58 protein-coding genes (2 of these 58 only partly in view) are annotated in these 57,671 nt (G+C 45.4%); 35 read left to right on the top strand and 23 right to left on the bottom strand.

Annotated features, from left to right (window positions below; genetic code table 11):
• The 8 genes from K3G25_RS18930 to nosA all read left to right on the top strand — a co-directional run.
• Window positions 1-1,613, top strand: the final stretch of a protein-coding gene (locus K3G25_RS18930; protein WP_232489471.1) for a SpaA isopeptide-forming pilin-related protein. It extends 4,297 nt beyond the left edge of the window; the window shows 1,613 of its 5,910 coding nt (coding positions 4,298-5,910); its start codon lies off the left edge, out of view; it ends in the stop codon at window positions 1,611-1,613.
• Between the two features lie 107 nt (window positions 1,614-1,720).
• A complete protein-coding gene (locus K3G25_RS18925) occupies window positions 1,721-2,374 on the top strand; it encodes a class A sortase (RefSeq protein ID WP_014417171.1) in 654 nt (217 codons plus the stop codon).
• A 242-nt stretch (window positions 2,375-2,616) separates the two neighbouring features.
• Complete coding sequence (locus K3G25_RS18920; RefSeq protein WP_014417172.1) at window positions 2,617-4,221, top strand: sensor histidine kinase; 1,605 nt, start codon at window positions 2,617-2,619, stop codon at window positions 4,219-4,221.
• The gene (locus tag K3G25_RS18915; RefSeq protein ID WP_007408483.1) at window positions 4,218-4,898 is read left to right on the top strand and encodes a response regulator; all 681 of its coding nucleotides are present in this window, start codon (window positions 4,218-4,220) and stop codon (window positions 4,896-4,898) included. The genes K3G25_RS18920 and K3G25_RS18915 overlap by 4 nt, the downstream gene beginning before the upstream one ends.
• 12 nt (window positions 4,899-4,910) lie before the next feature.
• The gene (locus K3G25_RS18910; RefSeq protein ID WP_012117061.1) at window positions 4,911-5,873 is read left to right on the top strand and encodes a tripartite tricarboxylate transporter substrate binding protein; all 963 of its coding nucleotides are present in this window, start codon (window positions 4,911-4,913) and stop codon (window positions 5,871-5,873) included.
• A gap of 192 nt (window positions 5,874-6,065) precedes the next feature.
• A complete protein-coding gene (locus K3G25_RS18905) occupies window positions 6,066-7,364 on the top strand; it encodes an Mg(2+)/citrate complex secondary transporter CitM (protein WP_014417175.1) in 1,299 nt (432 codons plus the stop codon).
• A gap of 51 nt (window positions 7,365-7,415) precedes the next feature.
• Complete coding sequence (locus tag K3G25_RS18900; RefSeq protein ID WP_232489761.1) at window positions 7,416-8,210, top strand: MBL fold metallo-hydrolase; 795 nt, start codon at window positions 7,416-7,418, stop codon at window positions 8,208-8,210.
• A 123-nt stretch (window positions 8,211-8,333) separates the two neighbouring features.
• Window positions 8,334-9,425: a nitric oxide synthase gene (gene nosA, locus K3G25_RS18895; RefSeq protein ID WP_029974070.1), complete on the top strand. Its 1,092-nt coding sequence runs from the start codon at window positions 8,334-8,336 to the stop codon at window positions 9,423-9,425.
• On the opposite strand, the gene K3G25_RS18890 is transcribed toward nosA, so the two are convergent.
• Window positions 9,419-9,691, bottom strand: coding sequence for an acylphosphatase (locus tag K3G25_RS18890; protein WP_021493881.1), 273 nt, complete (start codon window positions 9,689-9,691; stop codon window positions 9,419-9,421). The genes nosA and K3G25_RS18890 overlap by 7 nt on opposite strands.
• Window positions 9,692-9,758: 67 nt before the next feature.
• On the opposite strand from K3G25_RS18890, the gene K3G25_RS18885 reads away from it, so the two are divergent.
• On the top strand, window positions 9,759-10,418 hold the full coding sequence (locus K3G25_RS18885; RefSeq protein ID WP_017419099.1) for an MOSC domain-containing protein: 660 nt from the start codon (window positions 9,759-9,761) through the stop codon (window positions 10,416-10,418).
• 40 nt (window positions 10,419-10,458) lie between these two features.
• Here K3G25_RS18885 and K3G25_RS18880 read toward each other — a convergent pair whose 3' ends face one another.
• The 4 genes from K3G25_RS18880 to map form a co-directional block, all read right to left on the bottom strand.
• Window positions 10,459-10,593: a YflJ family protein gene (locus tag K3G25_RS18880; protein WP_003155609.1), complete on the bottom strand. Its 135-nt coding sequence runs from the start codon at window positions 10,591-10,593 to the stop codon at window positions 10,459-10,461.
• 179 nt (window positions 10,594-10,772) lie between these two features.
• Window positions 10,773-10,928 (bottom strand): hypothetical protein, encoded by a 156-nt coding sequence (locus tag K3G25_RS18875; protein WP_003155608.1) that lies wholly within the window; start codon window positions 10,926-10,928, stop codon window positions 10,773-10,775.
• An 82-nt stretch (window positions 10,929-11,010) separates the two neighbouring features.
• A complete protein-coding gene (locus tag K3G25_RS18870) occupies window positions 11,011-11,322 on the bottom strand; it encodes a DUF3243 domain-containing protein (RefSeq protein WP_003155607.1) in 312 nt (103 codons plus the stop codon).
• Between the two features lie 56 nt (window positions 11,323-11,378).
• Window positions 11,379-12,128, bottom strand: coding sequence for a type I methionyl aminopeptidase (map, locus tag K3G25_RS18865; protein ID WP_014417181.1), 750 nt, complete (start codon window positions 12,126-12,128; stop codon window positions 11,379-11,381).
• 164 nt (window positions 12,129-12,292) lie between these two features.
• Between map and nagE the strand changes: the two genes are divergently transcribed.
• Together nagE and K3G25_RS18855 are read left to right on the top strand one after the other, a co-directional pair.
• Window positions 12,293-13,675: an N-acetylglucosamine-specific PTS transporter subunit IIBC gene (gene nagE / locus K3G25_RS18860; protein ID WP_012117066.1), complete on the top strand. Its 1,383-nt coding sequence runs from the start codon at window positions 12,293-12,295 to the stop codon at window positions 13,673-13,675.
• A 126-nt stretch (window positions 13,676-13,801) separates the two neighbouring features.
• On the top strand, window positions 13,802-14,245 hold the full coding sequence (locus tag K3G25_RS18855; RefSeq protein WP_232489470.1) for a YfmQ family protein: 444 nt from the start codon (window positions 13,802-13,804) through the stop codon (window positions 14,243-14,245).
• Between the two features lie 40 nt (window positions 14,246-14,285).
• On the opposite strand, the gene K3G25_RS18850 is transcribed toward K3G25_RS18855, so the two are convergent.
• Window positions 14,286-16,223, bottom strand: coding sequence for a lipoteichoic acid synthase (locus K3G25_RS18850; RefSeq protein ID WP_017419102.1), 1,938 nt, complete (start codon window positions 16,221-16,223; stop codon window positions 14,286-14,288).
• 245 nt (window positions 16,224-16,468) lie between these two features.
• Between K3G25_RS18850 and K3G25_RS18845 the strand changes: the two genes are divergently transcribed.
• Entirely contained in the window at window positions 16,469-16,846 is a 378-nt protein-coding gene (locus K3G25_RS18845; protein ID WP_014417184.1) for a DnaJ family domain-containing protein, read from the top strand.
• Window positions 16,847-16,855: 9 nt separating this feature from the next.
• Here K3G25_RS18845 and K3G25_RS18840 read toward each other — a convergent pair whose 3' ends face one another.
• The 3 genes from K3G25_RS18840 to K3G25_RS18830 are packed head-to-tail and all read right to left on the bottom strand — an operon-like array spanning window position 16,856 to window position 17,820.
• Window positions 16,856-17,287 (bottom strand): Hsp20/alpha crystallin family protein, encoded by a 432-nt coding sequence (locus K3G25_RS18840; protein ID WP_232489469.1) that lies wholly within the window; start codon window positions 17,285-17,287, stop codon window positions 16,856-16,858.
• A gap of 15 nt (window positions 17,288-17,302) precedes the next feature.
• A complete protein-coding gene (locus tag K3G25_RS18835) occupies window positions 17,303-17,545 on the bottom strand; it encodes a spore germination protein (RefSeq protein ID WP_003155595.1) in 243 nt (80 codons plus the stop codon).
• A gap of 14 nt (window positions 17,546-17,559) precedes the next feature.
• Window positions 17,560-17,820, bottom strand: coding sequence for a spore germination protein (locus K3G25_RS18830; RefSeq protein ID WP_007408496.1), 261 nt, complete (start codon window positions 17,818-17,820; stop codon window positions 17,560-17,562).
• Window positions 17,821-18,090: 270 nt separating this feature from the next.
• Between K3G25_RS18830 and treP the strand changes: the two genes are divergently transcribed.
• The 4 genes from treP to K3G25_RS18810 all read left to right on the top strand — a co-directional run bounded on the left by treP (window position 18,091) and on the right by K3G25_RS18810 (window position 22,804).
• Entirely contained in the window at window positions 18,091-19,506 is a 1,416-nt protein-coding gene (gene treP, locus K3G25_RS18825) for a PTS system trehalose-specific EIIBC component (protein ID WP_014417186.1), read from the top strand.
• A 75-nt stretch (window positions 19,507-19,581) separates the two neighbouring features.
• Window positions 19,582-21,267 carry an alpha,alpha-phosphotrehalase gene (gene treC / locus K3G25_RS18820; protein ID WP_215797372.1) on the top strand — a complete coding sequence of 562 codons (1,686 nt, stop codon included), beginning with the start codon at window positions 19,582-19,584 and terminating at the stop codon, window positions 21,265-21,267.
• A gap of 21 nt (window positions 21,268-21,288) precedes the next feature.
• The gene (gene treR / locus K3G25_RS18815; protein ID WP_232489468.1) at window positions 21,289-22,005 is read left to right on the top strand and encodes a trehalose operon repressor; all 717 of its coding nucleotides are present in this window, start codon (window positions 21,289-21,291) and stop codon (window positions 22,003-22,005) included.
• A 133-nt stretch (window positions 22,006-22,138) separates the two neighbouring features.
• Window positions 22,139-22,804, top strand: coding sequence for an NAD(P)H-dependent oxidoreductase (locus K3G25_RS18810; protein WP_014417189.1), 666 nt, complete (start codon window positions 22,139-22,141; stop codon window positions 22,802-22,804).
• Between the two features lie 35 nt (window positions 22,805-22,839).
• On the opposite strand, the gene K3G25_RS18805 is transcribed toward K3G25_RS18810, so the two are convergent.
• The 3 genes from K3G25_RS18805 to K3G25_RS18795 form a co-directional block, all read right to left on the bottom strand.
• Window positions 22,840-23,601, bottom strand: a complete 762-nt coding sequence (locus K3G25_RS18805; protein WP_007408500.1) for a YibE/F family protein — start codon at window positions 23,599-23,601, stop codon at window positions 22,840-22,842.
• On the bottom strand, window positions 23,598-24,737 hold the full coding sequence (locus tag K3G25_RS18800) for a YibE/F family protein (RefSeq protein ID WP_182072436.1): 1,140 nt from the start codon (window positions 24,735-24,737) through the stop codon (window positions 23,598-23,600). Before K3G25_RS18800 ends, K3G25_RS18805 begins: the two co-directional genes overlap by 4 nt.
• 209 nt (window positions 24,738-24,946) lie before the next feature.
• Window positions 24,947-29,239: a multifunctional 2',3'-cyclic-nucleotide 2'-phosphodiesterase/3'-nucleotidase/5'-nucleotidase gene (locus tag K3G25_RS18795; protein ID WP_232489467.1), complete on the bottom strand. Its 4,293-nt coding sequence runs from the start codon at window positions 29,237-29,239 to the stop codon at window positions 24,947-24,949.
• Between the two features lie 220 nt (window positions 29,240-29,459).
• Between K3G25_RS18795 and K3G25_RS18790 the strand changes: the two genes are divergently transcribed.
• Entirely contained in the window at window positions 29,460-29,975 is a 516-nt protein-coding gene (locus tag K3G25_RS18790; RefSeq protein ID WP_003155578.1) for a type 1 glutamine amidotransferase domain-containing protein, read from the top strand.
• 20 nt (window positions 29,976-29,995) lie between these two features.
• Here K3G25_RS18790 and K3G25_RS18785 read toward each other — a convergent pair whose 3' ends face one another.
• The 5 genes from K3G25_RS18785 to K3G25_RS18765 all read right to left on the bottom strand — a co-directional run bounded on the left by K3G25_RS18785 (window position 29,996) and on the right by K3G25_RS18765 (window position 34,640).
• On the bottom strand, window positions 29,996-31,027 hold the full coding sequence (locus tag K3G25_RS18785; protein WP_014417193.1) for a LacI family DNA-binding transcriptional regulator: 1,032 nt from the start codon (window positions 31,025-31,027) through the stop codon (window positions 29,996-29,998).
• A 135-nt stretch (window positions 31,028-31,162) separates the two neighbouring features.
• On the bottom strand, window positions 31,163-32,047 hold the full coding sequence (locus tag K3G25_RS18780; RefSeq protein ID WP_007408504.1) for a shikimate dehydrogenase: 885 nt from the start codon (window positions 32,045-32,047) through the stop codon (window positions 31,163-31,165).
• Between the two features lie 65 nt (window positions 32,048-32,112).
• On the bottom strand, window positions 32,113-32,874 hold the full coding sequence (aroD, locus tag K3G25_RS18775; protein ID WP_053285223.1) for a type I 3-dehydroquinate dehydratase: 762 nt from the start codon (window positions 32,872-32,874) through the stop codon (window positions 32,113-32,115).
• Between the two features lie 26 nt (window positions 32,875-32,900).
• A complete protein-coding gene (locus K3G25_RS18770; RefSeq protein WP_007408506.1) occupies window positions 32,901-34,094 on the bottom strand; it encodes an MFS transporter in 1,194 nt (397 codons plus the stop codon).
• Window positions 34,095-34,424: 330 nt separating this feature from the next.
• Window positions 34,425-34,640 carry a DUF1128 domain-containing protein gene (locus K3G25_RS18765; RefSeq protein ID WP_003155571.1) on the bottom strand — a complete coding sequence of 72 codons (216 nt, stop codon included), beginning with the start codon at window positions 34,638-34,640 and terminating at the stop codon, window positions 34,425-34,427.
• Window positions 34,641-34,795: 155 nt separating this feature from the next.
• Here K3G25_RS18765 and K3G25_RS18760 point away from each other — a divergent pair, with 155 nt between their 5' ends.
• From K3G25_RS18760 to K3G25_RS18745, 4 genes are read left to right on the top strand one after another with little or no spacing between them, the layout of a single operon-like run.
• Window positions 34,796-35,269 (top strand): low molecular weight protein-tyrosine-phosphatase, encoded by a 474-nt coding sequence (locus K3G25_RS18760; RefSeq protein WP_012117078.1) that lies wholly within the window; start codon window positions 34,796-34,798, stop codon window positions 35,267-35,269.
• A 13-nt stretch (window positions 35,270-35,282) separates the two neighbouring features.
• Window positions 35,283-35,609 (top strand): hypothetical protein, encoded by a 327-nt coding sequence (locus K3G25_RS18755; protein WP_021493870.1) that lies wholly within the window; start codon window positions 35,283-35,285, stop codon window positions 35,607-35,609.
• A gap of 11 nt (window positions 35,610-35,620) precedes the next feature.
• Window positions 35,621-36,460 carry a YihY family inner membrane protein gene (locus K3G25_RS18750; RefSeq protein WP_007408509.1) on the top strand — a complete coding sequence of 280 codons (840 nt, stop codon included), beginning with the start codon at window positions 35,621-35,623 and terminating at the stop codon, window positions 36,458-36,460.
• A gap of 8 nt (window positions 36,461-36,468) precedes the next feature.
• Complete coding sequence (locus K3G25_RS18745) at window positions 36,469-36,612, top strand: hypothetical protein (protein WP_017419116.1); 144 nt, start codon at window positions 36,469-36,471, stop codon at window positions 36,610-36,612.
• Window positions 36,613-36,646: 34 nt separating this feature from the next.
• Here K3G25_RS18745 and K3G25_RS18740 read toward each other — a convergent pair whose 3' ends face one another.
• The gene (locus K3G25_RS18740; protein WP_232489466.1) at window positions 36,647-37,825 is read right to left on the bottom strand and encodes an MFS transporter; all 1,179 of its coding nucleotides are present in this window, start codon (window positions 37,823-37,825) and stop codon (window positions 36,647-36,649) included.
• A 159-nt stretch (window positions 37,826-37,984) separates the two neighbouring features.
• Here K3G25_RS18740 and cax point away from each other — a divergent pair, with 159 nt between their 5' ends.
• Together cax and K3G25_RS18730 are read left to right on the top strand one after the other, a co-directional pair.
• Window positions 37,985-39,040, top strand: coding sequence for a calcium/proton exchanger (gene cax / locus K3G25_RS18735; protein ID WP_007408511.1), 1,056 nt, complete (start codon window positions 37,985-37,987; stop codon window positions 39,038-39,040).
• Window positions 39,041-39,110: 70 nt separating this feature from the next.
• Window positions 39,111-39,905: a YfkD famly protein gene (locus K3G25_RS18730; protein ID WP_232489465.1), complete on the top strand. Its 795-nt coding sequence runs from the start codon at window positions 39,111-39,113 to the stop codon at window positions 39,903-39,905.
• Between the two features lie 28 nt (window positions 39,906-39,933).
• Here the strand turns inward: K3G25_RS18730 and K3G25_RS18725 are convergent, their stop codons facing one another.
• Window positions 39,934-40,767 carry a mechanosensitive ion channel family protein gene (locus K3G25_RS18725; protein WP_072177605.1) on the bottom strand — a complete coding sequence of 278 codons (834 nt, stop codon included), beginning with the start codon at window positions 40,765-40,767 and terminating at the stop codon, window positions 39,934-39,936.
• A gap of 6 nt (window positions 40,768-40,773) precedes the next feature.
• Entirely contained in the window at window positions 40,774-41,895 is a 1,122-nt protein-coding gene (gene yfkAB / locus K3G25_RS18720) for a radical SAM/CxCxxxxC motif protein YfkAB (RefSeq protein ID WP_094247157.1), read from the bottom strand.
• A 145-nt stretch (window positions 41,896-42,040) separates the two neighbouring features.
• On the opposite strand from yfkAB, the gene K3G25_RS18715 reads away from it, so the two are divergent.
• From K3G25_RS18715 to K3G25_RS18685, 7 genes are all read left to right on the top strand, one after another.
• The gene (locus K3G25_RS18715) at window positions 42,041-42,226 is read left to right on the top strand and encodes an SE1561 family protein (protein WP_003155558.1); all 186 of its coding nucleotides are present in this window, start codon (window positions 42,041-42,043) and stop codon (window positions 42,224-42,226) included.
• A gap of 100 nt (window positions 42,227-42,326) precedes the next feature.
• Window positions 42,327-43,118 carry a delta-lactam-biosynthetic de-N-acetylase gene (pdaA, locus tag K3G25_RS18710; protein ID WP_014417202.1) on the top strand — a complete coding sequence of 264 codons (792 nt, stop codon included), beginning with the start codon at window positions 42,327-42,329 and terminating at the stop codon, window positions 43,116-43,118.
• Window positions 43,119-43,329: 211 nt separating this feature from the next.
• Complete coding sequence (locus K3G25_RS18705) at window positions 43,330-44,250, top strand: ABC transporter ATP-binding protein (RefSeq protein WP_094296484.1); 921 nt, start codon at window positions 43,330-43,332, stop codon at window positions 44,248-44,250.
• A complete protein-coding gene (locus tag K3G25_RS18700) occupies window positions 44,243-44,980 on the top strand; it encodes an ABC transporter permease (RefSeq protein ID WP_232489464.1) in 738 nt (245 codons plus the stop codon). The genes K3G25_RS18705 and K3G25_RS18700 overlap by 8 nt, the downstream gene beginning before the upstream one ends.
• Before the next feature lie 96 nt (window positions 44,981-45,076).
• A complete protein-coding gene (locus K3G25_RS18695; protein WP_022552759.1) occupies window positions 45,077-45,676 on the top strand; it encodes an undecaprenyl-diphosphatase in 600 nt (199 codons plus the stop codon).
• A 373-nt stretch (window positions 45,677-46,049) separates the two neighbouring features.
• Window positions 46,050-46,763 (top strand): response regulator transcription factor, encoded by a 714-nt coding sequence (locus tag K3G25_RS18690; protein WP_232489760.1) that lies wholly within the window; start codon window positions 46,050-46,052, stop codon window positions 46,761-46,763.
• Window positions 46,753-47,778, top strand: coding sequence for a sensor histidine kinase (locus K3G25_RS18685; protein ID WP_094296486.1), 1,026 nt, complete (start codon window positions 46,753-46,755; stop codon window positions 47,776-47,778). Before K3G25_RS18690 ends, K3G25_RS18685 begins: the two co-directional genes overlap by 11 nt.
• 103 nt (window positions 47,779-47,881) lie before the next feature.
• Here the strand turns inward: K3G25_RS18685 and K3G25_RS18680 are convergent, their stop codons facing one another.
• From K3G25_RS18680 to corA, 3 genes are all read right to left on the bottom strand, one after another.
• Window positions 47,882-48,742 (bottom strand): NAD(P)-dependent oxidoreductase, encoded by an 861-nt coding sequence (locus K3G25_RS18680; protein ID WP_232489463.1) that lies wholly within the window; start codon window positions 48,740-48,742, stop codon window positions 47,882-47,884.
• 46 nt (window positions 48,743-48,788) lie between these two features.
• Window positions 48,789-49,436: a hypothetical protein gene (locus K3G25_RS18675; RefSeq protein WP_022552762.1), complete on the bottom strand. Its 648-nt coding sequence runs from the start codon at window positions 49,434-49,436 to the stop codon at window positions 48,789-48,791.
• A gap of 63 nt (window positions 49,437-49,499) precedes the next feature.
• Window positions 49,500-50,459: a magnesium/cobalt transporter CorA gene (corA, locus tag K3G25_RS18670; RefSeq protein ID WP_007408518.1), complete on the bottom strand. Its 960-nt coding sequence runs from the start codon at window positions 50,457-50,459 to the stop codon at window positions 49,500-49,502.
• 106 nt (window positions 50,460-50,565) lie between these two features.
• Here corA and K3G25_RS18665 point away from each other — a divergent pair, with 106 nt between their 5' ends.
• From K3G25_RS18665 to K3G25_RS18645, 5 genes are all read left to right on the top strand, one after another.
• Window positions 50,566-51,429 carry a DNA-3-methyladenine glycosylase family protein gene (locus tag K3G25_RS18665; RefSeq protein WP_053285220.1) on the top strand — a complete coding sequence of 288 codons (864 nt, stop codon included), beginning with the start codon at window positions 50,566-50,568 and terminating at the stop codon, window positions 51,427-51,429.
• A gap of 133 nt (window positions 51,430-51,562) precedes the next feature.
• Window positions 51,563-52,963 (top strand): 23S rRNA (uracil(1939)-C(5))-methyltransferase RlmD, encoded by a 1,401-nt coding sequence (gene rlmD / locus K3G25_RS18660; RefSeq protein WP_021493862.1) that lies wholly within the window; start codon window positions 51,563-51,565, stop codon window positions 52,961-52,963.
• Window positions 52,964-53,186: 223 nt separating this feature from the next.
• Entirely contained in the window at window positions 53,187-54,356 is a 1,170-nt protein-coding gene (locus tag K3G25_RS18655) for a hypothetical protein (protein ID WP_053573593.1), read from the top strand.
• Window positions 54,357-54,677: 321 nt separating this feature from the next.
• Window positions 54,678-56,717 carry a hypothetical protein gene (locus K3G25_RS18650; protein ID WP_232489462.1) on the top strand — a complete coding sequence of 680 codons (2,040 nt, stop codon included), beginning with the start codon at window positions 54,678-54,680 and terminating at the stop codon, window positions 56,715-56,717.
• Window positions 56,718-57,452: 735 nt separating this feature from the next.
• On the top strand, window positions 57,453-57,671 hold the 5' end (the start) of the coding sequence (locus K3G25_RS18645) for a tRNA dihydrouridine synthase (RefSeq protein ID WP_029974017.1). 765 nt of this gene lie beyond the right edge of the window; the window shows 219 of its 984 coding nt (coding positions 1-219); the start codon lies at window positions 57,453-57,455; the stop codon falls past the right edge of the window.

Below are 57,671 nucleotides of genomic sequence, written 5' to 3'. Positions count from 1 at the left end.
GGAACCTAGAAGGCGCAGTTTTCAAAATCGTCGACAGTGATGGAAACACGGTTCAGGAAGATCTGGTTTCCAATAAAGACGGAAAAGTAGAAACATCCGGCCTTGCACCGGGTCATTACGCCTTCATCGAAACAAAAGCGCCCGACGGTTATGTGTTAAATACGGAGAAAAAAGAGTTTACCATCTCAGAATCGGCGGAAGGAAAGCCAAACCCGTCTGACGCAGGAACGGCCGTCAACTATAAAGGCTCTGTCCGGCTGACGAAGGAAGATGCGGAAAGCAAGAAGCTTGAAGGTGCAGTCTTCAAAATCGTCGGCAGTGATGGAAAAACGGTTAAAGAAGATCTGGTTTCCAATAAAGACGGAAAAGTAGAAACATCCGGCCTTGCACCGGGTCATTACGCCTTCATCGAAACAAAAGCGCCCGACGGTTATGTGTTAAATACGGAGAAAAAAGAGTTTACCATCTCAGAAACAGAGGAAGGAAAGCCGAAGCCGTCTGACGCCGGCACCTTTGTCAACTATCAAGGCTCTGTCCAGCTGATCAAGAAGGATCAAGACGGAAACGTTTTAGACGGTGCAGTATTTAAAATCATTGACAGTGATGGAAAAACCGTAAGAGACGATCTGATGACAAAAGAAGGCGGCAAAATTGACGCCGGCGGTTTGGCGCCCGGAAACTATCAATTTGTTGAAACAAAAGCGCCGGATGGTTATCTGCTGTCAACAACCCCTGTGCCGTTTACGATTAAGGCTGAGAACAGCGGAAAACCGAATCAGGCTGCCCTGACTGCAGTTAACATCAAGAACAGCGTTGTTCTTACAAAATTGGATCAAGGTGACAAACGGAAAGTCCTGCAAGGTGCGAAGTTTAATCTGACAGATGCAAACGGCAAAGTACTGACAGAGGGTCTGACGACAGATGAGCACGGACAAATTATTGTACGGGGACTGAAAGCGGGCGAATATCAATTTATCGAAACAAAAGCGCCTGAACTTTACAGTTTGGATCAAACACCAATATCATTTAAGATCACAAATACCGACATAAAACCAGTCGAAATCAGTGCGGCGAATACACTGACGCCTGGTGATGTCACACTGACAAAAGTGGATCATGACGATAAAAATAAGGTGCTGGAAGGTGCTGAATTCAAGATCACGGATTCTTCCGGACATCCGGTAAACACCGGCGGCAGCAAAGAACGGCCGGCGGTATGGAAGACGGATCAAAAGGGCCGGTTTACGGTGAAAGGATTAGCGCCCGGGCAGTATCAATTTATCGAAACAAACGCGCCTGACGGTTATCAGCTGAACGAAAAACCAATTGAATTCACAATTGAAAAAGGACAGTCAAAAGCCGTTGAGGTCGTCGTTTCTAATAAGAAATTAAAAAATCCCGCACCTGGGAAAGACACACCGAATCATCAAACGAATCAAGGCGGGCATCACCCTGATACCAATGGTAAAACCAATCACTCGGATACAGGCAAAAACCTGCCGAAAACCGGTGATACGGACGGTATGATGCCGGTCACGGCCGGTATTCTGCTGCTATTAGCCGGCGGAGCCGCGGCTGTTGTATCAAGAAAGAAGAAAGCAAGGAATAGATAGACGTTATCGCACCTGATCATGTAAGAATCGATCAGGTGCTTTTTTAAAAAGAGAATCATTTCTCACCAAATACTCACCGCATGGCGTACAAGAAAGGAATTTTCTTCATGGTTAAAAAAATGATCATTGCCGTTCTTATTTTGTCCGGGCTGCTTCTCATTTCCTCTCCTCTCATGAAAGGCTGTTTGATCGCGTACCTCAGTAAAAGCCAAATTGAAACGGAATTGACCGCAGAACAAGCGCGGAAAAATAACATGAAAAAAGCGGACTATGATTTTGAATCCATTCATCCGCCCGGTTTCAGTGAAACAGTTCAGTCAAGTTTTAATCGCAAACCAAAACCGATAATCGGACGGATAACCATCAGCAGCATCGATTTAGACCTTCCGATTTTAAAAGGCACAACCAATGAAAACCTGCTGATCGGCGCGGCAACTATGCGTCCGGATCAGAAAATGGGCGAGGGAAACTACCCGTTGGCAGGCCACCATCTGAAGCAGGAGAACCTATTGTTCGGCCCTCTTTTACACATAAAAAAAGGCGCGAAAATCGTGATGACCGACTTTAGAAAAGACTATATTTATTCTGTAACATCAAAAACCATGATTTCAGAAATAGAAGCAAACGCAATTCAGGAGACAAAAGATAAAGAGATTACATTAATCACATGCGACAAAGCGGTAAGAACCGAAGGGCGCCTGGCCGTCAAAGGAAAATTGATTGATATTTCCGGTCATTCAAATGTATCTCGGCCATCATAGAGAAACACTTTGTCAACTGAATATATGTCCGTTGTTAAACATCCCGAGACTGGCTTCTGTCAGTCTTTTTTTTGCGCATCGATTATAAAAAGTTCATCCTTCTTATCTCTCTTAAGGGAAATTATACCAGACTGCACTTTTTGAAAGAAATGACAAGAGAAAAAGATCACGAAAATTCTCAAAAATGAGAAACAAAGATTTAAAAAGTGGTATGATTTTAGGAGGAAAGGACGGCTGGTGCTGTGTTGGAAGCGAAGCGGTTTTATGTCTCTCTGCAAATGAAAATCGCCGGATTAATCACGGCTTTATTAATACTTGTCATCGGAACGCTCACTGTTATATTTGCCTTTCAGCAATTAAAGGAAGGCCAGAAGCAGGCTGAACAGCTGGCGGTGCAAACGGCAAAAACCATTTCATACATGCCTCCTGTAAAAGAGGCATTCCGGCTTGCGGATCAAGAAGCTTTTACAAAGTTAGACGTCATTGAACAAATGAAAGAACAGGCAGGCGCGCACGCCGTCTACATTACTGATCAAAAAGGGCATGTTGCATTTCATTCGGCCCGCAGCAGCATTCCGAAAGAAAATCAAAATCTGCAAAACAAAACCGTCATGTTCGGCGGGTCTCCGGTTTCCGACGGAATGACGGCCGTCCGGGGAAGCGCCCCGGTTATTCTGGAGGAAAAAAATCATAACGAAGTTGTCGGAACGGTGACAGTCGAGTTTTTACAAGATGAGATAGAAAAAGATATGAAAGCGCATCTGCGGCATTTAGGCTATTTTGCATGTTTGGTGTTTCTTATCGGCATCGGGGGAGCGGCGGCGCTCGCAAAAAGCATCCGTAAAGATACACTCGGCCTTGAACCGCATGAAATTGCAGCGCTGTACCGGGAGCGCAATGCGATGCTCCTTGCGATGAAAGAAGGGATTATCGCCGTAAACAAAGAAGGCGCGGTAACCATGATGAATTTATCTGCGGCTGATATGCTGAATCTTCCGGCACCGATGATCGGAAGGCATATAAAAGAAATCATGCCGGGCGCAAATCTTATGCCGGTTTTGGCAGGGGGAGAATTACCGCCGAACGTGGAGGTGCGTGCCGGAGATAAAGTGTTTATCTTAAACGTGAAAGAAATGAAGCAGACCGGACAAGTATACGGAGCGGTGATCAGCTTCCGCGAAAAAACGGAGCTCAAGAAACTCATTAACAAGCTGACTGAAATGAAAAAATACTCGGAGGATCTCCGGGCGCAAACGCATGAATTCTCGAATAAGCTTTACGCGATCCTCGGTCTGTTAGAGCTGGGAGAATATAATGAAGCCATTGAACTGATAAAAGAAGAGTACGCCATCCAGAATGAACAGCACGAAATCCTCTTTCAAAACATTCATTCACAGCGGGTTCAGGCCATACTATTAGGAAAAATGGGAAAGGCGTCTGAGAAGAAAGTGAAGCTTTCAATAGATGAAAACAGCTTTTTAGAATCGCTGCCGGAGCATGTGGGTTCATCCCAGCTCATTACGATCATCGGAAATCTTATTGATAACGCTTTCGAAGCCGTCGCCGAAAAAGAGAAAAAAGAGGTCGCCTTTTTTATGACCGATATCGGCAGGGATATCGTCATCGAAGTGGCGGATTCAGGAGACGGCGTGCCTCAGGAAAAAACAGAAACGATATTTGAAAAGGGCTACTCTTCAAAGGGGACGAGGAGAGGATACGGCTTAGCCAATCTGAAAGAAGCCGTCAGTGAATTGCAGGGATCGATAGAGATTTCGCAGCAAAAGAGCGGCGGTGCCGTATTTACGGTGTTTATACCGAAAGAAAGGTCAAAGGGGGAATCGGTGTGATTAACATCGCGATTGCAGAGGACGACTTTCGAATAGCGCAAATTCACGAAAAATTTATCGAACATCTTGATGGATTCAATGTCATCGGCAAAGCAATCAATGCCAAAGACACCATATCGCTGCTTGAGAAACGGCAGCCTGATCTGCTGCTTTTGGATATTTATATGCCTGATGAGCTGGGGACAGATCTGCTTCCCCTCATCCGCGGCCGTTTTCCTTCCGTTGATATCATCATTATTACGGCTTCTGCCGAAACAAGACTGCTGCAGGAAGCGCTCAGATCAGGCGTTTCTCACTATGTCATAAAGCCGGTGTCGGCACATAAATTTACAGAAGTGCTTTTGCAGTACCGTGAAAAAAGAGAATGGCTGCACTCACAGCCGGAGCTGAGCCAGTCCGTTATCGACATGTTTTTCGGAAGCGGTCAGAAAGAACAAAAACAGCTCAATGATCTGCCGACCGGGATTAATTCAATTACACTTCAAAAAATCAAAAACGCGCTCAGAGCAGCCCAAAAAGGGATGACGGCTGAAGAACTGGGCGAAAAAATGGGCGCCTCCAGAACAACGGCGCGGCGCTACGCCGAGTTTCTCGTTTCTCAGGAAGAAGCGCTCGCTGAATTAGAGTACGGCATTATCGGCAGGCCGGAACGGAAATATTATTTAGCACATGAATAAGGGATGGGAGAAATGAAGCGGTTGGGAGTGCTTCTTGTCATGCTGGCGGCGCTGGTTTCTTTTGACGGACGGCAGATGGCGGGCATCCGTTCAGCTGAAGGGCCGGTTGAAATTGTCGTCCCGGCGGCGCCTCAAGGGGGCTGGGACGTAACGGCAAAAGCGTTGCAATCGGTAATAGAGCGGAAGCAAATATTAGGCCGGCCCGTAAAGATCGTCTATAAACCCGGCGGAGGCGGAGACAGCGGCTGGAAATATGTAAACGAACGAAAAACGGATGTCATCAGTATGAATTCAAGCCTGCTGTTAAGCAATGAAATTTTGGGACAAAGCCGGCTGAAGGCAGCTGATTTTACGCCTTTGGCCATTATCGCAAAAGAGTGGCAGACCGTCGCTCTTCCGAAGGATTCAAAGATAAAAAGCGGAAAGCGGCTGCTCGGCGATATTAAAGCACATCCGGGCGGCATAAAAATCGGATTTGCGCCCGGCCTCGGAAATGATGACCAGCTCTCCTTTGCGAGAGCGGCGGAAATGGCCGGAATTTCTCCGTTTGATATCCGCTTTTTTCAATACGGGAGCAGCAATGAAGTCATTGAAGCTCTTATCAGCCACGAGATAGACGCCGCCTCAATGACCATTTCAGAAGCGAGAGACGCCTATCGGAAAGGGAAAATCACATTGGCGGCCGTTACGTCGGACAAAAGGCTCTCCGGCTTCAGCGATGTGCCGACATGGAAAGAGCAGGGGGTGCCGTTTGTCTTTGCGCACTGGAGAGGCATCATGGGGCCGAAAGACATGACCGAAGGCGAGATCGCCTATTGGGATCAGGCTTTGAAACAGATTACCTCATCCGCGGAGTGGAAGCAAATGCTGAAAAAACGGGATTGGGAGAGCTTTTATAAAAACAGCAGCGGCGCAAAACGCTTTTTAGAAGAGCAGACCGAGTTTTATAAAGAGATGATGAGCAGCGAAAAATAAGCCTTCCGCATATTTGCGGGAGGCTTTTTATTTATAAATGAACAAAATGAACGAAAAGGTTATAAAAAATTAAAAATCTTTAAAATCCAAAATATTTACTTCAATATCCAATTCTCATAAGATAGCAAAAAGGCGGATAAAGGGGATCGGGCCTTTAAAATGTAAGCGTATTCATGATAAGGGGGACATACTGTGTTAGCAATCTTAGGCTTTCTTATGATGCTTGTTTTTATGGTGCTGATTATGACAAAACGGCTTTCAGTGTTAACGGCGCTCGTATTAACGCCGATCGTGTTTGCGCTGTTTGCCGGGTTTTCTTTTAACCGGGTCGGCGAGATGATGATCTCCGGTATTGAACAGGTGGCGCCGATCGCAGTCATGATTATGTTTGCGATTCTTTATTTCGGCATTATGATTGATACCGGTTTATTTGATCCGATGGTGTCGCGTATTTTAAAGCTGGTTAAAGGCGATCCGCTCAAAATTGTAGTCGGAACAGCCGTTTTGACCATGCTTGTCGCACTGGACGGAGACGGCTCGACGACGTATATGATTACGACAAGCGCAATGCTGCCTTTGTATATCATGCTCGGAATCCGTCCGATTATTTTAGCGGGAATCGCCGGTGTCGGCATGGGTATCATGAACACGATACCATGGGGCGGCGCGACGCCGCGTGCGGCGAGTGCGCTCGGCGTTGACCCGGCAGAGCTGACGGGGCCGATGCTGCCTGTCATTGCGAGCGGAATGGTGTGTATGATTGTGGTCGCTTATGTACTCGGAAGGATGGAAAGGAAACGGCTCGGGGTGATCGAATTAAAGCAGCCGTCCCATACAAATGAAACGGCTGCGGCTGCGGAAGATGAATGGAAGCGGCCGAAACTGTGGTGGTTCAATTTAATGTTAACGCTTTCTTTAGTGGGATTTTTAGTGTCAGGAAAAGTGAATTTAACCGTGCTGTTCATCATTGCGTTTTGTATTGCGCTGATTGTCAACTATCCGAAGCTTAACGATCAAAGGGAGCGTATTTCAGCCCATTCGAGCAATGTGCTTGCGATCGGTTCGATGATTTTTGCCGCAGGCGTGTTTACCGGAATTTTAACGGGGACGAAGATGGTTGATGAGATGGCCATTTCCCTCGTATCGCTTATTCCGGAACAGATGGGGGGGTTTATTCCGGCGATTGTTGCCTTAACGAGCGGTATCTTTACGTTTCTGATGCCTAATGACGCCTATTTTTACGGCGTGCTGCCCATTTTATCCGAGACCGCCGTGGCGTACGGTGTAGATAAGGTGGAAATCGCCCGCGCTTCGATTATCGGCCAGCCGATTCATATGTTAAGCCCGCTCGTGCCGTCGACGCATTTATTAGTCGGGCTTGCCGGGGTCACCATTGATGAACACCAGAAATTTGCGATGAAATGGGCGGTTCTAGCCGTTATCGTCATGACGGCCTTTGCGCTCATCATCGGCGCAATCACGATTTTTTAACATAAAACACCCGGTTCGTCGCACACTAAAGGCATTAGAGGAGGTGCCATGATGAGTGATCCGTTTATGCCGCTTTTTTCAGTGAGAAGCGGTGCCGGTTTTAAAGCGGCGGACGGCGTTTACGGACTGACCGTGCAGATTGCGAATGTTTATTTTATCGAAAATCCCTCAGCTCCGCGGGAAATCATTCTGGTTGACGCGGGAATGCCGCAATCGGCGGAGATGATAACAGAAGAAATGAAACGCCGGTTCAAAGAGGGGTATCAGCTGAAGGCGGTCATTTTGACACACGGTCATTTTGATCATGTCGGTGCGATTGAAGAGCTGCTTGAGCTTTGGAATGTGCCGGTTTACATTCATGAAAAGGAGCTCCCGTACGTCACGGGGAAAGCGGATTATCCGCCTGCCAGGCCCGATGCGAAAAAAGGGCTTGTCGCAAAGCTGTCACCGCTGTTTCCGCGCCATACGATCCGTATTCCGTCCGTTCAGGCACTGCCTTCAGACGGTACCGTTCCGTTTCTTGAAGAATGGAAATGGGTGCATACGCCCGGCCACACACCCGGCCATATTTCATTATTCCGGGATAAAGACCGTGTTCTGCTTGCCGGTGATGCCGTGATCACTGTTGAACAGGAATCGCTTGCGGACGTTGTCATTCAAAAGCAAGAGCTTCACGGGCCGCCCGCCTATTTTACAGCGGATACGCAGACGGCGGCCGCATCCGTTCAGAAACTGGCCGAACTGGAGCCGGAAGCGCTTTTGACGGGTCACGGAATTCCTATGGCGGGAAAAAACTACCGTGAGGATTTGCTTACACTGGCTGAAAAATTGCATTCCGTTTTGTAAAACACCTGCGAAAATCACAGGTGTTTTTTCTTTGCAGTTTCCAGTATGATACAAAAAAACCATTGTGTTCACTCCTAAAAACGATACAATGGGAAACAGATGTAAATTGAAGGAGAGAGTTTTTTGAAACATACGGAAATACTTTGGGATGAGGCGAAGGATTTTATTGATGTCTGCTATCAGGAACTCGGAATGGAATCGCAAATCAACGCGCGTCTACACGCGATAAAAGATGAGATAGAGCGGACGGGAAGTTACGTCCATACGGCGGAAGAACTTGAACACGGGGCGAAAATGGCGTGGCGCAACAGCAACCGCTGTATCGGGCGTCTGTTCTGGCAATCGCTGAACGTCATTGACCGGCGCGGTGTGAACACGAAAGAAGAGGTGCGCGACGCATTATTTGAACATATTGAAATCGCCACGAACGGCGGAAAAATTAAACCGACAATTACGATTTTCCCTCCTGAGAAGAATGGGGAGAAACAAGTGGAGATCTGGAATCACCAGCTCATCCGCTATGCGGGATATGAGACTGAAAAAGGAAGAGTCGGTGATCCGGCATCATATGAGCTGACGGCTGTCTGCGAAAAACTCGGCTGGCGCGGGAAGCGGACCGATTTTGATATTCTGCCGCTGCTTTTCCGGATGAAAGGGGATGGGCAGCCGGTCTGGTATGACCTGCCTCAGACGCTCGTGAAAGAAGTGCCGATCACCCATCCGGATATTGAAGAGTTTGCCGATTTAAATCTCAGATGGTACGGGGTTCCGATTATCGCCGATATGAGGCTTGAAATCGGCGGATTGTCGTACAACGCGGCGCCTTTTAACGGATGGTATATGGGAACCGAAATCGGCGCAAGGAACCTTGCTGACGAAAAACGGTATGATATGCTCAAAAAAGCCGCTGCGGTCATGGGGATTTCCGCCAGCCTGAATACCGACCTGTGGAAAGATCAGGTGCTGGTGGAACTGAATAAGGCAGTGCTCTATTCATACAAAAAACACGGTGTCAGCATTGTCGATCACCATACGGCGGCGAATCAATTTAAACGCTTTGAAGAACAGGAACAAGACGCGGGCAGAAAGCTGACGGGCGACTGGACTTGGCTGATTCCGCCGATCTCGCCGGCTTCCACCCACATTTTCCATAAATCATATGACAATACGATTGTGAAGCCGAATTATTATTATCAGGACAAGCCTTATCAGTAACTGATGGAAAAAGTGCGGTATCCTTTCAGACGGTGTGATTCTTCGATGGTTACGCCTGTGACATGTGAGAAGGGGCTGCCTTTTCTGACTGCTTCGGCAAATTGTTTTAACGACTCTTCAGGGCCTTCGGCAAGGATTTCCACCCGGCCGTCATCACGGTTTTTTACCCAGCCGGCTATCTTATGTCTGTCGGCTTCCATCTGGACGAAGTAGCGAAAACCTACGCCCTGAACCCGGCCGTCTGCAATCATATGATATTGAAGCATGGAAAAACCACCTTTTTCTTACTATGATAAAGGAAAGATATGAGATTTCGCAAAGGATGTGAACGAGGTGACGCAAGACTATTCTGTCTTATCTATCAATCTCGGAAAGCCCGCAATTCATGAATTTGCCGGCAGACAAATCAATTCCGGCATCATAAAGCGGCCCGCAGATTCTCCCGTCATGCTGTATAAAACCCATTTTGACGGGGACGGGCAGGCTGATCTGAAGAATCACGGAGGCCCCGATAAAGCGGTGTGCGTGTATCCCGCCGAGCATTATTCATATTGGGAAACAACGCTCGCGAGAAAACTTCCCGCCGCCGCGTTCGGAGAGAATGTAACGGTCAAAGGACTGGCCGAACAAGACGTATGGATCGGAGACGTCTTTCAGCTGGGGGAAGCCGTCGTTCAAGTAAGCCAGCCGCGCCAGCCCTGCGTCAAACTCGCGCTCAAATATGGCATCAAAGATATGGTGCTCCGTGTACAGCAGACGGGATTTACCGGCTTTTATTTCAGGGTGCTTGAAGAAGGATATGTCGATCCGCGTCCCGTCCTCAAGCGTCTGTCGAGAGGCAAAGAAAGCATTTCCGTCTGGTATGCGAATGAAGTGAAATACCGTGATTCCGGCAATCTGTCAGCGATTGAAGAAATACTGCGGGAAGAAGCGCTGTCAGAAAGCTGGAGGGAGTCCTTCCTTAAAAAAAGGGACAGGCTCACTAATGTATAGAAAAAAAGCCGTGCTGCACTGACAGCACGGCTGATTTACGTTATGCTTGTTTCTTTGTTTCCAGCAGATTGGCAAGGAAGTACTTTTTGAAGCTTTGAAGCTTTCTTCCTTCATAGTGGGTAATTCCTTTTTTCTTTAACTCTTCTACATACCAGCCTTTACTGCCATAATGCATGTCAGAAAACTCCTTTCTCCGTTCTCCCGCTGGGGAGAGTTTCTTCAGTTTTTGCCAAACTTTTGGCATTGTAACATCTATAAAAAGACGCTGAAAAGGGATAACGCAAAAACTGAGACTTTCGATTCAGAGATGTAAAGCTTTCTTACATATATATGTAAAGGGCGGTCTTTTCATGCTTAATGGCCGGTTAATTTTAACAGCACCGTTCCGAGTGTCATGATTCCGAAAACGACGCCGAAATAAATCAGCATCCCCTTCTTTTTCTTCACTCCGTAAACGGTGAGAATGATGCTTTCAATAAAGAAAATAAACCCGAAGATAATAAACCACATGTTGAAAAATGGCTCCTTTCACAGACATAAGTCCAGTGTAGCACAACTCTTATAACGGGGCATAAAAAAGCCGGGCACTGTATCAGTGTCCGGCAAGTTTGACGAGAAGCTGGGCCAAGTGCTGTTTTTCATTGTCATCCGCAATGTCCCACAGTTCTTGTAAGAGTTTTTCTTCCGCATTGCGGGGCTCCTCGTGTTTGGCGAGATAGTCCCCGAGGATGGCGGCGCTTTTGATGATTTTGCTGTCATCCAGACCCAGTTTTTTTCCGGCGGAAATTTTCTGATGAAGGTACGCCTTAAATTCCTCGAAATCCTCTAAAATCTGCTGTTTCGTTACGCCGTGCATGGCGTGTATTTCGTTTTCGATTTTGATTTTTTCTTTATCTTTTTTCATGCGTCTCCCTCCTTCGGGTTAGTTGTTGTATACCTGTTTGGAAGGGAGATGAAACATTACAATGCAGTTAAAATAATCGGTTTGTCTTTTGTGATCACGATGGTGTGTTCCACTTGGGCGACAAGGCTTTTATCCGGCGTTTTATACGTCCAGCCGTCTCCCGTTTCAACAATCGTTTCCGCTTTCGTGGAAATAAACGGCTCAAGCGCGATCACGGTTCCGTTTTTAAGAAGCGCGTTATCAAACGGATCGTAGTAATTCATGATGTGGTTCGGCGCTTCATGGAGGTTTCTGCCGATTCCGTGGCCCGTCAGCGTTTTAATGACGGTAAATCCGTTGGAGCGGGCTTCATGGTAGACGGCTCTGCCGATCTGATTTTGGCGTTTGCCGGCTTTTGCCTGATCCAATCCTTTCTGAAATGCGGATGCTGCGCAGTTACAAAGCTTTTGCAGACGTTCATCGCCTTCTCCGAGCACAAATGAAATGCCCGTATCTGAATAAAAACCGCCGAACTCCGCCGAAATATCGATATTTACAAGATCTCCGGCTTTTAAGATTTTAGAGGCGCTCGGAATGCCGTGAGCGACTTCGTCATTTACGCTGATGCATGTCACGCCCGGGAAATCGTATTCCTTCTCCGGAGCGGAAGCGGCTCCGTGCTCGTCAAGCACCGCCTTTCCGATCAGGTCAAGATCTTTCGTGCTCATGCCGGGCTCGGCTTTTTTCTTCATTTCTTCACGCGCCAGCGCGACGATTCTGCCGATTTTTTTAAGCCCTTCTAATTCTTGATCGTTCGTTACAATCATTGTCATTCCCGCTTTCTATTTTTAATCATCTGATTCAAGCTTACCACAACTGGTTTATAAATAGAAAACCAACAAGCCTTATGTGAATAAATGAAGGAAAATTGGTATAGATCACTAGATAACTTATGTGGTATATTTAAGAAAAAAGAAGGGGGATGGGTAAAATGCTTCAATTTTTGCAAAAACTCGGAAAATCATTTATGCTTCCGATTGCCGTTCTGCCCGCCGTTGGTATTATTTTGGCCATCGGCAGAGAGGACTTATTAAATATTCCGTTCATTTACGCGGCGGGGACCGCGGTATTTGATCATCTGCCGCTGATTTTCGCGATCGGAATCGCGATCGGGATTTCCAAAGACAGCAACGGGGCCGCCGCTCTGTCGGGAGCAATTTCTTATATCATGCTGGACGCGGCTGTAAAATCAATCAATTCGACAAATAATATGGCCGTTTTCGGAGGGATTATCGCGGGGTTAATTGCGGGATACACGTATAATCGCTTTAAGGATACGAAGCTGCCCGAATATCTCGGGTTTTTCAGCGGGCGCAGGCTCGTTCCGATTGTAACGGCGCTGATTACCATTATTTTGGCGGGGATCTTCGGATTTGTGTGGCCGCCGATTCAGTCGGTGATTACGTCCTTCGGGGAATGGATGATCGGGCTTGGCGGGATCGGCGCCGGGATTTACGGGATTTTTAACCGGCTTTTGATTCCATTCGGTCTTCATCATGTGCTGAATAATATTTTTTGGTTCCAGTTTGGCGATTTTCACGGAAAAACGGGAGATCTGGCCCGCTTCTTTGCGAAGGATCCGACGGCGGGAACTTATATGACGGGATTCTTCCCGATTATGATGTTCGGGCTTCCGGCCGCATGTCTGGCAATGATTGCTGCGGCTAAGCCAAGTAAGCGCAAAGCGACGGCCGGAATGATGATCGGTCTCGCGCTGACGGCATTTATTACCGGAATTACAGAGCCGATTGAATTTGCATTTATGTTTTTATCACCGCTTTTGTACGGGGTTCATGCTATATTAACCGGGTTCTCTTTATTTATCGTAAATGTTCTCGGAATCAGGTCAGGTTTTTCATTCTCGGCGGGGGCGATCGATTATCTCCTCAGCTACGGCATTGCCGAAAAACCGCTTTTGCTGCTCGTTGTCGGGCTTTGTTATGCGGTGATCTATTTTGTCGTATTCTATATGCTCATCAAAACGTTAAACTTGAAAACGCCGGGACGGGAAGATGATGAGGAAGAGGAAGAAGTGCTTAGTGAAGATACGGCCGGTTCCGTCGAAGAACATGCCATGCTCAAGGGGCTCGGCGGCAGGCAAAACCTCGAAACGATTGATCACTGTGCGACCCGCCTCAGACTGACTGTGCAGGATACGTCTCTCATTAATGAGGCGGCGCTTAAAAAAGCGGGAGCAAAAGGGGTTATCAAAACGGGGAATAAAACGGCGCAGGTCATTATCGGGCCGAACGTCGAATTTGTCGCGGAAGAGCTGAGAGAGGCCGTCCGCCTTGACGATCAGAAGCAGACTTGAAAAATCCGGATCACCTATGTGATCCGGATTTTTTTTGAACATATATCAAGTTTCACATAATGTACAAAAAACAATGTTTTCTTCTATGTTAAGATTCATGTAGAACAAGTATGGAGATGATGTAAGGTGACATGGATTGCAGTTGTTTCAATTGTTGTCATAAGCCTGATTAAGATTTTGCTGACATGCCTTCCTACCGGAGCGGTGGAATGGATTCTCCGCAAGTTTGAAACCCATTCAAAGCTCAGTGACGCGTCCGCTGCCGTTTCCCTCGGCGGAAAACGTCTGGAAGGCGAAGACAAACGCCGGGTGATTGATGATTTTAACGAAGCCGTGTTTATCGAACGGCATTATATATACCCAGGGGATGAAGAGCGTTATCTTCATCCGCAAAACGGAGCCGATCCGCTTGTCATTAAGACGAGAAAAGGAAAAAAAGATGTGACGGTGTTTATATACAGCTACGAAGATCATGTAGATGTCGTCAAACAGCAGAAAAAGAAAGTCGTCGCTTATTCAGTTCTTTCCGACAGCCTGCAAAAGCGCTCTATGGCCGCCGCCGGGAGCTGAACATAAAAAAGCCAGATCATTGATATGATCTGGCTTTTATTTATTCTTTTTGATCATCTGCTGAGGAATCTTCACGCTTCGTATAATCGAATTGTGAAGGGTCCACTTTCTTAAAGCCTTTCGGCTGATAGAAACGAAGCAGATCGCCGTTGATGATCTTATCAGACATTTCAAGCTCAGTCTTGACGAGAGAGTCTTCTTTTTTGTCGACTTCTGAATCATCTAAAAGTCTTCCGGTTTTCGTATCGTAATACTTGCCGGACACTTTCGTATAGTTCGGTGAGATGAAGTCTCCGTTACGGAACGGAATGACTTCTCTGTGCTCTTTCGATAAGATATCTGAACCTGACATGAGATAATCTTTCGTATCGACGCCGAGCAGATGAAGAACGGTCGGCGCAACATCGACTTCACCGGCAAATTTATGATTGCGGCCGCCTTTCACGCCGGGAGCGTGGATAAAGAGCGGCACCCGCTGAAGCTGGGCATTGTCGTATTCAGTGATCTCATCTTTGCCGAGCACTTTCGCCATCGCTTTATTATGGTTTTCGGAGATGCCGTAGTGGTCTCCGTACATCACGATAATCGACTTATCGTACAGGCCGTCTTTTTTCAAGTCATTAAAGAACTGTTCGATTGATTCATCCAGATAGTTCGCGGACTGGAAGTAATTATTGACGACTGAATCGCCAAAGTCTCCCGCCGGGAAGTCCGTGTCTTCTTTATCCATTCCGAACGGGAAGTGGTTGGACAGCGTAATGAACTTCGTATAGAACGGCTGCGGCAGGCTCTTTAAGAGCGGCATGGATTCTTTGAAATACGGTTTGTCTTTCATGCCGTAGTTTTTCGTGTTTTCTTCGCTCATGTCATAATAAGCGGAATCGAAAAACTTATCGATGCCTTCCGCTTTGTACATTTCGTTACGGTTCCAGAAAGTCTGCGTATTTCCGTGGAAAGCGGCAGACGTGTACTTTTTGCCTTTTAGGATCGCAGGAACGGACTGCAGCGTGTTTTGCGCTTTATTGACGAAAACCGAACCTTGCGAAAGCGGGTACAGAGAGTTCTCCATCATAAATTCCGCATCAGATGTTTTACCTTGTCCCGTTTGGTGGAAAAAGTTATCAAAGTAGAATGTTTGATTATCGTGCGCCAGTTTGTTTAAAAACGGCGTCACTTCCTTGCCGTTAATTTTATAGTCAATGATAAAGGATTGCAGAGACTCTAATGAGACGTAGATGACGTTTTTTCCTTCGGCTTTTCCGAAGTAGACGTTGTTCGGCACGTCATAGTTGGCCTTCATATAGTTTTCCACATCCGTTACATCGCTTGAATCGGCAAGCGCGCGCTGGCTGTTTGATTTCACATTCTGCACGGCATCGTAAATCGTAAAGTTGTACGTGCCCAAGTATTTCACCAGATAGTTTCGGTCAAATGAGCGTGTCAAAAGCTCAGGACGATCGGATTCCGCGACGGCGAGGTTGATCAGGAACACAAGCACGGCGGAAGCCAAAACGATTCTGAATGATTTCTTCGCCGGTTTTTCAGCCGGTTTTTTCATCTTAAGGGCCAAAATAATCAAAATGACGGTATCCAGGAAGTAGAAGGCGTCTGTCCATCTCATTAACGAGAACGCGCTGTCTCCGAGCTGGCCGCCGTTTGTCTTTGCCTGCATCATGACCGGGATGGTAATGAAATCATTAAAGAATCTATAATAGACGATGTTTGCAAAAAGCAAAAAAGACAATAAAAAATGAATCACAATAATGGCTGTCTGCTGTAATTTTTTCTTGAAAAGAAGCCCAAATCCAAGAAAGAACAAGCTGGAGCTCAGCGGATTCACAAAAAGCAATATTTTCTGGATCGTGTTGTCTATGCCGAGGTTAAAGTTTAAAATATAAGCGACATATGTTTTCACCCACAATAACACGACCGCTATCAAGAAGAAGGCAAGTCCTCTTTCTTTTATAAATGTTTTCATTGTTACACTCCTTTTTTCCGATCACGGTTTACACGGAACGATAGAAAAAACGAACGTAATCAATATACCATGAAACCAGCAAATAGAAAAGGTGGAAAAGGCTCATCGGAAAAAGGGCGAAAAACGCTGTCGCAACGGGGGTTGATCTGTTGAATGACAGCTTTAAAAAACACAAATGGCACAAACTGGGATTTGTGTTTCCGCATGATCACACCCGGTTCTATTGAAAAAAGAGGTGAACAGTGATGGATATTGCCCATATCGTGGCTGAAGATAAAATCAAGCGCGCCATTAAGGATGGAGAATTCGCCGGCATCAAAGGAATGGGAAAGCCCCTGCCCAAAGACGATGCCGCACATCTTCCGGAATCGCTCAGAATGGGCTACCGGATATTAAAAAACGCCGGGATCGCCGAGGATGAGGGCGCGCTGAAGAAAGAGCTGATGACGCTCGATTATTTGATCTCCAAGTGCCGCAATGAACAGGAGCGGGATCACCTGCGGAACAAACGGACGGAAAAACAAGTCAGACTCGATAAACTGACGGAGGAGAAAGCCATGTTCTCAAAACCCGCATCTTCTCATTATAAGGAGAAAGTGTACAGACGGCTGGGCCGCCCGTAAGCCGGCTCTTTAGATTTTTTTCTGAAAAGGAATGTGCTCCATAAGGCGCGGGTAGGAAATGTGGAGCAGGCCGTTTACGCACTGCGCCTGTAACAGGTGGGGCTCAGCCGGTTCAGGAAGCTCAATCGTCTCATCGATTTCCCCGTAATACCGGTTTTGGCAGACGCCCATGTTCTTTGGAAAAAGGGGTGTGATGTTTCCTCTTATATGCAGCCGTGTTCTTGACAGCAGCCTCAATGTCAATTCTTCTTCGTAAACGCCGGGCATTTCCACAATGACAAATGTGTGCTGTTCATCCTGATAAATATCATAAGTCAGGGTGTTTTTTTGTAAGGAGAAAAAATCTTCGGGAGATTTCCGTTTCAGGACATTGGTCCAAAAGTCGCTGGGCTTGTGCTTGTTCGTAATCTCAAGCCACTTTCTCATTTTTTCGATATCCACTTCGGCAGAACCTCCCTATATTTGATTTGCGATCGGCATTGACGGGTTGGCGATCTGATCTTGGTCGCTCACGTCAGGGTCAAGATGGCCCGAATTCAAACATCCGGCGGCCGGCGAAAAATCCCCTAAAGAAAAGTTCGCGCCGACAAATTTGCTGTTGGCGGTGTGGCTGTTTTGTACGGTCTGACCGATATCGACGTTTCCGTTTTGCGTTGCTCCGTTTACTTTTATATTGACGACGTTAATTTGGTAAGGCATTCATAAAAACCCCTTTAATCTATAATGGGCGGCACCGGCGTAATATTTGCGGTATCTGCGGTTCCGATGGCTGTCTGGTCGTTGACATCAGGATCATTTAACAAGTTCTCCATCATCGATTCTATAGGTGACGTATCGCCGAATGAAGAGTTCAGTCCTTGTGATTTGTTATTTGTGGTGGGACTGTTGTATGCCGCTTCCCCAATCGTAATAGATCCGTTGCCAGAAATACTGTTAATCTTCAAATAGTACAGGTTGATAACAGTGGATGGCATCTCTTCACACCTCTTTAACTTAGTTGTACAGTACTGTATGCTTTTTGTGCTCCTGTTGTGAATTCCGCCCGGACATGTTCCCGATAAAACAAGAAGTCAAGGCCCGGTTCCGGCGGGGCTTTTTTTGTTTCAGGGTCTTTCGCAGTATATTTGTGATGAAAGCGCTATAAAAATAGATTGACGACATGTATATACATCATTACAATAGAGTCATAAACATGTATATACAAGTTTGCAAGACGAAATGAAAACGGTTACGGAGGGGTTGGCATGGGTGAGTTTAACCGGGCTGCGCGGCAGATCGCTGAAGCTGTCGGCGGAATCGAAAATATTGAGGCGGCGACTCATTGTGTGACGCGTTTGCGGTTTGCGTTAATAGATGAAACCAAAGTAAACCAAAAAATGCTTGATGCAATAGACATTGTCAAAGGATCTTTTGCGGTAAACGGGCAGTTTCAAGTCGTGATCGGGCAGGGAACGGTCAACAAAGTATATGCGGAATTAGTGAAGGAAACGGGGATGGGTGAAGCGTCCAAGGATGACGTGAAGAAGGCGGCAGCGCAAAAAATGAATCCTTTACAGCGTGCTGTGAAAACGCTTGCGGACATCTTTATTCCGATCTTGCCGGCGATCGTCACGGCCGGGCTGTTAATGGGTCTGAACAACATTTTAACGGCGGAAGGCATTTTCTACAGCGCCAAATCGATTGTCCAAGTATATCCGCAATGGGCGGATCTCGCCAATATGATTAATCTGATCGCGGGGACGGCTTTCGCTTTTCTGCCGGCTTTAATCGGCTGGTCGGCAGTGAAGCGGTTCGGAGGAAGCCCCCTTTTGGGCATCGTGCTCGGGCTGATGCTGGTGCATCCTGATCTGTTAAACGCATGGGGCTACGGGGCTGCCGAGCAGAGCGGCGATATTCCGGTGTGGAACCTGTTCGGCCTTGAGGTGCAGAAAGTCGGGTATCAAGGTCAGGTGCTCCCGATTCTGCTGGCGTCTTATTTACTTGCCAGGCTTGAGATCTTTTTGACGAAACGGACGCCGGAGGGCATTCAGCTGTTGGTCGTCGCGCCGGTGACGCTTTTGGTCATCGGTTTTCTATCCTTTGTCATCATCGGTCCGATTACCTTTGCGATCGGTAACGCGCTGACGGCGGGATTGATTGCCGTTTTCGGCCAATTCTCCGCCATCGGAGGCCTGCTGTACGGAGGGCTGTATTCGGCGCTTGTGATTACGGGGATGCACCATACGTTTCTCGCGGTCGATCTTCAATTAATCGGCTCAAAGCTCGGCGGCACATTTTTATGGCCGATGCTCGCATTGTCAAATATCGCTCAAGGATCGGCGGCTTTGGCCATGATGCTGATTACAAAAGATAAAAAACAGCGGGGGCTTTCACTGACGGCCGGCATTTCCGCATATTTGGGCATTACCGAACCGGCGATTTTCGGCGTGAATCTGCGTTACAAATTTCCGTTTGTGATCGCCATGATCAGTTCGGGAATCGCGGGGATGTTCATCTCCGTCAAAGGCGTTCTCGCAAGCTCGGTCGGAGTCGGCGGCGTGCCGGGGATCTTCTCCATTATGAGTCAGTACTGGGGTCCGTTTGCGATCGGAATGCTGATCGTGCTGATTCTCCCGTTTGCGGGAACATACGGGTATGCGCGGCTGAAACGGCAAAAATAGAAAACCTGCGGGGCGCCTTCTATCAGGCTGTCCCTTTTCCCTTTCAATTCAAAACATTACAGGCGGTGAAGAAAAATGAAAACAGACAGCACACCATGGTGGAAAAAGGCAGCGGTATATCAAATTTATCCGAAGAGCTTTAATGATACGACGGGAAACGGGATCGGTGATCTGAACGGTATTATCGAGAAGCTTGATTATTTGCAGAAGCTTTTGATTGATGTCATTTGGCTTACGCCGATTTACGATTCGCCGCAGAATGACAACGGTTATGACATTCGCGATTATTGCACCATTTATGAAGAATACGGAACGATGGAGGATTTTGAACGCCTTCTCGATGAAGCGCACAAAAGAGGAATCAAGGTCGTCATGGATCTTGTCGTAAACCATACATCAGTCGAGCATCGGTGGTTCAAAGAAGCGGTCTCGTCACCCGACAGTCCGTATCGGGATTTTTACATTTGGAAAGACGGAAAGGAAGACGGCCGGGCGCCGAACAACTGGGAATCAAAATTCGGCGGTTCCGCTTGGGAGCTCGACCCGGCGTCAGGCCAGCACTATCTGCATTTATTTGATGTGTCGCAGGCCGATTTGAACTGGGAAAATGAAGAGATGAGAAAACAGGTTTACGACATGATGCATTTTTGGTTCCAAAAAGGGATCGACGGCTTCCGGCTGGATGTGATCAACCTCATTTCTAAAGACCAATCGTTTCCTGATGCCGAGGATGGGCGTGACGGGCGCCCTTATTATACGGACGGGCCGCGCGTGCACGAATTTCTCCATGAGATGAACCGGGAAGTGTTTTCGAAATATGACAGCATGACGGTCGGGGAAATGTCCTCGACAACGGCGGATCACTGCATCCGGTACACAAACCCTGAGAATAAAGAACTCGATATGACCTTTAACTTTCATCATTTAAAAGTGGATTATCCGAATGGTGAAAAATGGGCGCTCGCTCCGTTTGATTTTCTGAAGCTGAAACGGATTTTAGCGTTTTGGCAGACGGAGATGCAAAAAGGCGGAGGCTGGAATGCATTATTCTGGTGCAACCATGACCAGCCGCGGGCCGTATCCAGATACGGAGACGACGGCGTATACCGGACGAAATCAGCCAAAATGCTGGCGTCGGCCATTCATATGATGCAGGGCACGCCTTACATTTATCAAGGTGAGGAGATCGGCATGGGCAATCCGAAATTCGATGACATCGGCTCATACCGCGATGTCGAATCATTGAACATTTACAAAAAGATGAAGGAAGAAGGCGTGCCCGAAAATGACATTATCGCCATTTTAAAAGAGAAATCAAGAGACAATGCAAGAACCCCCATTCAGTGGAACAGCGGGCCGCACGGCGGTTTCACGACGGGAACGCCTTGGATTCCGGCGGCGGATGATTATCGGGACATTAACGCGGAAGCGGCTTTGCGGGACCCGGATTCAATTTTCTACCATTATCAGAAGCTCATCAAGCTCAGAAAGGAATATGACATCGTGACTGAAGGAACGTTTGAGCTGCTTGCTGAAGACGATCCGGCGGTTCTGGCGTACGTCAGACACGGCAAGGATGAAAAACTGCTGTGCATCAACAACTTCTACGGGAAAGAAGCGGACTTTACGGTTCCGCTTAAAGACACGGACGGCTGGCGGTTTACGGTGCTGCTGACGAATGATGAACCGAGGGAAGGGCGGCCGGAACGATTGACGCTCCGTCCGTATGAATCGATCGTTTATCATCTGACAAAAGCGTGATACACTAATCTGGGTGGTCAAATGAAAGTGAATAAATACATCACAATCTATAAAGATATGGTGCGGCAGATCGAAAGCGGCCAGCGGAAGGCTGAAGACGTTCTTCCGTCTGAAAATGATTTGTGCGATCAATACGGCACATCACGAGAAACCGTCCGCAAAGCGCTCAATATGCTGGCGCAAAACGGCTACATCCAGAAAATCAAAGGCAAAGGCTCCGTCATATTAGATAGAGAAAAAATGCGTTTTCCCGTCTCAGGCCTGATCAGCTTCAAAGAGCTTTCGGAAACGCTCGGAAAAGAGACGAGAACGGCGGTTCACCGTCTCGGGCTGATCCCGCCTCCCTCAGAAGCCGCAAAAGAGCTTGGTACAGAAGCGGATGAAAAGGTGTGGGAAGTCGTCAGATCAAGACGGATTGACGGAGAACATATTATTTTGGACAAGGATTACTTTGTGAAAAAACACGTGCCTCTATTGACGAAGGCGATTTGTGAAGATTCGATCTATGAGTATCTCGAAGGAGAGCTCGGCTTGTCCATCAGCTACGCGCAAAAGGAAATTGTCGTGGAGCCGGCGGGGGAAGAGGACCGGAAGTATTTGGATCTCGGCGGATTCAGCCATATGGCGGTCGTGAAAAACCGCGTCTTTTTGGAGGATACCAGCCTCTTTCAGTACACGGAAAGCCGGCACAGGCTCGATAAATTCCGTTTCGTCGACTTTGCGAGAAGGGAAAAATAAAAACGGACTGCCGCGGCAGCCCGTTTTTTTTGTCAGTATCAAAATGAATACTATCCAACAAAAATGTGCGTACTGGTACTTTCAAAAATAATGGCTACAATAGTACATAACGATTGAAAAGGAGAGATCATGAATGTCAGATAAAAAACAGCAGATCATCGAAGCGTATCAATTCAGACACGCCACAAAGGAATTTGATCCTGAGAAAAAAATTTCAGAAAGCGATTTTGAATTCATTTTAGAAACGGGAAGGTTATCCCCAAGCTCACTCGGTTTGGAGCCTTGGAAATTTGTCGTCGTTCAAAATCCGGAGCTTCGTGAAAAACTCCGCGAGTTCACATGGGGCGCGCAAAAGCAGCTGCCGACCGCAAGTCATTTCGTACTTCTGCTTGCCCGGACGGCAAAGGATATCCGTTTTGACGCCGACTATGTCAAAAATCACTTGCGGGAAGTCAAAAAAATGCCGGAAGATATGTATGAAGGCTATATCAGCAAAACGGAAGACTTCCAGAAAAATGATTTCAATCTGCTTGAATCAGATCGCGCGCTGTTTGACTGGGCATCCAAACAGACTTACATCGCCCTCGGCAATATGATGACAGCCGCTGCGCAGATCGGAATCGACTCCTGCCCTGTAGAAGGCTTCAACTACAAAGAAATTCACCGGATTCTTGAAGAAGAAGGGCTTCTGGAAAACGGAAGTTTCGACATCTCTGTTATGGCCGCATTCGGCTACCGTGTCAGAGAACCGCGCCCGAAAACAAGATCTGCCTCAAAAGACGTAGTAAACTGGGTATAAGATAAAAAAAGCTGCCGGGCGTGTCCCGGCAGCTTTTAACGTTTATTTGGTTTTGCTAAAAAACAGGCGGTGATCCAGGATGTAACGGGAATGATGATGCCGATCCCGATTCCGGCACAAAGAATGGTGACGGCTTCCGCACTGAATACTTTTGAGTTCACAATTTTTTCAGCTGAGTATGATAAGTCTTTAAACCAGATAATTAAAGCCAAATAGCTGCCGAAAAAAGCAAAGAATAACGTATTCGTATTCGTTCCTAAAATATCTCTCCCGATGCTTAATCCGAATGTGTACAGATCTTTTCTGCTCATGGACGGATTATGACTGTAAATTTCCCGCATGGGTGAAGTAATGGAAATCGCGACATCGGTAATCGCCCCTATCGTGCCCATGATGATCATGGCTGCGGTAACCTTCACAAAATCCACCCCGACAAACAGTGTGAATATGCCGATATCACCCAATTCTTCTTCACCGAATCCCTGAATCGAGGTATGTTTTGTTACAGACATAATAAAAAACAGCAGCAGTACAATCGTCAGCATTGCAGAAATAAAGGCGGTTACGGTTTTGACGTTTCCTCCATTAATATAAAAAAGAGTAATGCTGCAAATCACGGCGGAAGAGAGCAATGTTAAAACAATCGGATTGATATGCGGGTCTGTCATGAAAATAATGGTGAGAAAGAGAACACCGAAATTTAAGAATAACGCAATAAAAGACCTCGCTCCTTTTTTTCCGCCGATGATGACCATTAATAGAAATAAAATCGCCGCGAGAATTACGATGACATTCATGAGCTTGCCTTCTTTCGTTTAATAAAAAAGATAGAAGCATACAGACTGGCGGGTATGGCTAATACGATTCCGATCCCTCCGGCCAATGCTCTGGCTATTTCCAAGGAAATGTTCATGGAAAGAGTGAATCCTATCGGGGAATCATTTTTCAAATACAACAGCATCATCGGAATAGAGCCGCTTATATAAGCAAAAAACAGAATGTTGGTCATCGCCCCCATGATGTCTTTTCCGATCTCCATCCCGGAACGTCTGAGAGCTTGTAATGAGATACCCTTGTTTTCTTCATATAATCCGAAGACAGATGACGTCATGGTAATGGCTACATCCATGACCGCTCCCAGTGATCCGATAAATACCCCGGCCATGAACACCGTGTGATAAGGACGGGTTAAATACTGCATTTCCTCATATCTGAGACCTTTCTCTCCAGTTGCCAGCATCACCAGATACGTAATCAGCAGGGAAACGAAAGTGCCTGCGAGCGTCGCGGCAATGGCGGCGTATGTTTTCGCGTGAAAACCGCTGACAAGCAGCAAAGAGATGACAGTAAAGATGAGAATACAGATACCGCAGATGAAAATTAACCCTATATTAGGATGCTTCCTGTACAAATCTAATGCAAACGACAGTAAAACGGCGTTAAACATCAGGCTGACGATCGAAAAGAAGCCTTGTTTTTTACCGACGATAAGCAAGGTGAAGATGAAAACCCAAGCGATCAGCAAGAGCTGTTTATCCCGTTTTTTATCTATAATGCTTCCCGATATATCTTTGTTTGATGGTTTCCCTTTATCAATAGAAACGAATACTTCATCGCCAATCTTATATTTCTGATCGTTCGCTCCGGATGATGAATACTGATTGGACAAATGAATGAGCTGTCCTTTCTGACTGCCGTTTTCAAGTCTGGCAGTGATCGTCTGATTGAAAATCTTATCTTTGTTTTTATGCATGTCCTGTACGTCAGACTGGTGTTCCAATGTTGTTTTCGTCACTTTGGCAATCGGCCGCTCATAAAAAGAAGCATTGTGAGTGACGAAAATGAGCGAGCTGATAAAACAGAGCGCTGTTATCACGTAAAACAGCTTTTTCTTGTAAGACATGCGGTTTTGTTTGTTTCCTGTTATATTCAAAAAAAGTCCTCCAAACAGGCGGCGCCGTGTGAAAGAGAGGCCCTGCCGTGAAGTGTTAAACGATGCGGATGCAGTCTTTCGCGAATAACGTTCATATTTTATCACTCGGCCGTACGGCTGTCGACTCAGAGGGGGACCGAGAGAAAAAGCTCCCCTGAAATCAGATCAGGAGAGCTCTTGGGATGAACCGCCCGATAAAAGCGGTCTTTTTATGCTTCGTTCACTTTTTTTGCTTTTCTTCTTTGATGCAGATACAGTGCGGTTCCGAGCGCGCTGATGAGTAACCCGGCAAGAAGGATGGAATACATCGTCGTGGCCGTATCAGGAAGCAGGCCGCCCGGCGATACTCCGTCCTGCGCAGGCCCGGATGACGGTTTTTGTCCGCTTGGCTGCTTTCCGGAGCCGTGATCTCCGCTTGTCGGCGGCGCGCTCTTCGTGTTTGCGTTTAATATGGTGTATTCACTGAAATGATTTGTATAGCCCGTGACGAGATCGTGTGAAACCGAACCGTTGTCTGTTTTTGTATAGACGTTCTTTTTCCGGTCTACATGGTAAATGCCCGGCTGTTTCGCCTTTTTCGTATTCTCAATGCGCAGGGTGAGCTTTACCGGCGCTTTGAATGTTTTGGTGTCTTTGTTTTTCTGCTTCATTGTAAAGTCGTAAACATTTGAAAGCGCCCCGCTTACTTTTCCTTTCGGCGTCACGCCGAATCGTGTATCAGCTGAAGCAGCGTTTGCCATCGGCATTTTCATGCTGAACTTGTCATGCAGGATCGTAAGGGAAGAATCCGATGTTCTGTCCTTTAACAGGCCGATTTGTTTTTTTGTCACACTGAGATCAATCGGCTTTTTGGCGCCGTCATTCTTATCGTAATACACGATCGGCGTATTGGCGTTTTTGGCATAGACGGCAAATGCGCTGTCATCTTCAAGCGTCCACGAGCCGTTTTTTTGTTTCGTCGGCAGGTACACTTCCTGCGCGCGGCCGTCAACTTTCGGTTCCACCGCTTTTCCCGCTTTTTCAAGCTGCTCGGTGAAGACCTCATAGTCGACAAAGCCAAGGTCTTCTTTATGGGACGCTTCGTTAAAGACGGAATATCCGTCTCCGCCTTCACCGACAAAGTTACTGGTGGCGACTCTGTATGTCTTCTTATCAGAAATCGGCTTTACGCTGCCGTCATCCTGTACGGCCGCAGCTTGAAGAACGCGGTGTCCCGGCTTTTTATTCAGTGTAAACGTGTATGTTAAACCGGCAACTTGAGGGAAGGCGCCGCCTTGAGCCTCAATTCCGCTTAATCCTTGTTCCAAGGCTTGTTTGATCTGTTTTCCGGTTAAATCCGCGACGTAAAGCGTGTTGCCGAACGGCATCACATTCAGCACATCGCCGAGTGTGATGTCTCCTTTATCAATGCCCGCTCGGATGCCGCCCCCGTTTGTGATCGCGATTTGGGCGCCGGCCGCTTCCTTCGCTTTTTGCAGCATGCCGTCTGCGATGAAGTTTCCGAGATTGGTTTCTTTGGAGCGGACATGCTCGCGCTGGCCGTCAAGTGCGACCTTCGTTGAACCGACTTTTTCATTTTTGACTGAGACGAGCTCTTTTTTAAACGGATCAAGCTCTTTTTTCAGATCCGGGTCTTCTTTCGTCTGCTCGTTCACCGGCAGCGCCTGAAGAGAGGATTGTTCCGGCAGGACGACGCCGTTTTTGTCAAATGCGACATCGACACGGCCTAAATATTCGCCGTATTCTTTTGCCTGGGCGACGATGGTCGGCTCTTCGTTTTTGACAATTTCCATTTTATCTACAAGCGTATGCGTATGTCCGCCGACGATCAAGTCGATGCCTTTTACCTTTTTGGCGAGATCGAGATCACGCTGATGCCCGATATGGGTCAGGGCGATAATTTTATTGACATGTTCCTTATTCTGTATTTCTTTTACCGTATCTTGTGCGGATTGGAAGGCATCATGAAAGACAATGCTTTTTCCCGGGCTTGATGTGACGGACGTATCTTCTGTCGTTAAGCCGAATACGGCGACTTTTTCTCCGTTTACATCAAGCAGAATGTATGGATAGATGCCTGCTTTTTTCTTTTTCCCTGCCGTAAAAGTATCTGCTTTTTTCATGAATGGTCTGAGTTTTGACTCTTTGGACACATCGACATTTGAGCTGACGAGCGGAAAGTCAGGCGCTTGAAAATTGTATTTTCCGGACGGATCAGCCGCGCTCCCGTTACCGCTCAGGAAGCTGGCGAGAGCACCCGGACCTTTATCAAACTCATGATTTCCGAAGGTCATTGCGTCGTAGCCCATGCTGTTCATCAATTTTAAATCAGCCAGCCCCTGCCACTTTGTGAAATAGAGATCACCTGAGAAAACGTCTCCCGCATCCAGTAAAATGCTGCGGTCGGTTTCGCTTCTGATTTCTTTGATTTTCGTCATCCGCCTCGCCGCGTTATCAAGGTGGGCGTGCGTGTCGTTTGTATGCATAACGGTGAGTTTCCATGCGTCATCTTTCGGCGGATCTGTGCCCGGTTCATCATCTTTGAATTGGAGCTTGTACTGTCCGTAGCCCGCGTTTTGTGATTCACCGATATAGGCGACGTCATCTGCGCGGTCGGCAAACGGCTTTGCAGCCAAGGAAGATTCAAATGTCAGGTTTGTCCCTTTGACCGGAAGGATGGACCAGTTATGATCAGCCTGCGGATTAATCGTTTTCTGCTGGATGATGTAATCCATTAAGACCTGCCTGTTCTCATCGGCAGAAGAGTATACGATTTTATCATTGCTTAAGTGAGGGAATCCTCCGCCGCCTGAAGCGCGGTAATTATTTGTGACGATCAGAAATTCCTGCTTGGCGCTGACGGGCTTTCCTTGATAAGAAAGGTTGACGATCCGGCTTGCATCGGGATGAATGACTGTTCCGTTTTCGTTGTATTTCGCCGGTTTTGTGACATCGACCTGATAGGTGACACCGTCAATGACATCAAAATTGTATGAGCGGTAGGCGTCATTTAAAAGCGCTTGGCTGCCGCCTTTTGCCTGATCGATCTGATTAAATTGCCCCGCGGACATTTCGAGCCAGTCTTTCACTTCGCTTCCGTTCAGCTTGACGATCTGAACCGTGTTGTCATACAGGTACAAATCGCCGATATTTTTGATGGCGAGGTCGCCAGCGGAAATGTTTGTATAGTAATTTGAGCCGTTCCGCCCGCCGGCTTTAAACGGAGCGCCCGCCGAGAGGATAGGCAGATCTTTGTATTCCGTATCCTTCATCTTATTTTCGGCGTACCATTTTTGCGCATCCGTTACGATTTGAATGGACGGATCATCTTTGACTTGGGCGAAGAAACTGTTGATATCGGCTTTTGTCTGGCCGACGGGTTCTCTGATGTATTTCAAAGTGCCTTCGTGCGCTTTTTTGACGGTATTGACGACGGTTTCGTTTTCCGACGTCACATTGCCGGCAATCGGCTCGATGCTGCCTTTTGCATCTTCCACATGCCACACGCTGTCTGTTTTTTCAAGCCGGAGGTCGATGACGCCGGCATATTTGCCCCAGCTGCTTGACATGACAACGGGGATGCCGTTAATCGTGCCTTTATCGACGTCGAATTGATCAGCGCCTTTGTATTCGGCATCAGGGAAAAGCCCGTGCTGATGGCCGGATACGATCGCGTCAATTCCGCCGACTTTCGTTGCCAGGTCAAAAACGGCGTTTTCCGCTCCGGAAGACTGCGCTTTTTTTTCGATGCCGCTGTGGGCGAGGGCGATGACGATATCGGCTCCTTCAGCTTTCATTTTCGGAACGGTTTTCTTTGCGGATTCCACAATGTCTTCGACCTGAACGCGGCCTTCGAGATTTTTCTTATCCCACGTCATGATTTGGGGAGGAACAAAGCCGATGTAGCCGACTTTTATCTGATGCTTGCCGCCGTTTTCATCCGTGACGGTTTTGTCTTTTATGACATAAGGCGTATAACGGTTTTCGCCGCTTAATGTTTTCACATTGGCGTTAACGATCGGATAATCAGCGCCTTTGATTGTCCCGTCCAGAAATTCAAGCCCATAATTAAATTCATGATTGCCGAGTGTTCCTGCGTCATAATGCAGACTGTTCATCACTTCAATGATCGGATGGGTCTTTGCGCCTGAAATGATATCATTTTTCTCATATTTTACGGCGTATTCTCCGAGGGGATTCCCCTGAATCAGGTCTCCGTTATCGACAAGCAGCGTATTCGGGTTTTCGCGCCTGTGCTTCTCAATAAGCTGAGCCGTTCTGGCCAGCCCGAATTCCGTTGTCGGTTTGTCGCTGTAGTAATCGTAGTCCATCATGTTAGCGTGAACGTCAGTTGTGGCTAAAATGCTGAGATTCACACTGGAGGATTTGTTTTCTTCTGCTTTAATGGGTGATGTTGGGAGGATTAGACTAAGTATCATAACTAGGGGCAGCAGAATACGGAGTGTCATATTGACGCTGCATCGTCTTTTCTGTATTCTCACCTGTTCTCCACCTTTCAACAAATTTTGTCATGCAGTACCATTGTAAGAATATTTTGTGAAAGTTCATATAGATTTCACGATGATTCTTGTAAAAAGATGAAAAATGAGGATAATGACCTATGTAAAACGGATGAGCGGCAAACGCGTTACCTATGTTTGATGTTAGTGTGGCTGGGGTACATGGATTTATGTAGACTTCATCAAGCAGGAGGTAGTAACTATGGGTAAAAAAATTGCAGTTGTATTAACGGATTATTTTGAGGATGTCGAGTATACTGAACCTGCGAAAGCTTTTAAAGATGCGGGTCATGAATTAACCGTAATTGAACAGGAAAAAGGAAAAACAGTCAAAGGCAAACAAGGGGAAGCGGAAGTGAAAGTGGACGCATCCATCGATGATGTGAATCCGAAAGACTTTGACGCATTGCTGATCCCGGGCGGATTCTCTCCTGACATGCTGCGTGCGGATGACCGTTTCGTCCAATTTGCCAAAGCGTTCATGGATGATAAAAAACCGGTGTTCGCCATCTGCCACGGACCTCAGCTTCTCATCAACGCGAAAGCATTGGACGGGCGCAAAGCGACAGGGTTTACTTCAATCCGAATCGACATGGAAAACGCGGGCGCGAATGTTGTGGATGAAGAAGTCGTCGTTTGCCAGAACCAGCTGGTTACAAGCCGCACACCGGATGACATTCCGGCATTCAACCGCGAATCATTAAAACTGCTTGCGTAATATAAAAGCGGAGCGCCGTATCAGGCGTTCCGCTTTTTTTGTGAAGATTCCCGGATGACCAGCTCAGGCGCCAGAATAATGCGTTGTTTTTTGTGCTGGGAACTGGTGATTTTATGATGCAGCAATTGAGCCGCTTCTTTTCCCGACTGCCGCGGAAAGGAAGAAACGGTTGTAAGCGGGGGATAAGAAATTTCAGCTTCCGGCACGTTATCAAAGCCGATAATGTCAATATCTTCGCCCGGAACGAGCCCGGCTTTTCTGATCCCTTGCATGACGCCGAACGCGACCAAATCACTGAAGCAGAAAATCGCGGTCGGGCGCTCAGACCGGCGGAGGAGCTCCGTCACGGCTTCACAGCCTGCTTCGCGGGTCGGCGCGCTGTCAATGACATATTCATTTTTCACTTCCAGATCCGCTTCACGGAGCGCTTTTTTAAACCCTTTCATACGCTTCGTCCATGTTGATGAGTGCTTCACGCCGCCCAGAAACGCAATCTCCTGATGGCCTTTCTCAATGAAATGACGCACTGCCTTATAGGTGCCTTCCTCATAATCAGCTCCGACAAAATCACAATCTGCATCGGCAATCTCCCTGACGGCGAGCACGACCGGAATGTCAAGCTGCTCGAGGCGGGAAAGGGTTTCCTCAGCTGTACCTGAAACCGGACACAAAATCAATCCGCCGATCCTGTGCTCCAGCATGGTCGAGATCAGCTGCTCCTGCTTGGCGACGGAATCAAATGTCGTGCCTAACAGCACCGTTAATCCGACTTCCTCAAGCGTATTCTGAACGCCGATCAGAAACTCTGAGAAAAACGTATTGGAAATGTCAGTAATAATCAATCCTACCGTTGTGGACGTCTGTGATCGTAAATTCGCGGCGACCCGATCATATACGTACCCCAGCTCCCGCATGGATTGCAGCACTTTCTCACGGGTCGCTTCGGAAATTCGCGGATTGTTGCGGACGATTAATGAAGCGGTGGATGTTGAGACGCCGGCATGCTCAGCGACCTGCTGCAATGTCACCCGGCGTTTTTTTTGCTGTTTCATACGTCGCATTCCTCACTTGGTTTTTATTCGTTACATCCATTATAAGCGTTTTGGCGCATGAGAAGAAAGAGAGAGGGGAGAAAATGACAAAGCGCCGGAAGACGGATTGTCCTTCGGCGCTTCTATTACAATAGGTTATTCAAACATTTGCTCTTTAATATACTGAACCGGCATTTCACGGCCTGTCCAATATTCAAACGCCATGGCGCCCTGCCAAAGCATCATGCCGAGGCCGTTAATGGTGTTGCAGCCGGCCGCTTGAGCTTGTTCAAGCAATTTCGACGTAACGGGGTTGTAAACGACGTCTGTCACAATCAAATCAGGACGGAGCATGGATGTATCTTCAATGACGCTCAAGCCTTCAAGCGGTTTCATGCCGACACCTGTTCCGTTTGTGAAAATATCGCTTGAAGCGATTTCAGCACGCAGCGCATCTTGATCTTCGAGCGGGAAGACTTTCGCTTTACAAGAAGATCCCTTCATTTCTTCATTGATGATGCGGACGTTTTCTTCCGCTTTTTCGAAAAACGCGTCATTACGGGCGAAAATAGAGATTTCTCCGAGGCCTTCCAATGCGGATTGAATCGCTATCGGAGTGGCGGCCCCGCCGGAACCGACCAGCGTCATTTTTTTGCCTGTGATATCGATGCCGTGTTCTTTTAAGTTGCGGACGTATCCCATACCGTCAGTGGAGTGTCCGATCAGTCTGCCGTTTTCATTAACGACTGTATTCACCGCGCCGGTGAATTTCGCTGAATCCGCGAGTTCATCGAGGTAAGGGAGAATGTTCATCTTGTTCGGCATCGAGACATTGAAGCCTCTGACGTTTAAGGCGCGCATTCCCGTTACCACATCTTCCAGCTGTTCATTGCCGACTTCAAACGCGAGGTAAGCGTAGTTCAATCCTAATTTTTTAAACGCCAGGTTGTGCATCGCCGGAGATAAAGAGTGTCCGATCGGTGTCGCGAATAATCCGATAAGCTGAGTTTTTCCGTTAATCCGTCCTAAATCTTTCTTCATGATGTATTCCTCCGTTAGTCCATTCATTTGTTTTTCATCCCGCTTTGAGGGCAGAAAAACGCTGATTACATATGTTTATTTAAAATGCTGAGTACGCTGCGCAATTCTTCAACGGGAATCTGTCCGGGCGCTGATGCTTCTTTGCCCGCTCCGAACGTGCACGCTGAGCCGAAGACTTCGCCGGCCAGGCGGCTGATCAGGCCTGTCCCCGCCATTGACATCGTGATGATCGGCCGGTCTGCGTATTGTGTTTTCATCGTGTGAGTGGCATCCAATAAGACGAAAACATCTTCAGTGCTTTGCGGCATCACCGCGATTTTCGGAATGTGCGCGCCGTACGCCTGCATGTTCCGCAGCCGGGAAATGATTTCTTCTTTTTTCGGTGTCTGATGAAAATCATGATTGGACATGACGACATATACGCCGTTATCTTCAGCGGTTTTCACAATTGATTTGACTTCCGCTTCTCCCGTAAACAACTCAACGTCTGCAAGGTCAATATGTTTTGTTTCGATGGCGGTTTTAAGCAATTCAATGTAAAAGCGGTCATCAATAACTTTATTTCCGCCTTCTTTATGGGTTCTGAATGTGAAAAGCAGCGGTGTTGCGCCTGCGGCTTTCCGCAGCTTTTCAAGCATGCCTTTTACGGCGTCCAGGCTGTCAACATGCTCGTACACATCCGCCCGCCACTCAATGATATCCGGGCGAAGCCTGTTGACGGCTTCCGTTTCTTCGAGCAGTTCTTTCTCTCCGGCCGCCATCAGCGGCACAATGATCTTCGGAAGCCCTTCGCCGATGACCGTGTTTCTGATCGTGATAGATTGCATGATAAATCCTCTCCCTTAAAAAATAGTCAGGCTTTCATCACTTGCTTAAAGCGGATTCCGATAAACAATGCGAGAAGGGCGCTGACGGCCGCAATTCCGATATCAAGCAGAAAAACAGGCGTCAGGCCGGCCGCTTTGGATATCGCTCCCGTTACAAGCGGAATGACAATAAAAGATAAGCTTGATGCTATATTAACAAAAGATGTGATCGTACCTTTATTTTTAGGGAATAAAACAGCCATAACCGTCATCGCCAATTGCAGAATGCCCGCAGTTGAAAGTCCGATGACAAAGGAGCTGATGACTGATACGGCCGGCTGATGAATGAAAATCAGAGCAAGCAGCGCGATTGCCGCGATCACAGGGTACAGCACCATTACCGTAATCGGCTGAATCACTCTGTTTAACAGCACAGCCAGCAATAATACGGATACAAGCGCCCCGATGCTGTAATAGCTCAACAATTTGACGGCCTGCACCTCAGGCATGCCCAAAACGGTTTGCCCGAACTTAGGAAGCCATACTTGAACGAGCATAAACAGCGCCGTAGATGAAAAGCCTAACAGAATGATCGCAAGGCCTTCGCGCCATATCGACGGCTGTGATGTGAACGCGTCATCAGACGGGGAGGCTTCCGTCCGGCCGCCGTCTTCTTTTTGCTTATGATTCGGAAACGGAACTTTTAACAGGAAAAAGCCGTTCAGGAAGAAAATAATGCCCGGTACGAAAAACGTCCAGCCGTAAAACAAATGCCTGTCCGCAATAAACGCGATAAAAAACGGAAGCACCGTCGCGCCGATGGATACAAACGCTTTGATTAACACGGTTGCAGAGCTTGCGTTTTTCGGAAATCCTTCAATAAGCGCCGGATATGTCCCGGAATCCAAAAAGGAATTGGCGATCCCGGCGAAAATGGCGAAGATAAACGCGGCCGTGTAGTTTGTCGAAAGCGGAATTCCGATTAGGAAAATCAGATACAGAAAGGCGCCCGACACGATAAACGGCCGTCTCCCGAATGTATCCGAAAGCTTCCCGGCAAACAGAAGCGAAATCAGCTTCCCGATCCCGATGGCGGAGACCAAATAGCTGACCCCGGCTGCGGATGTATGAAGCTGTTTTGATAATGCCTCCATATTGGATGCGATAATAATATTGATCATGCCCAGCAGGAAATAGTTAATATAAAGACCCGCTGCCATTTTGGTGTATATGTTTTTCATGATGACATCCCCTAATGCGGTTAATAAAGAATTAAATTATTTTTTAAATTGATAAAAGAACAGCACCATTCCCCTTTATTGAACCACTGCCTTTCTTTGAAAACTGTTTGATAAAACGGTTGCAAAACAAACTTGAATAACGCTGAGATCACAACGAGTATATCGTTCTACTAAATAAAAAAAGATAAGCGGCCCGCTCATTTAGTATATCGTTCTACCAAGTTCACAGTTACTATACTCCTTCTTTTTATATGTGTCAAACCGATGAACTTTTTTTACTTTTTTAAATCAAAAAAAGACCTGCCGTTTTTCGGCAGGTCTGACATGGGTTTATTTTCTGAGAGAGGCGAGCTCCTCGGCAATGGCCTGCATTTCACTCGGGCTGAATGATGCTTTTTTCATGACCATTTGATGAAGGTATGTAAGATCTTCTATTTTTTCATCACTGAAATCTTCCGCTCTGATGACGCCGACATTGAGCATGTTGAGCTTTTGCGAAATGTCTTCAATCATTTTGTTTAACGTTTCTGTTTGTTGGCTCGGCAAATTCATGCATCCTTTCATGACCGTTTTCGTACCCTTTATTCTAACAGAATTCATTTAGAATAAAAGCTTATTTCCACAGCCGCAGAAAAGTTGCTAAGATGATGATAAGGTTTTTGATCCTCAGAATGCGGGGAAAGAATAGGGAGGTTATCGATATGATACATGTTCTGTTTGTCTGTCTGGGAAATATTTGCCGGTCGCCTATGGCAGAGGCGGTATTTTCTGATATGGTGAAGAAAAACGGGCTGAACGGGCAGATTAACATTGATTCAGCGGGAATCGGCGCCTGGCATGCGGGAAATCCGCCGCATGAAGGGACAAAGGAGATCCTGAAGAAGAAAGGGATCAGCGCAAGCGGCATCACGGCGAGGCAGGTGCGTGAGTCTGACCTGACCGATTTTGATTACGTCATTGCGATGGATGCAGAAAATATCGGTCATCTTCGCAGCATGGCCGGTTATAAAAAAGCGGCGCCGCGTATTGCAAGGCTGCTTGATTATGTACCGGAGTCGGACCTTGCGGACGTGCCCGATCCGTATTATACCGGGAATTTCAGCGAGGTGTACGCTTTGGTCGAATCCGGGTGCCGTCATTTGCTGGAGACAATAAAGAAAGACCATCATTTATAAGGGGGATTGACCGATGAAGCAGACACGCATCATGGCAAAAGCGATTCTGATCGGCGCTGCCGCCGGCGGAGCACTGTCCTTATTACATAAGCCGACGAGAGAGGCATGTTTCCGGAACATGGACGCGTGCAGGCGGCGTGCGGCATTTTACCGGAAACATCCTGAAGCCCTGAAGCAGCAGGCTTCCGCAAAAATGGATCAAGTGAAAATCTTCGCCAATACCGTATCGGAAGATCTGAGTTTTTTAAACGGGCAGATCACCAAGCTGAAGCAGACGACGCCGCAGGTCATTGACCTGTTAAAAGAAACGAAGGAGCATTTTTCGAAAAACGATCATTGAGGTGGGATGTCATGAGTTTTATAAAGGAGCTGTTTGCAAGGTTTTCTCTGCATGAAGGACAAAGTAAATCGGCGGAGCTGGCGTATTTTTTCCTGCTGTCATTGTTTCCGTTGATGATTTTCATGCTGACGCTCACCGCCTATCTTCCCATATCGGCAGAAGACGTGCTCGGGGCGGTCGATCAATACGCGCCCGACAGCGCCATGTCCATGGTGAAATCCATTACGGAGCAAACGCTGAACAAGCGCAGCGGCGGGCTTTTGTCATTCGGGATTATAGCCGTCATCTGGTCGGCTTCGAATGGTATGAACGCGATTGTCAGAGCATTTAACCATGCCTACGAAGTCGAGGAAAACCGCTCATTTATCATCATTCGCCTGACCTCAATTTTTTTAACCATCGCGATGGTGGTTACGATTTTAATCGCATTGCTTCTGCCGGTGTTCGGCAGAGAAATCGGAATGCTGGCCGCAGATTTCATCGGCGCCTCCGGCCTGTTTTTGCAGGTGTGGTCGGTTGTCCGCTGGGGTATCAGTCCGCTTATCCTGTTAATCGTGTTTACCGCGCTTTACATTTTCGCGCCGAATAAAAGGCTTTCCCTCCGTTTTGTGCTGCCGGGAGCCGTATTCGCGGCAGCCGGCTGGATTATCGTCAGTATGCTGTTCTCATTTTACGTCGGCACCTTTGCCAACTACAGCGCCACATACGGGAGCATCGGGGGAATTATCGTCCTTATGATCTGGTTTTATCTTACGGGAACACTGCTGATTTTAGGAGGAGAAATCAACGCGCTTTTACATAAACGTAAAAAGCTTCCTGATGAAAATCCGTACCGCGGGAGCAAGCTATAGAGGAACGGATGACGTTCAAGCTGAAAAACGGAGGGGAATCGATTATGACCAAGCATACGAAAAAAGGCGGAAGCCATAATAAACAAAACTCCAAAAACGGCCCGAAGAATAAAACAAGCGGAAGCGCTAACGGGCAGAACGGATACCACTAGAAAGAAGCCGCCTGACTCAGATCAGGCGGCTTTTTTATGAGGCCGGAAAAGAATGGGATTCGGATGCGGGACTGTGCTTTGTTTTCCCGAAGACGAGCGCAAGCCAAATACAGACCAGAATCACCGTAATAAAGTAAAACAAGTTGGCGCTTTCAAACCGCTGCATATACCAGCCGCCCGCCACCGGGCCGATCATGCTGCCGAGGCTGAAGGAAATGCCGCAGAGCAGATTGCCCGCCGGCAGCAGATGGGACGGCAGCAGGTCGCTCATATAGCTGATGCCGAGGGAAAACATACTGCCGACCGCCATTCCCGCCGTGAAAAAGCAGCAGCCGATGACAGAAGGCGACGAAAACAGTCCGGCCGTCAAAAAGCAAAGGGCACCCGTTAATAAGATGACGAGCAGGACACGTTTTCTCCCGAATCGATCGCTTAATAAACCGAGAGGGAACTGGAATACAATACTTCCGATAGCAAAAGCGGGCAATATCAGCGCGACGGCATCAACGGATATGCCTAAACGCAGGGCGTACACGGGAAAGCTTCCGTTCAGCGCCGTTTCTAAAAAACCGTACCCGAAAGCCGGGAGAAAAGCGACCCAGCCGAAAAGAAGAGCGCGGTAAAACCGTTTTGCGCTGTTGTCCCCGGATGTTTCATCCGGACCTTGCGCCGGGTACTCGTTACGTAAGGCAAACACAAACAGCCAGGCGGCAAGACTGATACAGCCTGATACGATAAACGGAAGGGACGGACTTGTTTTCACAAGAGGGACCATGAACGGGCCGACAGCGAATCCAAGCCCGAAGGACAGTCCGTACAGCGAAATGTTTCTTCCTCTGTTTCGGGGCGTTGACTTTGACGTCACCCACGTTTGGGTTGAAAAATGCAGCATATGATCCCCGATTCCGATAAGCAGCCGCAGAAAAAACCATAACCATATGGATTGAAGCCAAATAAAACTGAATAAGCTGATGATAACAAGAAATCCGCCCATGACCATCAGAGGTTTGAATCCGAGCTTGCGCAGCGGGGCCTCCATAAACGGCGACGCCAGAAGCACACCGATATAAAGGCCGGTTGCGTGAAGTCCGTTTATAGCGGCTGATTCTCCGTTCGTTTCAAAAATGACGGAGATCACCGGCAGAAGCATGCCTTGGGAAAATCCGGAGATGGAAACAAGCAGAACCAAAATAAAGAAGTACAGTCGTGACATCGCGTATTTTCTCCTTCTTCAGTATCTTTCTTGATCGTACACGGATTTGCTGCGTCCGGCAACCTGAAAATGCCAATTCGGGCTGCCGCGGAAGTGTAATTGAGGGAGTTTTTGAGAAGGATATAAAAAGACTCATTCGAAAAAAGGAGCCAGGCAGATATGAATCGGATTTTTTTCTTTACGGCTGCGGCGGGAGTGCCGCTTTCAGTCATCGGCGGCCTGATGCACTGGCCGTCAGCGGTTTTGTTTATTATTTATTGCTTGACGATTATTGCGCTTGCAAGTTATATGGGGAGAGCGACCGAATCTCTTGCCATTATCGCGGGACCGCGGATCGGCGGTCTGCTGAATGCCACGTTCGGCAATGCGGTAGAGCTGATTATATCGCTTTTTGCCTTAAAAGAAGGGCTGACGGGCATCGTGCTTGCTTCACTGACCGGTTCGGTGCTCGGCAATCTTCTGCTCGTCGCGGGACTGTCGTTTTTTATCGGCGGTTTGAAATACAAGCGGCAGGAATTCAATATTCATGATGCCCGTCATAATTCTGGCCTGCTGATTTTTGCCATTATCGTAGCTTTTGTCATTCCCGAAGTGTTTTCCATGGATATGGGGGAAAAAAACAAGCTTGATTTGAGTGTCGGCATCAGCATCATCATGATCCTTTTGTACGTGGCAGCTCTTTATTTCAAGCTCGTCACCCACCGCGGTGTTTATCAGCCGAATCAGCCGGAGGCAAAGGAAGAAGAGGAGCAGCCTGAGTGGTCGGGGAAAAGAGCGACAGCCGTCTTATTTATTTCAACAATTATCGTCGCCTACATATCTGAAAACCTTGTCCATACGTTTCATGCGGTGGCTGAACAGTTCGGCTGGAGCGAGCTGTTTATCGGAGTGATTATCGTCGCAATCGTCGGAAATGCCGCAGAGCATGCGTCGGCGATTATTATGGCGTACAAAGACAAAATGGATGTCGCCGTTGAAATCGCGGTAGGCTCGACTTTGCAGATCGCCATGTTTGTGGCTCCGGTTCTTGTGATCTGTTCCATCTTTTTTCCGGTCAATATGCCGCTTGTATTCACATTGCCCGAGCTTGTCGCGATGATATCATCCGTCCTTTTGATGACGATGATTTCAAATGACGGTGATTCGAACTGGTTTGAGGGGGCTACGCTCCTTGCCGCCTATGTCATCATGGCGATCGGTTTTTTCCTGCTTTAACCTGTAAAAAATGCGGATAACAACGATTGCGGAGGAAAAGACTAAAGGAAAATGCTATAGAAAGAGTGATATGATGAGAAAGCTGTTTCATGCCACACTGATTCTGCTGTTATCCTTTAGTTTTTTCGCAACGCCGTCTGCCGGTGCAAAAAAAACGTTTAAAGTTCCCAACTCTGTCGTAAGCATTTCAAAGGAAAATACGTATCCGAATGCCTCACAGGATCAGCCGATGCTTCAGCCGAGCAAACTGGCGAAGGAATTGTTAGATACATCCGAGATCAACATCGAAAATCCGCATCTGATTAAAATGCTGAATGAATCCTCGGTTTCCGGTTCACCGCTTGCCATCGGATACCGGGCGACAATATTTCTCGGGAAATGGGCGCTCGGCTATCAATCAAACGAAACGGTCGCCAACTGGGAATATAAAAAAATCAACACAAACAGAGCGGATAACCGGGGCGGACAGCAAACCGCGGTTATCTCATACGCCCAAGAACAGCAATACAAAATCAAAGGCGGGCTCACAGCGAAGGTGCCGAACGCAGAAGACGTAAAAAGCATGATGATGCAAAAGGCGATGAAGAAAACAAAACTGCCGCTCGCGTTTGAAACGGTTATCGGCGCAGGCACAAAACGGGATCAAACCTACAAAATTTCTCCGCAGCGGCTCGGCTACCTGCACGCCTACGCACCGGCCGTTAATGAAAAAGGAAAAGTAACATACGGTGAAGTGTATTTGGTGCTGAAAGGCAGCAAGCGGAAACTTGTCGTCAAAAATGTGACTTCGCAAGGAATCGGGGCTTGGATTCCGGTGCAGGATCATGTCACATTCGGTTTTCAAACGACAGCGCAGCCGAGATAAATAAAAAAAGCTGATTCCGGTTCGGGAATCAGCTTTTTTGTGTGTGATACATTTCCTCAAGCAATTGAACATTGTTGTTGTACAGCTCCCGGGCAAGAACGCGTCTCACCGCAAGGCTCGCCGAGAAGTATTCTGTGTCTTGAACCATGCCTTTGACGGTAAATTCAATGCCTCTGGTTAATTTGTTCAGACTCATAATTCCATGCACTTGAAACGGCTCAGTCGCATTGAGAAATTCATCCCGTTTCAATGAATCGCGAAGCTCATCATTGAGCATGTCGCAGGCTTTTTCTAAGACGGCATATACCCGCTCGGGATCTTCCTTGTAACTGATCACGACGGACTCGGTGATCCGCATATAATCAATGTTATAGTTTTGAAGCTGTCTGACCTCACCGTTAGATATGGTAAGCAGCTTGCCGGTCCACTCACGGATCTGGAGGGAACGGAGTCCGATTTCTTCCACTGTGCCGTTGAACAGATTGTTAATCGTCACGTAATCGCCTTTATGCAGTTGGCGTTCATATATTAAAAAGATACCGGCCAAAATGTCCTTGATTAACGACTGGGCGCCGAAACCGATAACGATACCGGCAACGCCCGCCCCGGCTAAAATTCGGCCGAAATCATGAACAAATAAAGAAATGACGTAAAAGATAAAACCGATCGTCGCCGTATACTGGGTGATGGACCGGACGAGGCTCTCAATCGTCTTCCCTTTCCGTTCCTCTAAGAAATCTGTGCGTTTAAATAACACCTGGACAAAGCGGTTGATCAGATATACACCGGCGTAAAGCACGAGAGCGACGATGATGATCTCAACCACTTTGCTTTTCAAAATGTCCGTAATTGTCGTTTCCATCTTCTGTTAACCTCTGGCTTTTCGTAATGAAAAATCCGTGTCCTGATAATAACTGTTTTTGACAAGGACGTTCGGGCCGAGGCACCGGACGTTTGTGCAGCGGCAGTTCAGCTCTTTGCTCAGCTTCGTCTGTCTCCACTTGTCATATGCTTCAGGAAGGCTGTCTGTTTTAATATTGCCGAGCGGCGGTGTATCGCCGAAATCCGTGACAATGATATTTCCGTCAAAAATGTTGACATTCAGGCGGGAGCGGCCGTCAGGGTCGTTTCGCACCGTAACGTTTTTCGCTTCCCGCAGGCGGCGGAGGAGCTTCTGGTCTTCTTCATCAGGGCTGCATGCGTAAAACGGGAGCGTACCGAACAGCATCCATGTCTCTTCATCTCGAATGTCGAGCAGATGATGGATGGCCTGTCTCATGTCTTTCAGGCTGAGTGATTCAAGCGCGCTGGCGAAATCACTCGGATACATCGGATGGACTTCGTGCCGCTGGCATTTCATTTCTTCGGTAATCTGCCGGTGAATATGTTCGATATGCGGCAGTGTCCGTTTGTTGAGCATCGTTTCCGCTGAAACCATTACACCTGCTTCGACCAGCGTGCGGCTGTTTTCAATCATTTTGTCAAAATAGCGCGCCCGCTGTTCAAATGTCGGTTTCTTCTCCATCATCGCAAATCCGATGTCGGCAAAGTCCTCGACCGTTCCCCAGTTGTGAGAAATGTGAAGAACGTCCAAATAGGGAATAATCCGTTCGTAGCGCCCGATATCAAGCGTCAGGTTTGAATTGATCTGTGTGCGCACGCCGCGTTCATGCGCATATTTTAAAAGCGGGACGACGTATTCCTTTACCGATTTCAGCGAAAGCATCGGTTCGCCGCCCGTAATGCTGATAGAGCGTAACAGAGGAATTTCATCAAGCCGCTTTAATAAAAGGTCGATCGGCAGCGCATTCGGGTCTTTCGGCTGGAGCGTGTACCCGACGGCGCAGTGCTCGCATCGCATATTGCACAAAGTCGTCGTTGTGAATTCAACGTTCGTCAGTTTCATATCTCCATACTGGTCGACATCCATGTACGCTTCCCAAGGATCGTACTCCGGTGTGATCGGACGCAGTGTTGTCTTTTGTGTCATGACTATCTAACTCCTTTATAAATGGGCATACTAACGTCTGCCAACTGTTAATTTTAGACCTGATCTGCCAAGATCGCAAGTAGCGGAACCATTGAAAAACGGCAAAAAATACGCTACCATTATAAAAAATGAATGGAGTGGAAGTATGGGGAATGCAGTAAACAGCAAAGATCAGCAGCTCGATTACTTAAAGAACAGACTCGATATGTTTATGAATGTCATTGATTCATTAGACCCTGAATCAACGGACGTTGAAGATATAGACCGGCTCATCGGCATGCTTGATGATCTGGAAGCAAAATACGAACGCTTTAAAAAGGATTGGGAATAAACCCCGGCGGATGCCGGGGTTTTTCTTTTTCCATAATGCGGCTGTATAAAAGGGCAGGGCCTACTGCAAAATAAGGAAAAATGCAGAAGGAGTGCTGGTCATGAAATGGTTTTGTTCAATTTGCTGCATGGCCGTTTTACTTGCGGGAGGCATCAACAGCGCAGAGGCCGTGCCGAATGAACGGATAAACTGGGGCTTTAAACGCAGCGTCAATCATCAGCCGCCGGATGCCGGCAGACAGCTGGACAATCTGGTCAAAAAATATGATGCCTTTTATTTGGGCAATACGAAAGAAAAGACCATCTATTTAACGTTTGATAACGGATATGAAAATGGGTACACCCCGAAAGTGCTTGATGTGTTAAAAAAACATCACGTCACGGGCACTTTTTTTGTCACGGGTCATTTTGTGAAAGAGCAGCCTGATTTGATTAAACGGATGTCAAAGGAAGGCCATATCATCGGCAATCATTCTTTTCATCATCCTGATCTGACGACAAAAACGGGCGATCAGATTCAAGACGAACTCGATTCCGTCACGGAAGCTGTGTACAACATTACCGGAAAGCGGGACAATCTGTATCTCCGTCCGCCGCGCGGCGTGTTCAGCGAATATGTCCTCAAAGAAACGAAGCGCCTCGGCTACCAAACCGTTTTCTGGTCCGTCGCATTTGTCGACTGGAAGGTTAACGAGCAAAAAGGGAAACAATACGCCTATGATCACATGATAAAGCAGGCGCATCCCGGCGCGATCTACCTTCTTCACACCGTTTCAAAGGACAATTCAGAAGCTCTGGACGATGCCATTACCGATTTGAAAAAAGAAGGCTACACGTTTAAAAGCATTGATGACCTGATGTTTGAGAAAGAAATGAAGCTGCCGTCTTTGTAACGGGAAGCGCCTCATCATATAGTCTTATCTTGATGCAGGCGTCAAAACCCTTACGCCATAAACATCACTGAGATGAAACCTGCTCCCAGTTAAAGGGGGCAGGTTTTTTTTGCCCCTCTAATTAAGAGATAGTTAAGAAATAGTTAATCTCCAGTTAAAAACGCATTCCTATACTATTGTACATAAGCATTAGGAAAGTAGGTCTGGATCAATGCAGGAAATAATTAAAACGACAAATTTAACAAAAGTTTATGGAAAACAAAAGTCAGTTGATAACCTCAACATAACAGTTAATGAAGGAGATATTTACGGGTTTCTGGGGAGAAACGGGGCAGGTAAAACAACGACAATAAGAATGCTGCTGGGCCTGATAAAGCCTACTCATGGAAAGATTGAGATATTCGGTGAGGATTTACATACGAATAAGAAAGACATTCTAAAAAGAATTGGTTCAATTGTAGAAGTACCAGGATTCTATGGAAACCTCACGGCTAAAGAAAACCTTGAAATAAATGCCAGGATCGTTGGAATTCACAAAAAAAATGCAATTGAAGAAGCATTAGAAATTGTGGGATTAGAGAATGAAACCAAAAAGCTTGTAGGCAAATACTCTTTGGGAATGAAGCAAAGACTTGGCATCGCCCGATCTCTTCTTCACTATCCGGAATTACTAATATTAGATGAACCGACGAATGGTTTAGATCCGATTGGGATTAAAGAGATGAGAAGGCTCATTAAAACATTAGCTGAAGAAAGAAAAATTACTCTGCTGATATCGAGCCATATCCTGTCTGAGATTGAACAATTAGTTGATCATTTGGGCATTATTCACGAGGGAAAACTGTTAGAGGAAACCGAATTTGATACTCTCCGGAAGAGAAATCGAAAGTTTCTTGAGTTTCAAGTTTCGAATGATAATAAAGCTGCGATGCTTTTAGAGAAACATTTTCAGATCTTTGACTACGAAGTACATGGTGACGGAATTATCCGCATTTTCTCGCATATTGGACAACAGGGAGCAATTAATAAATTACTTGTTCAGAACGATATTGAGGTGTTTAAAATTTTGATGAGTGAAGACCGCCTGGAGGATTATTTCACAAAATTGGTTGGGGGTGGAACCATTGGTTAATCTGTTATATGCAGAGTTACTAAAACTCAGAAGGTCTGCGATGCTTCTAATAAGTACGATAGGAGCTTCGGTCGTCCCATTTATGGTTGTCGTTGCATCTTATGTACAGATAAAGACTGAGAATCCCGCTCCTGTCATAAAATTTCATGAACTTTTCAGCAACGCTAACTTATATACAGTCTTGGTAGTGGGGGTCCCGCTGTATGGAGTTGTTGCCGCTTATATTTTTAACAGGGAATACATGGATGATACACTGAAAAACCTTTTAACCATACCCGTTTCCAGAATCAATCTGATACTTAGTAAACTATTGCTGCTATTTATCTGGATATTCTTTTTAACTTTAGTTGCGTGGGGGCTTACTTTATTACTGGGTGTGATCTTGCAATTCCCGGGTCTCAGCCAATCACTCATACTCAAATCATTTTTGCACTTTTCAATTGGGGGAATTTTACTATTTGTTTTATCAACACCTATTGTTCTGATCACAGTTGTTCTAAAGAATTACGTACCTACCATTATTTTTACAATCCTAATTACTTTGATAAATATTATGACAGCTAACTCAGAACACAGAGGATTGTTCCCGTGGGCAGCAGCCGGAGACATTTCAATGAATACGCTTCTCCCTACTTATCCTCCGGAGTACTCCTATGCAGGAATTGCCCTAATCTCAATATTGGGATTTGCTTCCTTGGTGATCTATTTTAACAAAGCGGATATACATTAATGTTTATGAAAGACTTTCAAGTGAAAAGCCGATTGATTTGTGCCGCATAAATTCCGTGAAAATATAAATGAGTGTTTAAATAGGAGGATGGTATAAGTGTCTTTTTCAGAGATGAATATGACCGCTTTTCGTGCTGTAAACGATCTGGGAAAAGAATATCCATTTCTAAACTCAGCAATGGTCATACTTGCTGAATATGCAGTGTTTATTTTAGCACTCGTTATGCTTGTTTTCTGGTTTACCCGAAATGATAGAAACAGAATGATGGTCATACAGGCGGGAGCGGCATTCATTATAGCAGAGATGATCGGGAAAATTGCCGGTCAACTCTATTCCAATCATCAACCATTTGCAGTTCTTTCAAATGTTAACAAACTGGCAGATCATGCGGTGGATAATTCATTTCCAAGCGATCACACCATCCTATTCTTTTCTATCTCATTTTCTTTTTGGCTTGTATATAAAAAAACAGGCTGGATCTGGATCATATTTGCGCTTAGTGTAGCTGTTTCACGCATATGGGTAGGTGTACACTATCCTTTCGATGTTGCTGCAGGAGCTCTTTTTGGAATTATATCAGCTGTGTTATCGTATTGGATTGTACCAAGGCTTGCATTGACTAAAAAAGTTCTTACTCTTTATGAAAAGGGGGAGGGCTGTATTTTACCCCGAAAAGAGAGGTCGAAAAATGTTTAGGCGGATGAGAAACACCTGTATGAACCAGGTGTTTTTGTTCGTTCGAGCACAAACAAAAAACTCATATTGATGATTGATCAACAGGTAATAATTTAGCGGATAGGGGACAAATTCCCGACATAAAAACATAATCGAAATACTGATCTTGTTGGAATTAGGGCTTACTCTTTAAATATCATGACGTTTGTGTCAAAGTTATATTTGGAAGCTGAGCGTTACAATTTTCATAAGCCGACAAATTGAATACACCTGTGTTTATATAAAATACTGAAAATTGGCTAAAAGATTACATGATAGATTGCATATCATGTAATAATGAATACCCACTGTTACTTACATAAATACAAAAAATATGAAGGCGGGTGTCATGAAAGTGAAAGAAATTCGTGTCCTTATCGCTGATGATGAAAAAGTGATCAGAGATTTATTAAAAAAATACATTGAACGGGAACTTTATTTAGCAGATGTTGCAAAGGATGGACAGGAAGCTTTGGCATTATTTGAACAAAATACTTATCACCTCGTAATATTGGATCTCATGATGCCAAAAATGGATGGGATTGAAGTATGCAGAAAACTAAGAGAAAAAACCAATGTGCCAATACTTATGCTTACTGCAAAGGACCATGAAGCTGACAAAATTGTAGGGTTGAGTATAGGAGCAGATGATTATATTACAAAACCTTTTAGCGTAAACGAGGTTGTGGCCAGAATTAAGGCTCTGATGAGAAGGTTTTTCATTTTAGGGAGCGGCAGCGGAACAGAAGAGAAGCCGCTGCTGAAATATAAAGGTTTATCAATTGATGTGAAAAGATATATCGTATGCGTTGCAGGTGAAGAAATATCATTAACCGCAAAAGAGCTGGAGCTGCTGAAATTTATGGCTTCCAATCCGGAACAGGTATTTACGAAGGCTCAGTTGTTTCGGAATGTTTGGGGCAATCATTACTTAGAAGATGACAATACCGTGATGGTTCACATAAGAAAGCTGAGAAAAAAAATAGAAAAAGACCCATATAATCCTCAATTTATACAAACAGTTTGGGGGATAGGATACAAATTTGCAGGTGAGAAAGATGAGTCGTAAAATCATATATCTTATGTTTCTGCAGATTACACTGATTTGCCTCAATTGTTTATATGACTGGCAGCACCAAGAGCTTAACACTGTTAAATTGGTTGTCTATGGTCTGCTGATCGGTTTGTCTGTAATCCTTATTACAATTTACTGCAAATTCAACAATGAGCTCATTCAAATGATCCATGCGGTTAAGCGGACATTAAATGGGAACTTAACGACAAGAATATTTGCGAATGGGGCTCCGATATTTAATGAAATGGTTTTTTCAATAAACGAATTGATCGAGAAGTTAGAGAAAATACAGGTGGAAACGATTCAAACGCACGCAGCGAGAAAAAGCCTGTTATCAAGCATATCACACGATATTCGCACACCGCTTACATCAATTATAGGATATTTAGATGCGTTGAAAGACGATATTGCAGCCTCGGAAGAAGAAAAGAAAGAATACGTAAACATTGTTTCAAAGAAGTCGAATCATTTAAAGCAGTTAATTGATGAAATATTTAACATGGCTAAACTGGATGCAGATGAAATGCCGATGCAGCCAGATATTATTGACTTTTCTGAAGTAACCAGAGAGTTATTGATTGAATACTTGCCGGAGATAAAAAGAAATGAATTAGAGCTTAAAATAAATATTCCTGAAAGAAAGTGTCTTATTATGGCGGATCGTCTAAGTATCGTTAGAATTATTGAGAATATCTTGAAGAATGCCATCCTTTACGGAAAAGAAGGAAAGGTTCTTGGCATAGAACTTAAAGAGAATGACAAAGAATTTGAACTGCTGATCTGGGATAGGGGGCCGGGGATACCAAAGACAGAATCAGAGAAGGTATTTGAGAGGATGTACAGGGGAGACTTATCCAGAAGCTCAGGACACTCGGGAAGCGGTTTAGGACTCTCAATTGCCAAAGCATTAATTGAGAAAAATCAAGGGAGAATATGGGTTGACAGCACCCCTTATATAAAAACAACATTCGGCATTGCATTTGGAAAAATAAAATTAATACGGACATGAATGGAATGATTACAAAGAAACAGACGCTTATAATAGCCAAGAAACCAATGTGTTCTCTAACACATTGGTTTCATTTTTCCTAAACGGGAGAGGTTTTCACTGCTTATTTGATACATTTAATCAAAGCAGCCCAATCCAGATCCCCGAAGCCTTGTGCGATCCCGCTTTCAAAATGGCTCTTGGCCAGCTCGGCAAGAGGGAGTTTTGCGGAAACCTGTTCAGCGGCGGCGAGCGCCAGATTGGTATCCTTCAGCCCTAAAGACATTTTGAAACCGGCCGGCTCAAATTTCTCCTCAGCCATGATCGTGCCGTAATTTTGATAGACGGGAGAGCCAAAGAGCGCGCCGGCGATTTCTAAAAATTGTTTCCGTTCTAACCCGTATCTCTCCATCATTAAGAATGATTCAGATAACGCCTCCAGCATGGACACGAGCAAGAAATTGACGCTGATTTTCGCGGCATTGGCCGTTTTTGTTTCTTCACCAGTGTCAAATACTTGCTGACTCAGGATGTTAAGCAGCGGTTCGGCCTTTTTCTTCGCTTCTGCCGGTCCGGCTGTGATGATGCGGAGTTCGGCCTTCTCAGCGGCATCGGGGCGGCCGAGGACGGGAGCGGCGATAAAGGACTGCCCTCTGCCCGAATGTGCGGCGGAAAGCTGTTCTGACAGCGCTGTACTGATCGTGCTCATCGAAATATGAATGCCGTTTTCAGATAACCCGGCAATAATGCCGCAAGCTCCGAACGTTACGCCCGTTACGGCTTCATCGTCTGACAGCATGGACAGTACGATATCTGCATGTTCAGCTGCCTGGCGGGGCGTTTCGGCATATTCGGCCCCTTTTTCCAGCAGGTCAGCCGCTTTTTCTTTCGTCCGGTTATATACAGTCAGGCTGTATCCGGCTTTCATGATATTTTCGGCGATGGGGCGGCCCATATTGCCGAGTCCGACGATGGCGATCTTCATTTCACCCTCCAATGAAAAGTTTTCCACCATTATACATGCAAAATGGTTAATCCGCTGTGTACAGGATTGCCACTTTCAGTTCAGGTTCGGAAGACCATCCGGAGTCTGAGGCGGCTTTCCCCTTGTAAAATCCGGTAAATCGGGTTTTGATGATTGTTTTTGAACGGGGTTTTACAGTGAATGTTTTTGATTTGAATGTGACGTCCTTTATGTTTTCTGATAAATCCGGCGTGACAGAAATGGCTTGTTCCCCTTTTCCGTAATGATTGATATAAAGCGTGCAGCTCATGCCCGCTCTTTTTCGCTCAACCAGATAACTGCATTCGCTGCGGTGCTTCAAATATTCGACAGCCTCTTTTTCGGGCGCGAACTGTTTTAAGGAAAAAGCGGCATATTCGGTGGCAGGACTGATACCGGAAGCGGCCCCCATACTGAGAAAGATCAGAAACAGCCCCGCCGCGGGAAGCGTCCGCCTGAACGCGGCGGCACACCAGATTAACGCCGCAAAGTAAAGCACGACCCCGGGAATGACGGAGATATGGGCTCCATCTTCCGGCCAAGAGGAAAAGCCGAGCGACTCAAAGATGTAATCAGACACCGTACGGCCGTTATACAGCGGGGCAATGGACATGACACTGAAAGCCAGGAGGACAGAAGAAATGATTTTGTGAGAAAGGATGGTAACGGCGCACACCTCTTTACGTTTTTTTCCAGACTATCATGTTTTCTTAAAAAAAAGAACAGCCCGCAGCCGTTCTTACTTGAAAATATTAAACCAGCCTTTGCGGGCGAACCAAAACAGCATGGCGGCCACAAGGACGGCCATTACGCCCAAAACGATAAAATACCCGTATTTCCAATGAAGCTCAGGCATGTTATCGAAATTCATGCCGTAAACCCCTGCGATGAACGTCAGCGGGATAAAAATGGTCGAGACGATGGTTAATGTCATCATAATGGCGTTCATCCGGTTTGAATTCAGCGTCACATAGCTGTCCCGCAAATCTGACGTCATATCACGGTTTGACTCGATCAGCTCGGCCAGTTTTAACAGGTGGTCATAAATATCGCTGAAATACGCCTTCGTTTCACGGCTTTCTTTTACATGGTCAAGGCTCAAAATCCGGTACATTAAATCGCGCATCGGAATGATCGTCCGTCTCAGGTTCAAAAGATCAGTCCGCAATTCAAACACTTCATTCATTAAAGTGCCGTAAGATTTATGGGTTCTGCTGTCTTCAATTTCATTCAGCCGGTCTTCAATTTTGTACAGCACGGGGAAATATTCATCGACAAGCTGGTCCATAATCATATAAGTGATGTGCCCGGGCCCTTTTTTGGCTAATCCCGGAGAAGCGAAAAACCGTTCTCTCACCTTTGAGACGCCGGGCGATTCGTGCAAATGGAAGCTGACGATAAAACGGTCGGACTGAAAAATGTCCACCTCTTCCATTTCCAGTGTGTCCGGGTTCAAGGCGTGGAGCACATAAAAACGGTAGCCGTCATAATGGTCGATTTTCGGCCGCTGCATATGCTGAAAGCAATCCTCGATCGCAAGCGGATGAAAGTGAAAATAATCCCGCAGCAGCTCGGTTTCATGCATCTCGGCGCCGAAAAAATCAATCCAGTACCATGCGATGTCCGGTTGTTCTGTACGTGATAGGGGGATATTATCTAATATCTCATTATGTGTTGTGATTGCGGTTATATGTATCATAAACAACCCTCCGCCTGCCATTATATCATGCGGCGTTATGAAGAAAAGTATACGAATTGCCGCCCGGCCGCTTCATGATATACTTGGACAAAAAGGGGTGGAGCATATGTGGAAGGAAACGGTTTCGGTCACGCCGCCGTATCATTTTGATAAAGTCCTTGAAAGGCTGTCGCTCGATCCGCTGAATGCGGTCGATCTTAAAGCAAGGTCAATCAAAGTGCCGCTCAGAACACGGGACGGCAAACTGTCCGTCATCACGGTTCAAGGGGAAGGCACCGCCGCAGACCCGGTTTTTCTCGTCAGCGGAGAAACGGACCGCAAAGAGATGATTGAACGGATCAAACACATTTTTCAGTGGGAACAGCCGCTTCAGCCTGTGCTTGATCATTTCTCAAAAACAAATCTGTCGGCGCTTTTTGAGGAACATGCGGGAACCCCGCTCGTCTTGGAATATGACGTCTACAACTGTCTCATGAAATGCATCATCCACCAGCAGCTCAACCTGTCTTTCGCATTTACCTTAACGGAACGGTTCGTCCATGCCTTCGGTGAACAAAAAGACGGCGTCTGGAGCTATCCCGAGCCGAAAACGATCGCGGCGCTTGAGTATCAGGACTTGCGGGAGCTCCAGTTCAGCATGAGAAAAGCGGAATATGCGATTGACATTTCACGGATGATTGCAGAAGGAGCGCTCAATCTGGCGGAACTTACCCATTTGTCGGATGAAGACATTATGAAAAAGCTGATCGCCATCAGAGGCATCGGCCCGTGGACCGTCCAAAACGTCCTCATGTTCGGTCTCGGCCGCCCGAATCTGTTTCCTTTGGCGGACATCGGCCTGCAAAACGCCGTCAAACGCCGCTTCGCCCTAGAGGATAAACCGTCAAAAGACGTAATGCTCCAGGTAAGCAGCGAATGGGCGCCGTATTTAAGCTATGCGTCCTTGTACTTGTGGAGAAGTATTGAATGATGAGGATTTTGGAAACTTCCAGTGAAAAACATGAAGGAACCGCCGGCTGCATGTTATACTGAAAAGATGTGATATTTCAAATCAGCCGTTTTCCCATGAGGAAGGCTTTATATAGAAACGGAGAGAAAAAAACGTGAATCAACATCAAAAAAAGGCGCCTGCCGAATTGAAAATCGGACAGACATTTCCGCTGACCATCAAACGTCTCGGCATTAACGGAGAGGGCGTCGGCTATTTTAAGAAAAAAGTTGTCTTCGTTCCCGGCGCTCTGCCCGGTGAAGAAGTCGTTGCCGAAGCGACAAATGTGCAGCCGAAATTTTCAGAAGCACGCGTCAAAAAAATCCGCAAGCCGTCTGAACACCGTGTCACGCCGCCATGCCCGGTCTACGACCAGTGCGGCGGCTGTCAGCTTCAGCATCTGGCATACACCCAGCAGCTTCGCGAAAAACGCGACATCGTCATTCAGTCTCTGGAACGTCATACGAGATTCAATGTCGAAGAAATGAACATTAAAGATACGATCGGAATGGACAACCCTTGGAATTACCGGAACAAAAGCCAGTTCCAAGTCGGACGCTCGCAAAGCGGCAGCATCATTGCCGGCTTATACGGACTTGATTCCCATAAAATCGTCCCGATTAAGGAATGCATTGTCCAGCATCCGGCAACAAACAAAACAACGGGTATCGTCCGCCGTATTTTAGAAAAACACAACGTGTCCGTTTATAACGAACGGACCAAAAAAGGCGATGTCCGCACCATCGTGACGAGAGTCGGTTTTGAAACAGGCGAAGTGCAGGTCGTGCTTGTCACCGCGAAAGAGACACTGCCGAATAAAGACGAGATCGTCAAAGCCATTCAGAACCGTCTGCCGGAAGTGAAATCGATTATTCAAAACGTCAACGGCGCGCGCACATCTGTCATTTTCGGTGACAAAACAAAAGCGCTGGCCGGAAGCCATGCCATTCAAGAAGTGCTAGGTGACGTGTCATTTGAACTGAGCGCCCGCGCCTTCTTCCAGCTCAACCCTGAGCAGACGGTCAAGCTGTATGACGAAGTGAAACAAGCGGCTCAGCTGACAGGAAAAGAAAAAGTCGTAGACGCGTATTGCGGCGTCGGTACGATCGGCATGTGGGTTTCAAACGGCGCAAAAGAGATCCGCGGCATGGACGTCATTAAAGAATCAATTGACGATGCGAAGAAAAACGCCAAAAAACACGGCATCAAAAACGCGGCATATGTCACAGGAACAGCCGAACACTGGCTCCCGAAATGGACGAAAGAAGGCTTCCGCCCTGACGTGGTCATCGTCGACCCGCCGAGAACGGGCTGTGACAGAACATTTTTAGATACCATCAAAAAAGTAAAACCGAAACGCTTCGTCTACGTATCCTGCAATCCTTCCACATTGGCGAAAGACTTGCAGACGCTGTCGAAGGACTATCGCGTCGAATATATTCAGCCTGTTGATATGTTTCCGCAGACGGCTCATGTAGAAGCCGTGGCGAAGCTTGTATTAAAATCGTCTAACTAAAATAAACAATTCGTAATCAGACCTGGATTTCGGTAAATAAACAATTCCGATTTCCGGGTTTTTTTTATGCGCAGCCTTTGCCCTGGCTGTCTTTTCGATTCTTTTTTCCTCCTTTTAATAGTAATTCTAAAATATGAGATTTTTGGAAATTCTTCAACGATTTTTGTGTTAACTTCAACTATAATTGAATTGTAGTCTGTTTAATATAGGAGGAAGGGATATATTGGTCAAAAAATCATTTATTGTAATTGAAAAACCAAAAGGAAACATAACAAAACTACCTTATTCACCTATAAAAGAATCTCTGTTACTAAACTTAAAAACTAGGAATGAAAAGGGAGAAATAGAATTAAGGTGTGAGTGTTCTGATAAGATAGTGCTTAAAGTTTCCAATGCAAAATCACCGTATTTATATAATTCTACCAGACAATTTAAACATTCCAAGGATTGTTGCCGACATCCTCAATTTGTGGGTTCAAGCCCATATGAAAAGGCCTGGAGCTACGATGAGGAAGAGGGATTACATATTGTTAGAATTAAAGAATTACATCTTTCTCAGCTAGGGGATAATAACGAAAGAAACAGTAATGTGAGAAATAATGTGATTTATCATGAAGGAACGGGATCTAATAAAAATGTATCAACGATTTTTGGCTTAGCCACAAGAATAAATATGATGGCGTGGGAAAGTATGGTGTTAGGAAAAAAACATAGAGTTCCTAATGATAAATATGAGTTAGCTAAACATGTTTATGGTATATCGGCTCGAATTAGGTTATCGAGAAAAAGAAAAACTTTAAACGAGATGTTTTATAAACAAGTAGGCATATGGAATGTAAAAGTAAAAAAAGATATCTATTTTGTTTACATGTATGTAAATAGTGTAATACCGCTTGGAGAAGATACTCTATTTGATAATACAAAAAAAGATATTCTGTATTGTGAAGATGCTTTTGGGCGAACTAATCGCTTCTATGTTGAAAAGGAGGAATATGAACACAAGAAAAAAATAGAACCGCATAGCCCTGAATATGTGGTAGCAGGTTTTGTGTATAAAGAAGACAAGTATCATAAATGTATGACTCTAAAAAATTACTGTTTAATACCGATATCTGGTAGAGGTTTATATTGTGAAAGTTCTCATGAAAAAAATATATATGATCGGTTATGTGAAGATAATCTAACATTTTATAAGCCTTATTTGCCAATAGAAGGTTATGGAAATTTTATTCCGGATGGATACGTTATCAATAAAGACAAGGATATAATATTTGAGGTGTTTGGTATTACTGGTATGTCCTCATATGATGAAAGAAAAGCAGAGAAAATTGCCTTATCTCAAACGGATTCCTTTAAGAGTATGTATAAATTTAAATATTGGGAAGTAAACTAATAGGAATGGAGTTTTCATTTAATGAGGGATAGTTCATAGTTCCCATTAAGAAATTAATTCGTACCCAAAGTACATAAGCGAAGTTCAGGAAAGTATAAAGTTGCTTATTATAAGGGAGATTAATTGGGTTATTATAAACCAAGGAGAAGATTTGACTGTCTATAAGATCCAATTGCATGCGGGTTTTGGTAACGGAAATATAAAGCTGTAATAGATATACAATACAAACCCCATGCGATAGAAGTCTTGATTATAGCTAGACATAAATGGAGAAATATATATAGTGGATTTGTTGAAAAAAATATAGAAGGAGAGAACAACTTGAAAATATGGAACCATTATGAACTTGAGGCTTTGTTTAAAGATTCAAAGGAATTTATTCCTTTTTTAAACGAATTTATGCAAAACAATTCTCTGGAAGATACTTTAGAAATCGTTAGAGTCTCAGGCGTTTGTTTTAACATCTACAATAATAGACAAAAGATATCAAAAAAAGTCATATCTAACATTAAAGCAGTTTATAAGAGTGATATTAAGTTAATTGATAATTTTGAAGAAAAAATTAATATAATTAATTCAATTTTTAAGGATTTTTATAAATTGAGATCATCCAGGAAATTAGACCAAATTCCTCAGAAGAGAGAGGTAATAACATTTATTCTTTCTTTAGAGATTATGTTAGGTTCTCTAATTGAGTATATTAATGGGAATTCTATACATAGAATTAAAGAGGTGTATCCATACGTCATCTCATTGTTTGATGAAGGTAAACAAAAAATATTACCTGCTCAAAAAGATATAAATCGTGTATTAGGTATAGCTGATAGTATTGCAGAGTTTGCGGGGAGTTTACTGAAGTCTATGGGAGGTGGAAAAGGTAATATAGGAAAACTTGAAACTATGCGCATGAGTCACATAAGAGTCGCAAGAGAGCATATTGAACTATTTGATTTGTGGTCGTCTCTTTTGAACATTGAACAAAAATGGCGTTTTATCGGTACAGATTTTGATATAGATAATAAGAAAATTCACATCCAGCCCAAGAATGAAGATTTTTTACATGCACAAGAAATCTCAAAAGTGAGATTTAAGGATCAAAGAAGTAAATGGTATACGGATTTTAATTTAGCCGATAAAACAGAATTGGAACGTAAAATTGATCAAAATGCAAAGAAATTACCTCCAGCTCATTATCTTTGCGAGAATGAAGCATATTATTGTATTGCGATAGGAGAATTTCTACACACTCATGATCTAAATATAAGGCTTTTAGGTGTGTCACTCGCAGAATGGATTAGAGCTTACGTTGTAATTCAAATTGAGGCTGAAAATTATTTAAAGGAAAGATTCGAGTCAAAAGTAGTTAAACCATTAAACTTAAATAATTGGACTATTATGAAAACTGAAACTTACTGGATAAACTTATTTGTTTCAAAGGGAGTATCTCAAGCCAGTGCTCTTAAAATCATCAATAACTTCAAATTTAATCAAGATGCAAGAGATTTGTTAGATTGTCCTTTTGTCGTTCATAATGACAGTTTGATTATTATTCCTTCTGTGGCATCACATATAGATCCTTCAATGTCATTGATATCTCTGTTAAATAAGAAGAAAGTGGATATTTCTTTTAAGGGTACTGGATTAGAAGAATACATATTAAATAAACTAAACAAGCTAGATATTGGCGCGAAAAGACTAAAGAGAATTGTTAATGGTGAAACATATGAATGTGATGTAGTTTTTACTATTGACAATGATTTGTTCTTTGTAGAATTAAAAGCCTTTGGTCAACCACTAACTATTAGGGAATATTATAATTTCTTAATAAAGATAATACAAAGGGAAACGGAAAAGATAAATAAAAGCCATAAAGAAAGAAGTGCTGTCGAGCAACTAAATCGTATTGTTGATTATTACGTGGAGAATATAAACATTGTAAGAGAAGAATTGAAACTAGAAGAAGAATGGCATCCTAAAAATATTTATAAAGTTATTGTAACGACAGCAATGCTTGGTGAAAGTATGTATTATAATGATTGCTATATTGCTGATACTTCAGCTTTTGTTCGGTTTTTAGATAGGAATCCTCCGGGTTTTTCAATAGGAAATAGATCTTTAAAACCGTATCACGAAGATTTTGAAGGAAATATAACATCTGAAAAGCTAATTAATATGTTGAAAAATCCTCCACAAATAGAGTTGGGAAATATAAGAGTCAAAAAGAATTATAGAAACCTTGCGATAAATGATTTAACTGTTCAATACCCATATTATAATGATCAATTAGGTGATTTTATCGAATACGATAAAGAATTATTGCAAAGATTAGGTTTAGAGAAGGATGAAATTAAAAAAGATTAAAAAAATTGCAGAATAAAAAAATTAAGCTCCACTCATTGAATGCAAGCTTAAATTTATGCCTACAGCTAAACTTAGAGATAAATGGTGGGTCTATTTTTAAGATGTAATTACTATTAAAGATATATGTTAGGCAAGCTAAGCGTTGATAGATAAATAGGGAATTTTTTTATAATGTGGATTTTTGGAGGAGATGATAATGGATTTGAAAATCAAATTACCATAGGAATTCTTCATTAAGGGAAAGGCTAATCATACAATTAATTTTGAAATTCCTTTGCCTGAACATATAAAATGGGCTAAAAGATCAAAAATTTAGATCAATGAAAGGTGTTTATGTAACAGATTTAAAAAACCAAACTCGTAATTGTATATATGTGGGGGAAGGTAGCATGCGTAATAGATTAAGTAGACATAAGTATACATTAAAGAGTCTTCTTAGTAATAATGAGCATTGTCGATCTTCGGTCTTTTTCTTGCACGGCCCTCTCCAGATTTTCATTTTAAAAAATGAAACATAAGAGGACAGGCGATCACGTTGATTAGAGCAAAAGCAAGTAATATGAATGATTTGTTTCAACCTAATACCATTTATGTGTGTTAATGAAATGTTCAAAATTTACTATCGTTTGATAAGAAGTGCTGACACATGCTATAAGTGTAAAAGAAGCATGGTCAGTTTTTAATTTTGGGATAAAGGTTTGGCTGTATCCCATCATGAAAGGATTTGGATTTGTTATGACAGATAATTTCTGGCGTGAATTACCGCGGCCATTTTTTGTACTGGCACCAATGGAAGATGTGACGGATGTCGTTTTTCGCCATGTTGTGAGTGAAGCAGGCAGACCTGATGTGTTTTTCACAGAGTTTACAAACTCAGAAAGCTATTGTCACCCGGATGGGAAGGATAGTGTGCGCGGCCGTTTGACTTTCACGGAGGATGAACAGCCGATGGTT

This window comes from Bacillus sp. FCW2, from assembly GCF_021228595.1.
In the GTDB taxonomy this organism is placed as follows: Bacteria; Bacillota; Bacilli; order Bacillales; family Bacillaceae; genus Bacillus; species Bacillus velezensis.
The sequence above is the reverse complement of the archived record's forward strand: the minus strand, read 5'-3'. Positions and strand labels throughout refer to the sequence as shown.

Coding starts and splice junctions, on each gene's coding strand:
- K3G25_RS18665 (WP_053285220.1), top strand. CDS start 50,566: ATGTGGAAGGAAACGGTTTCGGTCACGCCGCCGTATCATTTTGATAAA.
- aroD (WP_053285223.1), bottom strand. CDS start 32,874: ATGCAATCTATCACGATCAGAAACACGGTCATCGGCGAAGGGCTTCCG.
- K3G25_RS18835 (WP_003155595.1), bottom strand. CDS start 17,545: ATGCCTTACCAAATTAACGTCGTCAATATAAAAGTAAACGGAGCAACG.
- K3G25_RS18730 (WP_232489465.1), top strand. CDS start 39,111: ATGATGAGAAAGCTGTTTCATGCCACACTGATTCTGCTGTTATCCTTT.
- K3G25_RS18790 (WP_003155578.1), top strand. CDS start 29,460: ATGGGTAAAAAAATTGCAGTTGTATTAACGGATTATTTTGAGGATGTC.
- yfkAB (WP_094247157.1), bottom strand. CDS start 41,895: ATGACACAAAAGACAACACTGCGTCCGATCACACCGGAGTACGATCCT.
- pdaA (WP_014417202.1), top strand. CDS start 42,327: ATGAAATGGTTTTGTTCAATTTGCTGCATGGCCGTTTTACTTGCGGGA.
- K3G25_RS18805 (WP_007408500.1), bottom strand. CDS start 23,601: ATGAATGTCATCGTAATTCTCGCGGCGATTTTATTTCTATTAATGGTC.
- K3G25_RS18870 (WP_003155607.1), bottom strand. CDS start 11,322: ATGAAAAAAGATAAAGAAAAAATCAAAATCGAAAACGAAATACACGCC.
- K3G25_RS18845 (WP_014417184.1), top strand. CDS start 16,469: ATGGATATTGCCCATATCGTGGCTGAAGATAAAATCAAGCGCGCCATT.
- K3G25_RS18745 (WP_017419116.1), top strand. CDS start 36,469: ATGACGTTCAAGCTGAAAAACGGAGGGGAATCGATTATGACCAAGCAT.
- K3G25_RS18830 (WP_007408496.1), bottom strand. CDS start 17,820: ATGCCATCCACTGTTATCAACCTGTACTATTTGAAGATTAACAGTATT.
- treR (WP_232489468.1), top strand. CDS start 21,289: ATGAAAGTGAATAAATACATCACAATCTATAAAGATATGGTGCGGCAG.
- K3G25_RS18780 (WP_007408504.1), bottom strand. CDS start 32,047: ATGAAGAAAGATTTAGGACGGATTAACGGAAAAACTCAGCTTATCGGA.
- K3G25_RS18890 (WP_021493881.1), bottom strand. CDS start 9,691: ATGCTTCAATATCATATGATTGCAGACGGCCGGGTTCAGGGCGTAGGT.
- treP (WP_014417186.1), top strand. CDS start 18,091: ATGGGTGAGTTTAACCGGGCTGCGCGGCAGATCGCTGAAGCTGTCGGC.
- K3G25_RS18725 (WP_072177605.1), bottom strand. CDS start 40,767: ATGGAAACGACAATTACGGACATTTTGAAAAGCAAAGTGGTTGAGATC.
- nagE (WP_012117066.1), top strand. CDS start 12,293: ATGCTTCAATTTTTGCAAAAACTCGGAAAATCATTTATGCTTCCGATT.
- K3G25_RS18925 (WP_014417171.1), top strand. CDS start 1,721: ATGGTTAAAAAAATGATCATTGCCGTTCTTATTTTGTCCGGGCTGCTT.
- K3G25_RS18740 (WP_232489466.1), bottom strand. CDS start 37,825: ATGTCACGACTGTACTTCTTTATTTTGGTTCTGCTTGTTTCCATCTCC.
- K3G25_RS18810 (WP_014417189.1), top strand. CDS start 22,139: ATGTCAGATAAAAAACAGCAGATCATCGAAGCGTATCAATTCAGACAC.
- K3G25_RS18900 (WP_232489761.1), top strand. CDS start 7,416: ATGAGTGATCCGTTTATGCCGCTTTTTTCAGTGAGAAGCGGTGCCGGT.
- K3G25_RS18685 (WP_094296486.1), top strand. CDS start 46,753: ATGAGTCGTAAAATCATATATCTTATGTTTCTGCAGATTACACTGATT.
- K3G25_RS18680 (WP_232489463.1), bottom strand. CDS start 48,742: ATGAAGATCGCCATCGTCGGACTCGGCAATATGGGCCGCCCCATCGCC.
- K3G25_RS18910 (WP_012117061.1), top strand. CDS start 4,911: ATGAAGCGGTTGGGAGTGCTTCTTGTCATGCTGGCGGCGCTGGTTTCT.
- treC (WP_215797372.1), top strand. CDS start 19,582: ATGAAAACAGACAGCACACCATGGTGGAAAAAGGCAGCGGTATATCAA.
- K3G25_RS18850 (WP_017419102.1), bottom strand. CDS start 16,223: ATGAAAACATTTATAAAAGAAAGAGGACTTGCCTTCTTCTTGATAGCG.
- corA (WP_007408518.1), bottom strand. CDS start 50,459: ATGATACATATAACCGCAATCACAACACATAATGAGATATTAGATAAT.
- map (WP_014417181.1), bottom strand. CDS start 12,128: ATGATTGTAACGAACGATCAAGAATTAGAAGGGCTTAAAAAAATCGGC.
- K3G25_RS18755 (WP_021493870.1), top strand. CDS start 35,283: ATGAAGCAGACACGCATCATGGCAAAAGCGATTCTGATCGGCGCTGCC.
- K3G25_RS18760 (WP_012117078.1), top strand. CDS start 34,796: ATGATACATGTTCTGTTTGTCTGTCTGGGAAATATTTGCCGGTCGCCT.
- K3G25_RS18705 (WP_094296484.1), top strand. CDS start 43,330: ATGCAGGAAATAATTAAAACGACAAATTTAACAAAAGTTTATGGAAAA.
- K3G25_RS18875 (WP_003155608.1), bottom strand. CDS start 10,928: ATGTGGTTTATTATCTTCGGGTTTATTTTCTTTATTGAAAGCATCATT.
- K3G25_RS18750 (WP_007408509.1), top strand. CDS start 35,621: ATGAGTTTTATAAAGGAGCTGTTTGCAAGGTTTTCTCTGCATGAAGGA.
- K3G25_RS18770 (WP_007408506.1), bottom strand. CDS start 34,094: ATGAAAAACATATACACCAAAATGGCAGCGGGTCTTTATATTAACTAT.
- K3G25_RS18785 (WP_014417193.1), bottom strand. CDS start 31,027: ATGAAACAGCAAAAAAAACGCCGGGTGACATTGCAGCAGGTCGCTGAG.
- K3G25_RS18880 (WP_003155609.1), bottom strand. CDS start 10,593: ATGCATTATGGCAGTAAAGGCTGGTATGTAGAAGAGTTAAAGAAAAAA.
- cax (WP_007408511.1), top strand. CDS start 37,985: ATGAATCGGATTTTTTTCTTTACGGCTGCGGCGGGAGTGCCGCTTTCA.
- K3G25_RS18715 (WP_003155558.1), top strand. CDS start 42,041: ATGGGGAATGCAGTAAACAGCAAAGATCAGCAGCTCGATTACTTAAAG.